This is a genomic window from Ruegeria sp. K3, from assembly GCF_056531845.1.
In genome coordinates this window covers 167,058-223,213 of record NZ_JBQFMM010000003.1, presented here as the reverse complement: position 1 = coordinate 223,213, position 56,156 = coordinate 167,058, and the positions used below count along the sequence as shown (strand labels likewise).

57 protein-coding genes (1 of these 57 only partly in view) are annotated in these 56,156 nt (G+C 58.5%); 21 read left to right on the top strand and 36 right to left on the bottom strand.

All coding sequences use genetic code 11. The features are described from left to right. The 5 genes from ACR0MP_RS07630 to ACR0MP_RS07610 form a co-directional block, all read right to left on the bottom strand. Nucleotides 1-539: the 5' portion of a hypothetical protein gene (locus ACR0MP_RS07630; protein WP_170408373.1), read on the bottom strand. 16 nt of this gene lie to the left of the window's left edge; the window shows 539 of its 555 coding nt (coding positions 1-539); it begins with the start codon at nucleotides 537-539; its stop codon lies off the left edge, out of view. Then, nucleotides 526-2,364 (bottom strand): glycerophosphodiester phosphodiesterase, encoded by a 1,839-nt coding sequence (locus ACR0MP_RS07625; protein WP_170408374.1) that lies wholly within the window; start codon nucleotides 2,362-2,364, stop codon nucleotides 526-528. The genes ACR0MP_RS07630 and ACR0MP_RS07625 overlap by 14 nt, the downstream gene beginning before the upstream one ends. A gap of 64 nt (nucleotides 2,365-2,428) precedes the next feature. Continuing rightward, nucleotides 2,429-2,878: a DUF6173 family protein gene (locus ACR0MP_RS07620; protein ID WP_170395701.1), complete on the bottom strand. Its 450-nt coding sequence runs from the start codon at nucleotides 2,876-2,878 to the stop codon at nucleotides 2,429-2,431. Nucleotides 2,879-2,882: 4 nt separating this feature from the next. Continuing rightward, nucleotides 2,883-3,929 (bottom strand): MBL fold metallo-hydrolase, encoded by a 1,047-nt coding sequence (locus ACR0MP_RS07615; RefSeq protein WP_170408375.1) that lies wholly within the window; start codon nucleotides 3,927-3,929, stop codon nucleotides 2,883-2,885. Beyond that, complete coding sequence (locus ACR0MP_RS07610; RefSeq protein ID WP_170408376.1) at nucleotides 3,929-5,632, bottom strand: acyl-CoA dehydrogenase family protein; 1,704 nt, start codon at nucleotides 5,630-5,632, stop codon at nucleotides 3,929-3,931. Before ACR0MP_RS07610 ends, ACR0MP_RS07615 begins: the two co-directional genes overlap by 1 nt. Before the next feature lie 132 nt (nucleotides 5,633-5,764). Here ACR0MP_RS07610 and ACR0MP_RS07605 point away from each other — a divergent pair, with 132 nt between their 5' ends. After that, the gene (locus ACR0MP_RS07605; RefSeq protein WP_480886289.1) at nucleotides 5,765-6,712 is read left to right on the top strand and encodes an L-threonylcarbamoyladenylate synthase; all 948 of its coding nucleotides are present in this window, start codon (nucleotides 5,765-5,767) and stop codon (nucleotides 6,710-6,712) included. On the opposite strand, the gene ACR0MP_RS07600 is transcribed toward ACR0MP_RS07605, so the two are convergent. Then, nucleotides 6,709-7,263, bottom strand: coding sequence for a YqgE/AlgH family protein (locus ACR0MP_RS07600; RefSeq protein ID WP_170395693.1), 555 nt, complete (start codon nucleotides 7,261-7,263; stop codon nucleotides 6,709-6,711). The genes ACR0MP_RS07605 and ACR0MP_RS07600 overlap by 4 nt on opposite strands. A gap of 148 nt (nucleotides 7,264-7,411) precedes the next feature. Here ACR0MP_RS07600 and ACR0MP_RS07595 point away from each other — a divergent pair, with 148 nt between their 5' ends. Continuing rightward, the gene (locus tag ACR0MP_RS07595) at nucleotides 7,412-8,224 is read left to right on the top strand and encodes a protein-disulfide reductase DsbD domain-containing protein (RefSeq protein ID WP_170408378.1); all 813 of its coding nucleotides are present in this window, start codon (nucleotides 7,412-7,414) and stop codon (nucleotides 8,222-8,224) included. Between the two features lie 4 nt (nucleotides 8,225-8,228). Continuing rightward, a complete protein-coding gene (locus tag ACR0MP_RS07590) occupies nucleotides 8,229-8,678 on the top strand; it encodes an NUDIX hydrolase (protein WP_170408379.1) in 450 nt (149 codons plus the stop codon). Here the strand turns inward: ACR0MP_RS07590 and ACR0MP_RS07585 are convergent. From ACR0MP_RS07585 to ACR0MP_RS07560, 6 genes are all read right to left on the bottom strand, one after another. Then, complete coding sequence (locus ACR0MP_RS07585; protein WP_170736724.1) at nucleotides 8,645-12,046, bottom strand: efflux RND transporter permease subunit; 3,402 nt, start codon at nucleotides 12,044-12,046, stop codon at nucleotides 8,645-8,647. The two genes, ACR0MP_RS07590 and ACR0MP_RS07585, sit on opposite strands and share 34 nt — an antisense overlap. A gap of 5 nt (nucleotides 12,047-12,051) precedes the next feature. Then, complete coding sequence (locus ACR0MP_RS07580) at nucleotides 12,052-13,509, bottom strand: efflux RND transporter periplasmic adaptor subunit (RefSeq protein ID WP_170513173.1); 1,458 nt, start codon at nucleotides 13,507-13,509, stop codon at nucleotides 12,052-12,054. 105 nt (nucleotides 13,510-13,614) lie between these two features. Next, entirely contained in the window at nucleotides 13,615-14,157 is a 543-nt protein-coding gene (moaB, locus tag ACR0MP_RS07575; protein WP_170408382.1) for a molybdenum cofactor biosynthesis protein B, read from the bottom strand. Nucleotides 14,158-14,163: 6 nt separating this feature from the next. Continuing rightward, complete coding sequence (locus ACR0MP_RS07570) at nucleotides 14,164-14,784, bottom strand: LysE family translocator (RefSeq protein ID WP_480571424.1); 621 nt, start codon at nucleotides 14,782-14,784, stop codon at nucleotides 14,164-14,166. Next, on the bottom strand, nucleotides 14,781-15,380 hold the full coding sequence (locus ACR0MP_RS07565; RefSeq protein WP_480886287.1) for a metallophosphoesterase family protein: 600 nt from the start codon (nucleotides 15,378-15,380) through the stop codon (nucleotides 14,781-14,783). The genes ACR0MP_RS07570 and ACR0MP_RS07565 overlap by 4 nt, the downstream gene beginning before the upstream one ends. After that, complete coding sequence (locus tag ACR0MP_RS07560) at nucleotides 15,377-16,141, bottom strand: uracil-DNA glycosylase (RefSeq protein ID WP_480886285.1); 765 nt, start codon at nucleotides 16,139-16,141, stop codon at nucleotides 15,377-15,379. Before ACR0MP_RS07560 ends, ACR0MP_RS07565 begins: the two co-directional genes overlap by 4 nt. 758 nt (nucleotides 16,142-16,899) lie before the next feature. Here ACR0MP_RS07560 and ACR0MP_RS07555 point away from each other — a divergent pair. The 8 genes from ACR0MP_RS07555 to ACR0MP_RS07520 all read left to right on the top strand — a co-directional run bounded on the left by ACR0MP_RS07555 (nucleotide 16,900) and on the right by ACR0MP_RS07520 (nucleotide 22,316). Further along, nucleotides 16,900-17,835, top strand: coding sequence for an aspartate carbamoyltransferase catalytic subunit (locus ACR0MP_RS07555; protein WP_170408384.1), 936 nt, complete (start codon nucleotides 16,900-16,902; stop codon nucleotides 17,833-17,835). After that, complete coding sequence (locus ACR0MP_RS07550; RefSeq protein WP_170408385.1) at nucleotides 17,832-18,350, top strand: hypothetical protein; 519 nt, start codon at nucleotides 17,832-17,834, stop codon at nucleotides 18,348-18,350. The genes ACR0MP_RS07555 and ACR0MP_RS07550 overlap by 4 nt, the downstream gene beginning before the upstream one ends. Continuing rightward, a complete protein-coding gene (locus ACR0MP_RS07545; protein WP_170408386.1) occupies nucleotides 18,335-18,721 on the top strand; it encodes a hypothetical protein in 387 nt (128 codons plus the stop codon). The genes ACR0MP_RS07550 and ACR0MP_RS07545 overlap by 16 nt, the downstream gene beginning before the upstream one ends. After that, nucleotides 18,718-19,998 carry a dihydroorotase gene (gene pyrC, locus ACR0MP_RS07540; protein WP_480886283.1) on the top strand — a complete coding sequence of 427 codons (1,281 nt, stop codon included), beginning with the start codon at nucleotides 18,718-18,720 and terminating at the stop codon, nucleotides 19,996-19,998. The genes ACR0MP_RS07545 and pyrC overlap by 4 nt, the downstream gene beginning before the upstream one ends. Continuing rightward, on the top strand, nucleotides 19,998-20,603 hold the full coding sequence (gene plsY, locus ACR0MP_RS07535) for a glycerol-3-phosphate 1-O-acyltransferase PlsY (RefSeq protein ID WP_480761797.1): 606 nt from the start codon (nucleotides 19,998-20,000) through the stop codon (nucleotides 20,601-20,603). The genes pyrC and plsY overlap by 1 nt, the downstream gene beginning before the upstream one ends. Further along, nucleotides 20,600-20,875, top strand: coding sequence for a hypothetical protein (locus ACR0MP_RS07530; RefSeq protein WP_480886281.1), 276 nt, complete (start codon nucleotides 20,600-20,602; stop codon nucleotides 20,873-20,875). The genes plsY and ACR0MP_RS07530 overlap by 4 nt, the downstream gene beginning before the upstream one ends. A gap of 172 nt (nucleotides 20,876-21,047) precedes the next feature. Then, on the top strand, nucleotides 21,048-21,521 hold the full coding sequence (locus ACR0MP_RS07525; protein WP_480761800.1) for a YHS domain-containing (seleno)protein: 474 nt from the start codon (nucleotides 21,048-21,050) through the stop codon (nucleotides 21,519-21,521). 261 nt (nucleotides 21,522-21,782) lie between these two features. Then, nucleotides 21,783-22,316, top strand: coding sequence for a porin family protein (locus ACR0MP_RS07520; protein WP_170395659.1), 534 nt, complete (start codon nucleotides 21,783-21,785; stop codon nucleotides 22,314-22,316). A gap of 41 nt (nucleotides 22,317-22,357) precedes the next feature. Here the strand turns inward: ACR0MP_RS07520 and ACR0MP_RS07515 are convergent, their stop codons facing one another. Continuing rightward, nucleotides 22,358-23,341 carry a quinone oxidoreductase family protein gene (locus ACR0MP_RS07515; protein WP_480886279.1) on the bottom strand — a complete coding sequence of 328 codons (984 nt, stop codon included), beginning with the start codon at nucleotides 23,339-23,341 and terminating at the stop codon, nucleotides 22,358-22,360. 214 nt (nucleotides 23,342-23,555) lie between these two features. On the opposite strand from ACR0MP_RS07515, the gene ACR0MP_RS07510 reads away from it, so the two are divergent. After that, the gene (locus tag ACR0MP_RS07510; protein WP_170408392.1) at nucleotides 23,556-24,413 is read left to right on the top strand and encodes a DUF2189 domain-containing protein; all 858 of its coding nucleotides are present in this window, start codon (nucleotides 23,556-23,558) and stop codon (nucleotides 24,411-24,413) included. Nucleotides 24,414-24,428: 15 nt separating this feature from the next. Here ACR0MP_RS07510 and ACR0MP_RS07505 read toward each other — a convergent pair whose 3' ends face one another. Both ACR0MP_RS07505 and ACR0MP_RS07500 read right to left on the bottom strand, forming a co-directional pair. After that, nucleotides 24,429-25,415, bottom strand: coding sequence for an NAD(P)H-quinone oxidoreductase (locus ACR0MP_RS07505; RefSeq protein ID WP_170408393.1), 987 nt, complete (start codon nucleotides 25,413-25,415; stop codon nucleotides 24,429-24,431). A 72-nt stretch (nucleotides 25,416-25,487) separates the two neighbouring features. Next, a complete protein-coding gene (locus ACR0MP_RS07500) occupies nucleotides 25,488-26,180 on the bottom strand; it encodes a COQ9 family protein (protein ID WP_170408394.1) in 693 nt (230 codons plus the stop codon). A gap of 112 nt (nucleotides 26,181-26,292) precedes the next feature. On the opposite strand from ACR0MP_RS07500, the gene rpsU reads away from it, so the two are divergent. After that, complete coding sequence (gene rpsU / locus ACR0MP_RS07495; protein WP_005614280.1) at nucleotides 26,293-26,499, top strand: 30S ribosomal protein S21; 207 nt, start codon at nucleotides 26,293-26,295, stop codon at nucleotides 26,497-26,499. 296 nt (nucleotides 26,500-26,795) lie between these two features. After that, entirely contained in the window at nucleotides 26,796-28,025 is a 1,230-nt protein-coding gene (locus ACR0MP_RS07490; protein WP_170736732.1) for a CAP domain-containing protein, read from the top strand. 51 nt (nucleotides 28,026-28,076) lie between these two features. Here ACR0MP_RS07490 and ppk2 read toward each other — a convergent pair whose 3' ends face one another. After that, nucleotides 28,077-29,015 carry a polyphosphate kinase 2 gene (ppk2, locus tag ACR0MP_RS07485; protein WP_170395648.1) on the bottom strand — a complete coding sequence of 313 codons (939 nt, stop codon included), beginning with the start codon at nucleotides 29,013-29,015 and terminating at the stop codon, nucleotides 28,077-28,079. A gap of 151 nt (nucleotides 29,016-29,166) precedes the next feature. Then, on the bottom strand, nucleotides 29,167-29,625 hold the full coding sequence (locus ACR0MP_RS07480; RefSeq protein ID WP_170408396.1) for an Lrp/AsnC family transcriptional regulator: 459 nt from the start codon (nucleotides 29,623-29,625) through the stop codon (nucleotides 29,167-29,169). Between the two features lie 135 nt (nucleotides 29,626-29,760). On the opposite strand from ACR0MP_RS07480, the gene ald reads away from it, so the two are divergent. Then, entirely contained in the window at nucleotides 29,761-30,876 is a 1,116-nt protein-coding gene (gene ald, locus ACR0MP_RS07475) for an alanine dehydrogenase (RefSeq protein WP_480886276.1), read from the top strand. A 188-nt stretch (nucleotides 30,877-31,064) separates the two neighbouring features. On the opposite strand, the gene ACR0MP_RS07470 is transcribed toward ald, so the two are convergent. After that, complete coding sequence (locus ACR0MP_RS07470) at nucleotides 31,065-31,871, bottom strand: mechanosensitive ion channel family protein (protein ID WP_170423629.1); 807 nt, start codon at nucleotides 31,869-31,871, stop codon at nucleotides 31,065-31,067. 223 nt (nucleotides 31,872-32,094) lie between these two features. Here ACR0MP_RS07470 and ACR0MP_RS07465 point away from each other — a divergent pair, with 223 nt between their 5' ends. Further along, the gene (locus ACR0MP_RS07465; protein WP_170408399.1) at nucleotides 32,095-32,793 is read left to right on the top strand and encodes a glutathione S-transferase N-terminal domain-containing protein; all 699 of its coding nucleotides are present in this window, start codon (nucleotides 32,095-32,097) and stop codon (nucleotides 32,791-32,793) included. A 51-nt stretch (nucleotides 32,794-32,844) separates the two neighbouring features. Here the strand turns inward: ACR0MP_RS07465 and ACR0MP_RS07460 are convergent, their stop codons facing one another. The 8 genes from ACR0MP_RS07460 to ACR0MP_RS07425 form a co-directional block, all read right to left on the bottom strand. Next, entirely contained in the window at nucleotides 32,845-33,291 is a 447-nt protein-coding gene (locus ACR0MP_RS07460) for a YtoQ family protein (protein WP_170423625.1), read from the bottom strand. Between the two features lie 80 nt (nucleotides 33,292-33,371). Then, entirely contained in the window at nucleotides 33,372-35,768 is a 2,397-nt protein-coding gene (gene pheT, locus ACR0MP_RS07455) for a phenylalanine--tRNA ligase subunit beta (protein WP_480886274.1), read from the bottom strand. 78 nt (nucleotides 35,769-35,846) lie between these two features. Next, nucleotides 35,847-36,650, bottom strand: coding sequence for a prolyl oligopeptidase family serine peptidase (locus ACR0MP_RS07450; protein WP_170408402.1), 804 nt, complete (start codon nucleotides 36,648-36,650; stop codon nucleotides 35,847-35,849). Between the two features lie 514 nt (nucleotides 36,651-37,164). Continuing rightward, on the bottom strand, nucleotides 37,165-38,238 hold the full coding sequence (gene pheS, locus ACR0MP_RS07445; protein ID WP_010443591.1) for a phenylalanine--tRNA ligase subunit alpha: 1,074 nt from the start codon (nucleotides 38,236-38,238) through the stop codon (nucleotides 37,165-37,167). A gap of 70 nt (nucleotides 38,239-38,308) precedes the next feature. Continuing rightward, entirely contained in the window at nucleotides 38,309-39,679 is a 1,371-nt protein-coding gene (locus ACR0MP_RS07440; RefSeq protein WP_480886272.1) for a glutamate--cysteine ligase, read from the bottom strand. A gap of 67 nt (nucleotides 39,680-39,746) precedes the next feature. Continuing rightward, entirely contained in the window at nucleotides 39,747-40,274 is a 528-nt protein-coding gene (locus ACR0MP_RS07435) for a hypothetical protein (protein ID WP_170408404.1), read from the bottom strand. Then, a complete protein-coding gene (locus ACR0MP_RS07430) occupies nucleotides 40,271-41,119 on the bottom strand; it encodes a GNAT family N-acetyltransferase (RefSeq protein WP_170597230.1) in 849 nt (282 codons plus the stop codon). The genes ACR0MP_RS07435 and ACR0MP_RS07430 overlap by 4 nt, the downstream gene beginning before the upstream one ends. Further along, nucleotides 41,116-41,841 (bottom strand): 16S rRNA (uracil(1498)-N(3))-methyltransferase, encoded by a 726-nt coding sequence (locus ACR0MP_RS07425; RefSeq protein WP_480886269.1) that lies wholly within the window; start codon nucleotides 41,839-41,841, stop codon nucleotides 41,116-41,118. Before ACR0MP_RS07425 ends, ACR0MP_RS07430 begins: the two co-directional genes overlap by 4 nt. A 12-nt stretch (nucleotides 41,842-41,853) precedes the next feature. On the opposite strand from ACR0MP_RS07425, the gene ubiA reads away from it, so the two are divergent. The 3 genes from ubiA to ACR0MP_RS07410 all read left to right on the top strand — a co-directional run bounded on the left by ubiA (nucleotide 41,854) and on the right by ACR0MP_RS07410 (nucleotide 45,128). Further along, nucleotides 41,854-42,816 (top strand): 4-hydroxybenzoate octaprenyltransferase, encoded by a 963-nt coding sequence (gene ubiA / locus ACR0MP_RS07420; RefSeq protein WP_480886267.1) that lies wholly within the window; start codon nucleotides 41,854-41,856, stop codon nucleotides 42,814-42,816. 67 nt (nucleotides 42,817-42,883) lie between these two features. Further along, nucleotides 42,884-44,806, top strand: coding sequence for an OmpA family protein (locus ACR0MP_RS07415; RefSeq protein WP_170609141.1), 1,923 nt, complete (start codon nucleotides 42,884-42,886; stop codon nucleotides 44,804-44,806). A gap of 1 nt (nucleotide 44,807) precedes the next feature. Then, entirely contained in the window at nucleotides 44,808-45,128 is a 321-nt protein-coding gene (locus ACR0MP_RS07410) for a hypothetical protein (RefSeq protein WP_170395619.1), read from the top strand. A gap of 5 nt (nucleotides 45,129-45,133) precedes the next feature. Here ACR0MP_RS07410 and ACR0MP_RS07405 read toward each other — a convergent pair whose 3' ends face one another. Genes ACR0MP_RS07405 through pgsA form a run of 3 tightly spaced genes read right to left on the bottom strand, consistent with a single transcriptional unit; the run spans nucleotide 45,134 to nucleotide 46,496 of the window. Beyond that, nucleotides 45,134-45,577, bottom strand: a complete 444-nt coding sequence (locus ACR0MP_RS07405; protein WP_170408409.1) for a molybdopterin synthase catalytic subunit — start codon at nucleotides 45,575-45,577, stop codon at nucleotides 45,134-45,136. Nucleotide 45,578: 1 nt separating this feature from the next. Next, nucleotides 45,579-45,824 carry a molybdopterin converting factor subunit 1 gene (gene moaD / locus ACR0MP_RS07400; protein ID WP_170395615.1) on the bottom strand — a complete coding sequence of 82 codons (246 nt, stop codon included), beginning with the start codon at nucleotides 45,822-45,824 and terminating at the stop codon, nucleotides 45,579-45,581. A gap of 3 nt (nucleotides 45,825-45,827) precedes the next feature. Next, nucleotides 45,828-46,496 (bottom strand): CDP-diacylglycerol--glycerol-3-phosphate 3-phosphatidyltransferase, encoded by a 669-nt coding sequence (gene pgsA, locus ACR0MP_RS07395; protein ID WP_480886265.1) that lies wholly within the window; start codon nucleotides 46,494-46,496, stop codon nucleotides 45,828-45,830. A 190-nt stretch (nucleotides 46,497-46,686) separates the two neighbouring features. Here pgsA and ACR0MP_RS07390 point away from each other — a divergent pair, with 190 nt between their 5' ends. Continuing rightward, nucleotides 46,687-47,571, top strand: a complete 885-nt coding sequence (locus ACR0MP_RS07390; protein ID WP_170408411.1) for a DMT family transporter — start codon at nucleotides 46,687-46,689, stop codon at nucleotides 47,569-47,571. Here the strand turns inward: ACR0MP_RS07390 and uvrC are convergent. The 7 genes from uvrC to ACR0MP_RS07355 form a co-directional block, all read right to left on the bottom strand. Next, nucleotides 47,568-49,442 (bottom strand): excinuclease ABC subunit UvrC, encoded by a 1,875-nt coding sequence (gene uvrC / locus ACR0MP_RS07385; RefSeq protein WP_170408412.1) that lies wholly within the window; start codon nucleotides 49,440-49,442, stop codon nucleotides 47,568-47,570. The two genes, ACR0MP_RS07390 and uvrC, sit on opposite strands and share 4 nt — an antisense overlap. Nucleotides 49,443-49,732: 290 nt before the next feature. Next, complete coding sequence (locus ACR0MP_RS07380; protein ID WP_170408413.1) at nucleotides 49,733-50,512, bottom strand: SDR family oxidoreductase; 780 nt, start codon at nucleotides 50,510-50,512, stop codon at nucleotides 49,733-49,735. Between the two features lie 21 nt (nucleotides 50,513-50,533). Beyond that, entirely contained in the window at nucleotides 50,534-51,496 is a 963-nt protein-coding gene (locus ACR0MP_RS07375) for a calcium/sodium antiporter (RefSeq protein ID WP_170395605.1), read from the bottom strand. 168 nt (nucleotides 51,497-51,664) lie between these two features. After that, complete coding sequence (locus ACR0MP_RS07370) at nucleotides 51,665-52,462, bottom strand: S49 family peptidase (RefSeq protein WP_170423599.1); 798 nt, start codon at nucleotides 52,460-52,462, stop codon at nucleotides 51,665-51,667. A gap of 104 nt (nucleotides 52,463-52,566) precedes the next feature. Next, complete coding sequence (locus ACR0MP_RS07365; protein WP_170395601.1) at nucleotides 52,567-53,328, bottom strand: ABC transporter permease; 762 nt, start codon at nucleotides 53,326-53,328, stop codon at nucleotides 52,567-52,569. Continuing rightward, a complete protein-coding gene (locus ACR0MP_RS07360; protein WP_170395599.1) occupies nucleotides 53,325-54,254 on the bottom strand; it encodes an ABC transporter ATP-binding protein in 930 nt (309 codons plus the stop codon). Before ACR0MP_RS07360 ends, ACR0MP_RS07365 begins: the two co-directional genes overlap by 4 nt. 91 nt (nucleotides 54,255-54,345) lie before the next feature. Further along, nucleotides 54,346-54,861, bottom strand: coding sequence for an SRPBCC family protein (locus tag ACR0MP_RS07355; protein ID WP_480886262.1), 516 nt, complete (start codon nucleotides 54,859-54,861; stop codon nucleotides 54,346-54,348). 155 nt (nucleotides 54,862-55,016) lie between these two features. Between ACR0MP_RS07355 and ACR0MP_RS07350 the strand changes: the two genes are divergently transcribed. After that, the gene (locus ACR0MP_RS07350) at nucleotides 55,017-56,111 is read left to right on the top strand and encodes a CaiB/BaiF CoA transferase family protein (protein WP_480886261.1); all 1,095 of its coding nucleotides are present in this window, start codon (nucleotides 55,017-55,019) and stop codon (nucleotides 56,109-56,111) included. The last annotated feature ends 45 nt before the right edge of the window (nucleotides 56,112-56,156 follow it).

Here is a 56,156-nt window from a genome sequence, read left to right as displayed (position 1 = left end):
GGTCCAAAAATCGTGCAGCCTGGATAACCAAACCCCCAGCGCCAGGGCAACCCGCTGCAGGGACCACCCCCAAAACGCACGGCCAGAAACATCGCCTCGGAGGTGATCGAATGAACCGAGCGGATTTGATCCGGCGTCATATCATAGCGTTCGGCATATTCATCAGCATGGCTTTCGCCGTGGGTTTTGACACAGGTGCGCAGCGCGTCATCGGCAGCGAGCCGGGCGTCAAAGCTGGCCTCGGCCTGCGATGCGCCGCCTGCGTTGTAATAGGCGCGATCGTGAGTAACGCAGCAGTACTCCCATGGCGGGTGTTCTTCATAAAGCAGACTGAACTTCGGAAAGGTCTCGGCAACCATACGCCAGCTGGAAGATAATCCGCCCGAACAGCCATCCGTTTCAAACGGGGTCAGTTCAGCGCCTTCTATCGTGTCGGCCAACGCCCGGTGAGCGGGCATTTCCACGCTACGCATCAGGTCCTGCGCAGCTGCAGGCAGCGCGCAACAGACCAGAAGGGCGGCCAGTCTATGGTTCCGCATCACGCATCTCGGCAGTATCAATGGACAATCCGAATGTCGTCGCCAACCAAAGCATCAGGCGTTCGCCCGGTCCCATCTCGGCACGAACACGCAGCACTTCGCGGGCCATGGCAGGACGATCGGTGATCAGCCCGTCGACCCCCATCGATGCCATCGCCGACATCTGCAACGGGTCATTCACCGTCCAGACATAGATGTCCTTGCCCGCCTCATGGACCGAGCGGATCAGACCCGGTGACACCGTTGCTGCGTTTACGGCCACAAAATCGCCCTCAAGCCCCGACAGATTGCCGATGGCGGTCGCGGCCAGAACGCCTGCCCGCCAATCGGGGCGCAGCGCTTTCATCTTCTGCACGGCCGGATATTTCAATGACATGGTGGCGATGTCATCCTGCATATCCAGCTCCTCGACAATCGTGGCAACTTGGTTTTCCAGGTCGACGTCATGGCCATAGTATTTCAGCTCGATGATGACCTTGGACTTGCCCTTCGCAGCTTCCAGAACATCCCGCAGCGTGGGCGTCCGTTCCGAAGCATATTCAGGGCCGAACCAGCTGCCGATATCGATCTCGGCTATATCCTCCATGGTCGCGTCCCAGACCTTGAGCGGCACACCCGCCAATTTCATGAAATCACTGTCATGCGCGATGATGACCACACCATCCGCAGTCTCCTGAACGTCGATCTCAACCCAATCGGCGCCATCTTCGATAGCCTTCAACACCGCCGCCATGGTATTTTCCGGCCTTATCGCCGCCGCGCCTCGATGGCCAATGACATCCGCATGATCGGGGGCCTGAATGCGGACTAGCAACTCCTGCCCGGACCAGAGCCCGATCAGCAGGGCGATTGCCGCGCCACCGACCACAGCGTAAAGCGGCGCGCGCAGGTTGCCTGGTTCGGGATGAGGGACCTCTCGGCCCTGTGTGTCGAAGAACCCATCCAGCAGAACCGCCAATGCTCCCAGAGCGACGGCTGCAAGCACAAGCCCAGCCAGCGACCAGAGGCCCGCTACGATCATACTGAAGATCAGCGCAAAGCGCAGGTTCGTGCTTTCCTGCAACGGCACCAGATCGAACAACAGTCCGGCCACAAAGGCAATCAGTGCGGCGATCACGAGACGCATCGCAAGCCAAAGGCCAAGCTCGATCTTGAGGCGACCGCGTTTGCCTTCCATTCGATCCGTGCTGGCGGAGAAGGCCTCGGCGGGTTTGCAGCCCTCAAATAATACAAGATGCAGCGACAGCGCCCAGGCCGAGAGCCTGCGGATCAGAACCCAAGCCAGACACAGCACCACAAATCCGATCAGCACTACCGCCACCCAGAATGAAGGCGGGTGGAAGGTGAGGTAATAGTTGATGTCGTATTCAGTCAGCATCCACCAGGCGATCAGGCCAGCCACGGCGACAAAAGGCAGCGCAAGTACCAGCACACGCAAAATGAACCGTGCGGCAAAGCCGAAAAGCGCAGGTAAACGCGTCAGGATCAACCGGATGGAAGCACTGCCCGCGCGCCAAGGGTCACGCTCACCCATCCGCAATGATCCGGCCATGACCGAGAAGACAAAGACCTCGGCCAGTAAGAACAGGCTGAGAACTACAACCGCCGCGATGAAGCCTGCTGGTGACAGCAGGAACATCGCAATGTCCTGATCCGTCAGCGCCGATTGATCAGACAATGAGACAGCAAGATTGACGGCGATGGCAACGCCCGGAGCGATCAGTGCAACCAGCAGCAACCGGACGGCGACATAAACAGGCACAAACACGCGCCGCCGCGCCCATGCGCCCCGGTAGGCAGTTGTAACGGCTGAGAAATTGGTCACGCGGTTGCCTCCTGAATGGTCTATCCATTCAAGGCTGCGTAAGTGTGAATTGCAAGAGTGGGCGTCAGCTTTCTTCCAGATCAGCCGCCAGCCGGAAACCAATGCGGTTGGCTGGTTTATCCTCGATCGATTTCGGCAAGGCACGTAGCATCACATTCAACTGGCTGACATGCTGGACGAGCTGCGTTTTGGCGCCGCCTCCGTCCGAGCCATAAAAGGTAATCACATCCGGATCGAAATAGCCCATGCCCTCGATCCGCATTACACCGGCATCACCACCGGTAAATCCCATGGCAACCTCGTGATCGCCATCCAGAGTCTTCTCGAAATTCTGAATATACATGATCAGCCGCTCATAGGCCCATTGAGCAGGGCTTTTGCTTTCGACCGGCTTTTGCAATGGCTTGGGCAAATCCTTGTTCCCCGATGCCGCTTCAGGGTTGGCGTGCACCTCATAGCACCGCGGCAACGCCGCAGATTCCGCTGCCTCGGCTGAGGTTTCGATCTTGTCCATTGCTCTACCCTTTGCGCTGATATTCCCAAGCTCCGTCCGCGCGCCGCGTCCGGGCGACAGCTCCAATGTGGTAGAGATGGTTCATATGTGCAACCGCCTCGACCAGCGCGAGACCGTATTCCCCGCCCCTGATCTGGCGCTTGAACAGCGGGGCAAAGCACTCGGCGGCGGTTTTGGGTTGATCGAGATCGTTCAGCAGACGCTCCAGCGCGCCGTGGTGGTTATCGATCAACTGCCGCATGCGGATCGGCAACCCGGTGAACGGCAGTTTGTGCCCGCCCAAAACCAAATGATCGGGCCGGGCCAGCGGTTGCAGGCGTTCGCAAGCCTCCAACCAGTCGGCCACCGGATCGGCCATCGGCTCGGTGGCATAGACGCCCAAGTTGGAACTGATCGAACTGAGGATCTGATCGCCGGTCAGCACCAGATTGCCCTCGCGGCTCCAGAAGGTGCAATGCTCAGGCGCATGGCCGTTGCCCATGTGAACATCCCAGTCGCGGCCACCCATGCGGATCACGTCGCCCTGTTTGACACGGGTAAATCCCAGCGGCATAGGGTACACGGCGTCTGCAAAGTTGAACGGACGCTCGGCCATCCGACCGGCCAGCACGTCCGGATCCATCCCCGCGCTGCGGTAATAATCCAACGTTTCCTTCGGCCAATTCTCTTGCACATCCAGCGTCAGCATACGCGCGAACAACCATGCGGTACGACTGGTGACCAGTTCTGCACCATGCTCGGACTGGAACCAGCCCGCATTGCCGACATGGTCAGGATGGTGATGAGTCACGACAACGCGACGGACGGGTTTGCCAGCCAATGGCCCTTCCATCAGGGCCTGCCAGATTCCCCGTGTTTTCTTTGAAGAAAGCCCTGTGTCGACGATGGTCCAGCCGTCGCCATCATCAAGTGCATAGACATTCACATGATCCAGCGCCATCGGCAAAGGCAGCCTGATCCACAGAACTCCTTCTGCAACTTCGACCCATTCGCAAGGAGCGGGTGGTTCCTCCCACGGATATCGCATCACTTGCGGAGCCTCGTCATCCATTAAACCGCCAGTTCCTCTGGGCTGAGGGCATAGAGGTCATCCGCCCCGTTCTGCGCCTGCGCAAGCAAGCCCGTATGTTCAGGCAGCAGCACATTGATATAATAACGTGCCAACTTGGCGCGCGGTCCATCGGGATCGGCTAGCGCCGCTGACAAATGGTAATGCCCGCCCAGAACCCGCGCGAACGCTTTTAGATACGAAGCCGCGCCAGCAAACCGGTTGTTCATATCCGATTGAGCAACGAGCCACTCCGTCGCTTCCCGCAACGACTCGGAAGCTTCCCAAACAGGACCAGCAAGTTCAGGCATCGTGGCGCGCGCCTTCTCAGCTTGATCCTCGATCTCATCCAGAAGGTTCGAGGCCGCCTCACCCCCATCCATCATCTTGCGCGCTACGAGGTCCATGGCCTGAATACCATTGGTGCCCTCGTAGATCGCGGTCACACGGACATCGCGATAATATTGTGCAGCACCAGTTTCTTCGATGAAGCCCATGCCACCATGCACTTGAACGCCGGTCTCGGAAACGCGCATGCCGGTCTCGGTGCCAAAAGCCTTGCAGATCGGCGTCAGCAGCGCCGCACGTGCCGCCCAATCGGCCTCACCCGTGGCCTGCGCCATGTCGATTGCAGCTGCATTGGCCAGCATGATCGCCCGCGCCGCAAACACATCCGCGCGCATCGACATCAGCATCCGCCGCACATCCGCATGGTCGATGATCGTGCCCGAGGGCGTCTTGCCCTGCTTACGCTCCAACGCATAGGCCAACGCGTGTTGATAAGCGCCCTCGGCGACGCCCACACCTTCGCCACCAACGCCCAAACGCGCGTTGTTCATCATGGTGAACATCGCGGCCATCCCGCCATGTTCCTTGCCGACCAGCCAGCCTCTGGCCCCGTCATATTGCATCACGCAGGTCGGCGAGCCGTGCAGGCCCATCTTGTGTTCCAGCGAAACCACCTTGAGGTCATTGGCCACGCCGGGGTTGCCGTTCTCGTCGGGGATGTATTTCGGCACCAGAAACAGCGAAATCCCTTTGGTTCCCGGAACACCGTCTGGCAGGCGGGCCAGAACAAGATGGCAGACATTCTCGGCAAAGTCGTTGTCGCCCCAAGAGATATAGATCTTCTGCCCGGTCACCGAATAGGTGCCGTCGCCATTGTCTTCGGCTTTCGAGGTCAGCGCGCCCACATCCGATCCGGCCTGCGGTTCGGTCAGGTTCATGGTGCCTGACCATTCACCCGCCATCATCTTGGGCAGATAGAGCGCCTTCAACGCATCGCTTGCGTGATGCTCCAGCGCCTCGATCTGGCCTTGGGTCATCAACGGAGCGAGCTGCAGGGACAGGCAGGCCGCGCTCATCATCTCATTCACGGCAGTGGTCATGGTCATGGGCAGACCCATACCACCATATTCGGGATCGCCGCTCATCCCGATCCAGCCGCCCTCGGCAATCGCCTTCCAGCCCTCGGCATAGCCCGGAGAGGTGCGCAATACGCCATTCTCCAGCCGCGCGGGTTCCAGATCGCCGGGGCGTTGCAGCGGGGCCATGACCTCTTCGCACAGCTTTCCGGCCTCGGTCAGAATGGCGCTAACCACGTCCTCGCTGGCGTCCGAGAACTTCTCGGTCGCGGCGATCTGGTCAAAACCGATCACGTTGCGGAACAGGAATTCATAGTCTGAGATCGGGGCACGATAGGGCATGGTTTCCCTCTGGTTCTGGCAAGTTGTCAGCGTGGGGTTGGAATCCCGGCCCCACGCCGGTATTCATCTGGGCTGGCACGATTACCTACCGTTACCTGAACTGCAAGCAACCAAAACGCGGCGTCACGATCCATGACCCTTCTCGGTACTCAAGACTTACCAGCAAACGCCGACGGGCTCGCCAAGGCCGCTGACCTGTTGCGACAGGGGCTGCTGGTCGCTTTCCCGACCGAGACCGTCTATGGACTGGGTGGCGATGCACGGAACGGCGAGGCTGTGGCCGCGATCTATGAAGCCAAGGGGCGACCCAGTTTTAACCCACTGATCGCCCATGTCGCCTCAACCGAGACCGCGAAACGCTTCGTCGAATGGACCGATCAGGCTGATTTGTTGGCTGATGCCTTCTGGCCCGGACCGTTAACTCTGGTTCTTCCTCTGCGCCCCGATCACGGGATTTCGTCGCTGGTCACAGCTGGCTTGGATACTCTGGCCGTTCGGGTGCCTGCGCAACCCACAGCGCAGGCTTTACTGGCCGCTTTTGACGGTCCTGTGGCAGCGCCATCGGCCAACCCCTCTGGTCAGATCAGCCCAACGACGGCGGCCCATGTCCGAGCGGGGCTGGAGGGACGCATAGCCGCAGTTCTGGACGATGGGCCGTGCGGTGTCGGGCTTGAGTCCACTATTGTGGGTCTGGCCGGCACCCCTGCCCTGTTGCGTCCAGGTGGTGTCGCATTGGAACAAATCGAAGAGGTTCTAAAGGCAGAACTGCATCACCACCAACCCGGCGATCTGCTTACTGCGCCGGGCCAGTTGCAATCCCATTACGCGCCGGACGCGCCGGTGCGGCTGAACGCCCGGTCACGGCAGGGGGACGAGGTGCTGCTGGGTTTTGGCTCCGTTGATTGTGATCTGAACCTCTCCAGCACCGGCAACCTGCCCGAGGCCGCCGCCAACCTGTTTGCCGCCCTTCACAAACTTAACGATACCGGTCGGCCAATCGCCGTATCACCAATTCCCCATCACGGATTAGGTGCGGCCATCAACGACCGTCTACGCCGCGCAGCAGCCCCTCGCGATTAGGCGCGGCCTGCGCTGGCTGAAAGGGTCAGCGGATCAACACCAAGCGTGGCCAAAGCCGCCTCCCATTTCTCGTCATCGGGGACATCAAAGACCAGTTTCGACGACGCATCAGTCGTTAACCAACCATTCATCGCGATCTCATCTTCCAACTGACCCGGCCCCCAGCCGGAATAACCTAAAGTCAGCATCGAATTCAGCGGCCCCTTGCCCGAGGCCAGATCCTCGAGCACATCCAGCGTTGCGGTCATGCTGAAATCTTCGGAAATCTGCATTGAATGCAGATTCGCCTCATAATCTGCGCTATGCAGGACAAAGCCACGCGACATCTCGACCGGGCCGCCAAACTGCACCAGCCGTTCGCCAATTACGGGTATCCGACACGGGATGTTGAGCTGTTCCAGCAAGGTCTTGATCCGCAAGTCCGAAGGCTTATTCACGATCAATCCCATCGCGCCGTCATCACCATGGCTGCAGATATAGACGACCGAATGCTCGAATCGCGGGTCGCCCATTCCGGGCATCGCAATCAACAGTTTTCCCGTAAGGTCCATCAGCAGATATCTCTTGCGCCATAGGATATCCCTAGAATGACCCTGTGAACCGGGGAATGGCAAGGGATCAGCCGGGATTTCCGTGCATTTCACAGAAGTGACCGGAACGTGACTTGGCAATCACGACCGGAATGCGCATGTTCTGCATATGAAAGCGCTTTGCAAATCTGCTGCAGCCGTGTTGGCCGTCAGCCTTTGTTTTGGTGCCCCCGCCACTGCGCAGGGGGTTGATAATCTGGTTCAGCTTGAGGTGTTGGACGGCGGCAAAACCGCCGAAGGTAACTATCAGGGGGCCTTGCGTCTAAAGCTCAAGGACGGGTGGAAGACCTATTGGCGCGCACCCGGCGATGCGGGCATTCCGCCGCAGTTTGATTGGAAAGGCTCTCGCAATATTGCAGACATAGCCTTCACATGGCCCGCGCCGCATGTGTTTGATCAGAACGGGCTGCGCTCGGTCGGGTATGAGGATCAACTTGTACTGCCCGTCGAAATCACGCCTAAGAACCCTGCCAAACCCGTGCGTTTGCGCGGCGAGATGGACTTGGGCGTGTGTAAGGATGTCTGCGTGCCGGGTCGGTTGCAATTCGATCACACAATGGATGCCGACGCTGCACGCAATCCGGCCATCGCCGCAGCCCTCGCCCAGCGCCCGTTTTCCGAACGCGAAGCAGGCGTGGCGGATGCGACGTGCCAATTGACTCCCACTGCAGACGGAATGCGGATCGAGGCGCGTATCACCATGCCTTCAGCGGGCGGGTCCGAATTCGCCGTCATTGAACCAGGAAACCCGGCACTCTGGGCATCGCAGCCCGATACACGCCGTCAGGGCAACACCCTGATCGCAAGCTCGGAGATTATCGGTGCCTCCGGCGGGCCATTTGCGCTGGATCGGTCCGAAGTGCGCATCACGGTTCTGGGGGCAAACCACGCTGTCGATATCCAAGGATGCAGCGCAGGCTGACCGGATGAGCCAGACCCCAAAGATCGGTGCCTTGGCTGTCGTGCTGAACGATGGCCAGGTACTTTTGGTGCAACGCAGCAAGCAACCCGATCAGGGGTTGTGGGGCTTTCCAGGCGGCCATGTGGAATGGGGTGAAACGGTTCTGGACGCCGCCACCCGCGAGCTGCGGGAAGAGACCGGTGTGATTGCTGAGCCTTTGGTCTATCTCGACAATCTCGACCTTTTGCTGCGCGATGATAGCGGGCAGACCCGGGCGCACTACCTGCTGGTCGGAGTTGCGTGTCGCTATGTAACCGGCACGCCTGTCGCTGCAGACGACGCGCAGGACGCTCAGTGGTTTCCGGTGGACCAGATCACCAGCGGCGACCTGCCAATGAGCGACCGCGTTCCCGATCTTTTGCGGCGTGCTTTAGAGATGGATCAAGCCTCAACCCGATCCGACAAGCGTGCATAAAGCACGCTGGACAGCACGACACCCACCAGCAGGATCACGGTCGCACCCGCTACGAAAACGCCAAAGCCCATTTGCAGCACACTTGGACCTTCGGCGGCGGGGTAGAGACCCGAGAGCAGCACCAACGGCGCACCTGTCACTACGGGCCAGATCATCGAGGCACCCAGCCAGATCGCCAACGCTGCGCCCGTTGCGCGCACGGCATTGCGTACCACCCTGTCCGGCGCGCGCAAGGCCCGTCTCATCGATGTCATCGGGCGTGAGATGTCGTTCAGGATGGCCAGCAACGCAGGCACTAGCAGCAGGATCAGGGCCATGCCAAAGCCCAGCCCATAGACCAGTGTGATCACCGTCGGTTTCAAAAACTGCGCCTGCTGCGAACTTTCGTACATCAAGGGCGTCAGCCCCAGTACCGTGGTCAGCGTGGTCAGCATCACAGGCCGCAAACGATCTGCCGTACCTTCTACGATTGACGGCACCAACCCGCGCTCTTTCCGGTATCCGTCGATTGTGGTCACCAGAACAATCGAGTCGTTGATGATGATCCCGGTCATGCCCAACAGGCCGACGACGGTGAACATGCTTAACGGCACGCCCCACAGGTAATGCCCCCAGATCGCGCCCACGAGGCCAAAGGGAATGATCGCCATGACCACCAAGGGCCTTGTCCAACTGGCAAAGACCCAAGCCAATACCAGATAAATTCCGGTCAGACACAGGATCAGGCCTGTGCGGGCCTCGGACAGGAATTCATCCTCCTGCTCACTCAGGCCAGCCATGCGCCATTCGACCTGCCGTTCGGCGGCGATGTTTGGCAATATCTCTTCGCGCATGGCGCGGGCGATTTCGGCAGCCTGCGCCGGGTCGTCCTCGGAAATATCACCATTCACCGAGATGACCCGCAGACCATTTTCGCGCCGGACGGTCGAGAAACCCGATTTACGCTCGACCGAGACGATATCGGCGAGCGGGACATAAACGCCATCCGGAGTCCGCATCAATGTGCGTTCGAGGAAATCTGCAGTCAGTTCGCCCTCGGGCAGTTCGATCCGAATCTCGGTGCTACGCGGACCATCCGGGAAGGTCGCGGCCTCAATCCCGTTCAGCCGGTTTCGCAACACGCGGCCCAGTGTTTCGATGCGGAAACCCAGCGCCTGACCCTGCGCGGTGAGGTCCAGAATGAACTCTTCCTTGTCATAGGCGAGGTTATCCTCGAGCGCTGAAACTTCAGGGTATTTCGCGAGTTCCGCCTGGAGGTCCTCGGATGCAGATTTCAATGTGTTCACATCCGCACCGTAGAACTGCACGTCAATCGCATCGCCACCGGGCCCTGAACGCCAGCCACGGAAGCTAAGCAGCTCAACCTTCGGGTGGCGCGGCACGAAATCCTGCAGCTCGCCCACAAATTCAAAGCTGGAATAGGGGCGCAAGTCGGCATCAATCAGCTCGATCGAGATGCCGCCCAGTAGATCGTCATCCTTGCCATCCGCCGCGCGCAGCCCCCATCCGGCCGAACCGCCAACCTCGGCTAGAACGTATTCGATTGGATTGCGGCCATGGCGTTCTTCGTAAACTTGACCCAGTTCTTCCGTGGCTTTCTGGACCATGCGCATCATTTCCAGCGTCTCAGCGCGCGTCGCCCCTTCGACCATGATGAAATTGCCAGTGACCGAGCCGCGTTCCGGTGCGTTGAAGAACCGCCAATTCACATCGCCCCGAATGAACAGAGCAATCTGGCTGGCCAGTATCACCACCATCAGTGCAACAACCACATACCGTGCCCAGACCACCCAAGCGACCAGCGGGCGGAACAGGTGGTCGCGCACCCAGCGGAAGCCCTTGTTCACAACCCGGTTGGGCCAGTCATACCAATGCTCCTTAGCCGAATGCGCGATGGCATGGGCCATATGGTTCGGCAGGATCAGGAAGCATTCGATCAGTGAGGCAATCAGGACAGCGATAACGGTGAACGGGATGTCTCGGATCAGCTCTCCGAAGCGGCCACCGATGGCGGTGAGACCAAAGAAGGCGATGACCGTGGTCACTGTTGCAGCAAACACCGGCATCGCCATACGGCGGGCAGCGCGTTCTGCAGCTACGATTGGCGCTTCGCCCAAACGGCGGGCACGGAAATCGGCGTGCTCTCCCACGACGATGGCGTCATCAACCACGATGCCCAAGGTAATAATCAAACCGAACAGAGACACCATGTTCAGCGACAACCCGCCCAGATACATCAGCGCAATCGCCGCAGACATTGCCACCGGAATACCGGCAGCCACCCAGAAAGCGATGCGGGCGTTCAGAAACAGGAAGAGTAGACAAACCACCAGCCCAAGCCCGACCAGCCCATTGTCGACCAGAATATCCAGTCGGTCGGTGATCGCTTGTGCGCGGGTGCGGATCAGCTCAACCGTGATACCTTCGGGCAGGCTGGCCTGCATCTCGGCCACGACGTCCTCGACATCGCGCTGAATTCCGATGGCATCGCCCAAATTGGACCGGTCGACGCGGATCGACATCGCCGGATTGTCACCGACGAAATAGCTGCGGTTGCGCGTGACCCCTTCGACCCGAATTTCAGCCACATCGCCCACAACCAGCTTTGAGCCATCGGCAAAGTTGCGCAGGGCGATGCCTTCGATCTCTTCCGGGGTGCGTTTCTCAACACCTGTCCGAATACGCGCATTGGCACCTGTGACATCGCCCGCGGGGTTCGCGGTGACTTCTGCCGCAATGGCCTCGGCAATATCCGAAAGCGAGATATCATTGGCGATCAACTGTGCGGTGGGGACTTCGACCACCACACGCGGCGCGGCCAGTCCCCGGATCGTTGTCCGCGTGACACCAACCGCAAACAGGCGGCTTATCAATTCATCGGTGAATTTGGCCAGTTGTTCAGCTTCGATGGGCCCCGTGATGACCACATCCGTGACACGATCCCGCCAAGCGCCGCGCCTGATGGTTGGTTCCTCGGCGTCTTCGGGCAGGTTGGTGACGCTATCGACGGCGGTCCGGACCTCCTCAACCGCGCGAGACATGTCCCAGTTCGGCTCAAACTCCAGCCGGACCTGCGCAGTTCCCTCACGTGAGGTCGATTCAGTACTGGCAACACCCTCAACCGCCAGTAACGCAGGTTCCAGCAATTGGACGATGCCATTGTCGACATCCTCGGGGCCTGCGCCGTCCCATTGAACGTTCACATCGACGCGTTCGAGAATCACATCAGGAAAGAACTGTGCCCGCATGTTGGGGATCGCGGCGGCCCCCAGCACCAGCATGATCAGCAGCAACAGATTGGCCGCAGTCCGGTGCCGGGTGAAATAGCTGAGGATACCGCCCGCCGCGTTGGGAATGTCGCGGATCATCGCGCTTAGCCCCCGGCCCGATTGTCATCAAGACGGCGTATTAGGGTGGCGGGCACTTTGGCCTCGCTCAACTGGCCCAATACTTGGGCTTTGTCTTCCTGAGACATCGCATCACTGGCCTCGACCTGAGCCACAAGCTGAGCGCGCTTTTCGTCCGAAAGCTCGACCATGCCCGGATCAGTTTCAGCGTTCGCCTCAATCCGTAGGGGCCGCACACGTACACCCGAACCCAGCAGAGGCGTCCGGCCAATCACAACCTCGCGGCCTTCCAGGCCTTCACCACGCAAAAGCACCTCATCGCCCTGACGACGGATCAATTGCACAGCCAACGGTTCCAGCCGGTCATCGGGGCCGAGAACAAGCACGTTGCCCGTGGCGTCCAGAACCGAGGATGGCAGACGGACCACATTATCGAGCGGCTGTTCTTCAATCGAAACGGTGACAAAATCCCCCGGCTTGAATCCCGGCGCGTCGTCGAGACGCGCATAGATCAGACGCCCGGTTTGCCCTTCACCCGCCGCGCCGCTATCGCGACTGATCCGGCCGGTGGCAGTGAGATCGGTCCCCGTGACCTCAAGCGATACAGTCACCGGGGCTGAGATCAGATCACCCTGCGCGTCCAGCAACCGCACGAATTGCGCGGTGGAAACCCGAAACGCGACCTCAAGCGCATTGGGGTCGACGAGTTCGGCCAGCTTTTCGTTGGCCGCGACCAAGCGGCCTTCAACCAAAGTAACCTCGGTCAGCGTCCCATCAAACCCGGCATGGATCGTCATATCCTCAAGGTCACGCTCGGCCCCTTCCAACGCGATACGCGCCCGCGCAAACAGAGTTGTCGCCTGGTCCACCCGGGATTCGGCCTGCGCCAACGCGATCCTGCGCGCGAGAACTGCCTGATGAGCCGATGTTGCGGCCAGTTCCGCTTCTTCGACGCTTGCAGCAGCCCCGACACCTCGCGTCTGCAGGTCCTGCTGACGCTGCAAAGCCCGGTCACGCAGTTCGGCCTGTGCCTCGGCTGATTTCAACTCATCCTGCGCCAACAGCAGCGAGCGTTCGGCGTCGCGCTCTTCAAACTGGGCATCCAGAAGATCGGATTTGGCACGGTCCAGAGCCGATTGCATATCGGCTGGGTCCAGTTCGACCAGCAATTCTCCCGCCGTTACGGTACCGCCATCTTCAAAATCTTCGGCCAGTGATACAACGCGCCCACCCAAGGCCGCGCGCAGCTCTAACCGGCGGCGGCTTTGAATCTGGCCAAACGCTTCCAGATAAGGAGTGACGGTTTCCGGCTCGGCGGTTCGCACGGTAACGGCGAATATGCGTTCCCGCGCCTCAGGTGCCTGATTGTCCCGCGTCAGCACATCCTGAACCGCGCCCGAGATCATCTGTGCGGCAACGATCAGCAGGCCCAGCGTCAGGAACGCCAGGAAGACCCCAACAAGGCTTTGCCGCAGAAATCGCATCGGTCACTCACCTTTGGTCGCACATGCTGCCTTCCGCAAAGGTAGCCGGGTCGCAAAAAATGCCAAGCCACAAAGCGGTTATGATCCATTAAACGCAGAACCAGTCTACTTCCGTCGCAGGTGTTCGTCCAATCTGGGCATTATTTCAACGAAATTGCAGGGCCGGTGGCGATAATCGAACTGCTTCTCCAGAATCGCATCCCAAGCGTCTTTGCAGGCACCCGGGCTGCCCGGCAACGCGAACAGATAGGTTCCGCCTGCAACTCCGCCTGTGGCGCGTGACTGCACGGCAGAAGTACCTATCTTTTCCATGGACACGATGGTGAAAACGGTGCCAAACGCTTCGATCTCTTTTTCATAAACATCCCGATGTGCCTCGACTGTCACATCGCGACCCGTCAGACCTGTGCCGCCGGTCGAGATCACGACGTCGATTTCAGGATCCGCAATCCAACTGCGCAATTGCTCGGCAATCTGGGCGCGTTCGTCCTGAATGATCTTGCGGTCCGCCACTGAATGTCCAGCCGTTTCGATCCGGTCGACAAGCGTCTGGCCCGAGCGGTCGTCATCCAGTGAGCGTGTATCCGACACGGTCAGAACCGCAATACGGACGGGGATGAACTCAATGCTTTCGTCAATGCGCGACATATGTCGTCAAGCCCTTTCCATAATGGCAAGCCGGATGGCAAGAGCCGCGAATATCCCGCCCGTGACCAATCCAATGATACGTGAAGCGCGTGGGTTTGAGATCAAAATGCGTCCTGCTCCGCCCGCAAAGATACCGACCATCCCATTCACTAGAATGCTGCCCAAAGTAATGATTGCACCAAAGGTTAGGAATTGCAGCAGAACCGGGCCGTTTGCTGGGTCCACGAACTGAGGGATAAAGGCCAAAACAAACAGAATGACCTTGGGATTGGTCAGGTTCACCAGCAACCCCTCGCGAAACGCGAAATGAGCAGGCTTGACTGCTGCATCGTCCGACACTGCCCCTTTCCGGATTGCGCCCCATGCAAGAACTAACAGATAAGCAACGCCCATCCACCGGATAACGTCAAACAGCCAAGGCACGGCTGATACCAACGCCCCAAGTCCAAGCCCCGCCAGCAAAACTTGCACCATCAAACCCGTCGAAACACCGAGGCTGGCCATCATCGCTGGGCGTGACCCGGACCGTAACCCTTGCCCGAAACAGAACATCATGTCAGCGCCGGGTGTGAAATTCAGCACCAGTGCGGCTGGGACGAAGGCCATCAATGTAACTGTCTCGATCACGTTGTTACCTCGAACCAATGTGATTTTGGGCCCAGATTGGCGATCTGAGACCGCCCGAGCATGCCGCGGTATCCCCAACTGTCGTGGATATGACCGCAAAAGACAAAATCGGGTTGGATGCGTTCAACCGCGTCCCGAACTGCGGTCGAGCCGACCGACACATCTTGCGATGTCACATCCCCATATCCTTTTGGCGGAGAGTGCGCGATCAGAACATCCGCAGCCTCGCACCGGTCCAGCAGTTCCGATGCTTCAGCTTCAGTAAGATCGCAGGACCAGTCTCCGATAGGCGTCACCGGCACACCGTAACCCAGCCCGAACAGGCGCAGACCATCCAATGTCATGCCCGTCCCGTGCAGAACATGCGCGCCTTCGGGCGCAGCGGCTGTCAGTTCCTCGGCGCTCTCAGCGTTGCCCGGCACCAGGATCAGCGGCGCTGCAATGCCCGACAGCATCTGCATCGCTTCATTCAGGCCCCGCCGCGCATTGCAAAAATCCCCCGCTCCGATGACAAGATCAGCCTCGGCGCTGGCGACCACCAGATCAGCGGCCCGGTTGCGCGCCATATGAAGATCGGAAAACGCCAGAACTCTCATCCCGCGCCTCTCAGCCGTGCTTGCAAATCCAGCAGATCGGCCCAGGCCTGTCGCTTCATCTGCGGTTGACGCAGCAGGTAGGCCGGGTGGAACATCGGGATGACCGGCAGGTTCAGCGCCTGATCCCATTTCCCGCGCAGCCGCGTGATACCGCGTTTGCCCAGCAGGGCCTGACAGCTGATATTGCCCATCACTACCAGCACCTCGGGCTTGGCCAACGCCACATGCCGTTCCAGAAACGGCTTCATCATGCCAATCTCTTCCGGCTTGGGATCGCGATTCTGCGGGGGCCGCCACGGCAACACGTTGGTAATGTAGACATTCTCGCGCCGATCCAGATCAATCGCGGCCAGCATCCGGTCCAGCAATTGCCCAGCGCGCCCGACAAAGGGCTTACCTTCGCGATCCTCATCACGGCCGGGCGCTTCGCCGATGATCATTACCCGTGCACCGGGGGTGCCATCGGCAAACACCAACTGCCGCGCGCCGCGTTTGAGGTCGCAAAAATCAAACGCCTCCATCGCCGCACGCAAATCGACGAGCGATGCAGCGGTTTTCGCCGCCTGTTTTGCAACAGCTGCGGCATCGACCGGCTCTGGTTTTTTCGCAGGTTCAACCGCAGCTGGTTTCTTAGCCTTGGCCGCTTTGTCCGGCAACGCATAGCGATCTACCGGCGCGTCGCCGATCGCCTCGGTTGCGCCCAGCTCGATCTGCCATTCCAGCAGCGCCCGCGCGGTATGATGGTCCAAGCCCGATTCCATAACCCTCAATCTAACCAGCTTTTGACCGAGGGAAAGCGAATAGACCTTGCCATGGCACAGGGTCGCACCGACCATGGCAGGGTCATGCTGTCATTTCTGCGATTCCTTCTGATTGCTCTATTGCTGGCAACCTCTGGCGGTTCGGCGAGTGCGCAGCTGTTTGATCGGAATACACAATGCCGCGCCGGACAGTTGCAATGCGGGCGCGGTTGTTGCCCCGCAGGCCAGCGCTGCAGCTTTGATGGCCGCTGTATCCCGCCGGGACACACCTATTGTGGAGGTGGGCGCACCTGCGGCCCGTTCGAGCGCTGCGTGGCAGGAGGAACCCGTTGCGCCCCGGCGGGGGCGAACAAGTGCACCTCGCGCCTGGATTGCCCCGGTGGCAGCTTCTGCAACGGGCGCGGGGAATGCGAGCGCAGCCGACCGGATTTGGTCCCAGCTCCACCCACAACCTGCGCAGATGGTAGGAGTTGCGGAGCCGGTTCATCCTGCTTGCCGGGCGGCGGATGTTCGCGCCCCGGCTGGTTTCTGTGTGAAGAAACCGGTTCGCAATGCCGACCCGGATTTAAATGCTCGGCTTATCAGGGCTGTGTTCCGATCAAGGCCATTGATTGTGGCTATGGCAAGTGGTGCAAACCAGGGGAACAATGCCTGCCCGAAGGTGGATGCGAGAAACTGCCCGAAGGGTCGGAACCTTAGGTTGCCTTGGCCTGCATGGCTTCCTATAAGCGGTCCGATTGTCAGACAGGAGCCCGCCCATGCGTTTCGCCCATCGTCACCTTCTTGGCATCGAGCATCTGTCGCAATCCGATATCACCGCTATCCTTGATCTGGCCGAAACCTATGTCGATCTGAACCGGCAATCGGCTAAGCATTCGGACGTGCTGTCGGGCCTGACTCAAATCAACATGTTCTTTGAAAACTCGACCCGCACGCAGGCCAGTTTTGAACTGGCGGGCAAGCGGTTGGGGGCTGATGTGATGAACATGGCGATGCAGGCCAGTTCGATCAAAAAGGGCGAGACTCTGATTGATACGGCTATGACGCTGAACGCGATGCATCCCGATCTGCTGGTGGTACGGCATCCTCATTCTGGCGCGGTCGACCTGCTGGCGCAGAAGGTAAACTGCGCCGTTTTGAACGCAGGTGACGGGCGGCACGAACACCCGACGCAAGCGCTGCTGGACGCGCTGACCATCCGCCGTGCCAAAGGCCGCCTACACCGGCTGAACATCGCGATTTGCGGAGACGTGGCGCATTCGCGCGTGGCGCGTTCGAACCTGATCCTGCTGGGCAAGATGGAAAACCGCATCCGTCTGATCGGCCCGCCGACGCTGGTGCCGTCGCAATTCGCGGAATTCGGGGCCGAGATCTATGATGATATAAATGAGGGTCTGAAAGACGTCGACGTTGTGATGATGCTGCGCCTTCAGAAGGAACGGATGGACGGCGGCTTTATCCCCTCGGAACGCGAATATTATCACCGCTACGGTCTGAACGCTGAAAAGCTGGCGCTGGCCAAGCCAGACGCCATCGTGATGCACCCCGGTCCAATGAACCGCGGGGTCGAGATCGACGGCACTCTGGCCGATGACATCAACCGATCCGTCATTCAGGAACAGGTCGAGATGGGCGTTGCCGTCCGCATGGCCGCCATGGACCTGCTGGCGCGCAACGTGCGAGAAGCCGCATGAACGATCTGATCATCGCCCCCCATGAGCGCGGTGTGATCCGCCTGTTCTCGCTGGACATGCGCCCGGAAGAAGCGAAATTCCTGCGCGAACCGGGGGCTGTTGATCAGGTGTTGGGTGTCGAGGGGCTGGATCCAGAACAGATCGACATTTTTCCGGTATCCGACCTCGAAGATCTCGGGCTTTATGGCTATCTCAGCGAAGGCTGCGGTGTCTCGGAAGACCAGTTGGACCGCACGAAATTGGAGGCCATCGAAGGCTGGGTGATGGTCCTGCGCAGTGCGGCGCTGGGTGGTCGATCTGCAACCCTTTCCCTCGATCCCCGCCTGCATCTGATTGGCCTGTTCACCGAAGAGGCTACCAACTGGTCCGGCGGCACGATTGAGACCGAAAGCGCAAAACCGTTCTCGGCCGCGCAAAGCCCGCCAGTGGATAATAAACCAAGCCGCATCGGTTCAGCCGTCATTGCCTTGCTGATTCTGATCGCCGTCGGAGGTGCCTTGTGGCTGATCCTGTGACCTTCTCCTCAGACAAGGGCGCTTATGTCCGCACCAACGCATGGCTCGCCGCCTTTGCAATGGCGGCCGCAATGGTCGTGCTATGGTTGATCGGCAATCCTTACGTCTGGACCGGCGCACCCGCAGGGTTGGCCGCCATCACCATCCGCGCTTGGTATTTGGCTTCGGAAGAACTGGTCGCCAAGTGGGAAATGACGGGCACCACTCTCACTGGTCCTGGTCCGCGCAAGGTGGCGCTGAACCAAATTCAGGCGGTCAATACCATTGGCAGCTTTGTCCAGATCTTCACAAAAGGCGGCGACAAGCACCTGATCAAATATCAGGCGGACCCCGCCGCCACCAAAGCTGCAATCGAAAGGGCCATGGCATGAGCAATCTGATTTTTACTAACGCTCGCCTGATCGACCCCGAAGCTGGCACAGATAGCATCGGCTGGCTGCAGATTGCCGATGGTCGGATCGCAGCGCTTGGTGAAGGCACGGCCCCAGACGCTGACACGCAGGTGGTCGATTGCGGTGGGCAGTGCCTCGCCCCCGGCATTGTCGACATTGGCGTCAAGGTCTGTGAGCCCGGTGAGCGGCACAAAGAAAGCTATAAATCCGCAGGTCTGGCTGCGGCTGCAGGGGGTGTGACAACCATCGTCACCCGTCCCGATACTCTGCCTGCCGTCGACACACCCGAGACGCTGGAGTTCGCCACCCGCCGCGCGCAAGCGGACGCTCCGGTCAACGTTTTGCCAATGGCCGCCCTGACCAAAGAACGCGAAGGGCGTGAGATGACCGAGATCGGGTTCCTGCAAGACGCAGGGGCCGTGGCGTTTACCGATTGCGATCATGTCGTGACCAATACCAAGGTCTTCTCACGCGCGCTGACCTACGCCAAATCCTGCAGCGCTCTTGTGATTGCCCACCCGCAGGAGCCGGGCCTGAGCAGCGGTGCCGCGGCTACCAGCGGCAAATTCGCCGCACTGCGAGGCTTGCCTGCCGTATCGCCTATGGCCGAGCGTATGGGGTTGGACCGCGACATCGCCCTGCTTGAAATGACCGGGGCCGCCTATCACGCCGATCAGATCACCACGGCCCGCGCCCTGCCTGCACTGGAGCGCGCCAAGCGCAACGGGCTGGACATCACAGCAGGCACCTCGATCCACCATCTGACGTTGAACGAATTGGACGTGTCCGATTATCGCACCTTCTTCAAGATTAAGCCTCCACTGCGATCCGAAAATGACCGGCAAGCCGTGATCGAAGCGGTGCGAACCGGTCTGATCGATACGATCAGCTCCATGCACACGCCGCAGGATGAGGAAAGCAAGCGACTGCCGTTTGAAGAGGCAGCCTCGGGCGCGGTGGCGCTGGAAACACTGCTGCCTGCTGCGCTTCGGCTATATCATTCCGAACAGCTGGACTTGCCGACCCTGTTCCGCGCCATGGCCCTCAATCCGGCCAAACGGCTGGGGTTGGAGAGCGGTCGCCTGGCCCTAGGCGCGCCTGCCGATCTGGTGCAGTTCGACCCGGATGTTCCCTTTGTTCTGGACCGATTTACGCTGAAATCGAAATCGCAGAACACACCGTTTGACGGTCAGCGGATGCAGGGTAAGGTCACCGCAACCTTTGTCGCTGGACAAGAAGTGTACCGGAGAGCCTGATGCCCCTGATCGACAGCACAATGATTCAGCTCATACTGTGGGCCGCGTTGGGATACCTGCTTGGGTCCATACCCTTTGGCATGATCGTCGCGCGCGTGATGGGTCTGGGAAATCTGCGGCAAATCGGGTCGGGCAATATCGGCGCAACCAACGTCCTGCGAACCGGCAATAAGGCAGCGGCAGCGCTGACATTGCTGTTTGATGCAGCCAAGGGTGCCGTTGCTGTTCTGCTGGCACGCGCTTTGGCTGGTGAAGATGCCGCGCAGATCGCCGCATTGGCCGCGTTCCTCGGGCATTGCTTTCCGGTCTGGTTGGGTTTCAAAGGCGGCAAAGGCGTTGCGACCTTTCTGGGCCTTTGGCTGGCACTTGACTGGCGCGTGGGTGTCGCCTGCTGTTTGACATGGCTGGTCGCGGCGCTGATCTGGCGTATTTCGTCCGTTGGTGCGCTGGCCGCCGCCGCCCTATCCACCACTTGGATCATGGTGCTGACAGATGGCAGTACTTTCATTCTTGGAATTGCTCTGACCCTACTGCTTTACTGGCGGCACAGCGCCAACCTTGCGCGGATCAAGGCAGGGACAGAGCCGAGAATCGGTAAATCGTGACCGCGCCCAGCGCGTTGCTGAAAGCGTTCCATGATCTGCCTGTCGGCACGTTCACCGGAACGGCTGGCCCACATAGATATGTGGTTTCACATCAAATCATGGCCTGCGGGAAATCTCACAAACTGGTGGCTCACCAATTGTGCGGGCCGGATTACATCAGCCTGAACCTTTATCTCACACAGAAAAGCGGCGCATTGCTTCGCCTCTGCGAAATGCCTGCGGAAAAGGTGGTCGATTTTGTCCTGGCGCTGGTGCCTAACGTGCAGGAATGAACAACCGGTCTTTGTGATTGCACAATCACAATTGATTGCTTTGAACGTGATCGGGCCATTCCCCAACTGGGATTTTGTGACGGCCAATTACAGGCGTCGCGACAATCAAATCCGGTTCGCCCGGGCAAAATTACAGTGCTCTTCAGCGAGCCTATTCACGAAAGGTGAAGTCATGAACACGTTCAAATCCATCATCAGCGGAGTCGCGCTGTCTGTTGCGATCGCAAGCTCAGCAATGGCGGCTGGCGTCGAAATCAACGCAAGCTCGACCGGATTGGCAATGCAGGGCTATGACCCGGTCGCCTATTTCACCGTTGGCGAAGCAACCAAGGGTGATTACAAAATCACCACGCTGCACAACGACGCCCTGTACCGTTTTGCAACAGAAGAGAACAAAGCCGCTTTTGAGGCGAACCCAGAGGCCTATCTGCCTGCCTACGGCGGCTACTGCGCATTTGGCACCGCAATGGGCTTCAAGTTCGATGGTGACCCGAACTACTGGAAAATCGTCGACAACAAGCTGTATCTGAACCTGTCACAAGACATTCAGGAGCGTTGGGAAGGCGACATTCCGGGCTTTGTTGAGAAAGCCAGCGCGAACTGGGAAGACATCGCCGACAAAGACCCGGCTGAACTACAGCAATAATTCGCTGACAAGACCTTTGTGCATCGGCGGCAGATCGTATCTGCCGCCGATCTTCGTTTGAAGGCATCATGTTTCACCCTATCTAGCATATGAGAAAAGAGCCCAACCTGAGTGGGCCCACGCCGGGGCACCGGCCAGAATAAAGTTGTTCGGGACAGTCAAAACATCACTGATCCGGCCTAAGGGCCGGAACGTAGATTCAATCATAACGCTGCCATTAGATTTGATTGGCAGCAGGTTTCGAGCGAAAGGAATGAGACGATGACAGGAAGATTGGCACTGATCACCTCGGTCGCCGTATTGGCTGCGGGATCCGCCATGGCGCAATCCTCAGGCAACTGGACTGGATTCTACGGCGGTGCGCAGTTTGGTTATGCGGACATCGACACAAACGTATCAGGCGTCGACGGCGATGGTGCGATCGGCGGTATCATCCTTGGATATGATTACGATCTGGGCGATTGGGTCGTCGGAGGTGGCTTCGACTATGACTGGAGCGACGTAGACCTTTCCGGCGCTGCCACGGTCGAGAATGTCTGGCGGCTCAAAGCGCGCGCGGGCTACAAGGTGAACCCGCAGGGCCTGCTTTATGGCACCGCCGGTTATGCCGATGCGGATACCGATAATCTGGGCAGTGACGATGGCTGGTTCATCGGCGCAGGCTATGAGCAGATCGTAGCCCCCAATATCAGCGTTGGAGGCGAGATTCTGTATCATGAGTTCGACGACTTCAACTCATCGGGCGTCGATGTTGACGCAACTACAGTTCAACTGCGTGTAGCATATCGGTTTTGATGAGAAAGTAGGGCCCGGCTATTTGCGCCGGGCCCGTGCCGCTAGGGCACCAAGACTGTGCTGCCGGTGGTTTGTCGTGCTTCCAAAGCACGATGCGCATCAGCAACTTGATCCAACGGAAACTCCTGATCGACATGGATCTTGATCTCGCGCCCGTCCACTTTGCCAAACAAGCGTCGCGCCATCGCCTGACAGGTGGCGTGATCCGAGATATGCGTGAACAAGGTTGGCCGCGTCACCTTCAGAGATCCCCGCTGCGCAAGCATTCCCAGATCGACAGGCGGCACTGGCCCCGAAGCGTTTCCGAATGAGATCATCATGCCCAAGGGTTTCAGGCAATCTAGCGATCCCTCAAACGTGTCCGCACCAATGGAGTCCATCACCACATCAACCCCTTTGCCTCCGGTGATCTCGGCGACACGCTCGACAAAATTCTCGGTCCGGTAGTTGATGCAATGTGACGCGCCATTGAATTGCGCCAGGCTGCATTTCTCATCCGTTCCCGCTGTCCCGATCAGTTTGATGCCTTCGGATTTCGCCCATTGGCAGGCGATCAGTCCCACACCTCCGGCAGCCGCGTGGAACAACACGGTATCTCCGCGCCTCAGCGGCGTTGTTCGGTGAAACAAGTATTCGACCGTCATGCCCTTTAGCATCATGGCCGCTGCGGTGCGGAACGAGATACTCTCGGGCAGCGGACAAACCTGTGCTGCAGGCATCACGCGCGCTTCGGAATATGCTCCCGATGGGCCTGCGGCATAGGCCGCGCGTTGGCCGGGGGCAAGATGCGTAACGCCTTCGCCTACCGCCTCAACGACTCCGGCCGCTTCCATTCCCAACGCATGAGGCAACTCCAGCGGATAAAGGCCGGTACGCTGGTACACATCGATGAAATTCAATCCGCAGGCATGATGGCGAATGCGCACCTCACCCGGGCCGGGATCGCCAAGCGGGCGATCCTCAATCCGAAGAACCTCGGGGCCGCCGGATTCGTGTATGACGACTGTGCGTGCTGTCTGCTGCATGAATGCCTCCCTTGCCTGTGGAAACAAAGCTAACACGCCTGTGCGGCAGAGCAATCCTTCCGGCTCTGCAAGGGTGATCAGGCAAAATTTCGCAATATGTGCTATAATGCAACGAGACGTTGTAATTGGGCAGACGTTGCCGGCTGATCCGGTCACGCGAATTGCCACGCCGGATGCATCCCGCGGCGCACCCACGCCAGAAAAGGGGATGAACATGGACAAGACAATCGGTAACCCAATCACCTGGGTCGCCCGAAATCTGCGGGCAACCAGCGATCATGTCACTGAATCCGTGACCGAGATCGGCAGCGCGGATGTTCAGGCTCTGCCGACGGTGCATACGCTGACCCTGCAGGATCTGCGCGAATGCCTGAAAGCTGGATATAACGATTTTCTCGAAACCCGGGCCGATGCGATCTTTGTCGTTCTGATCTATCCAATCGCAGGTCTGCTGATGTTCGGTATTGGGCTCAACAAAGACATGGTGCCCCTGCTGGCCCCGCTTGTCATGGGTTTTGCCCTGATCGGGCCGGTCGCCGCCGTCGGGCTTTATGAGATCAGTCGCAAGAGGGAACAGGGCGGAGACGTTCATTGGCTGGACGCGTTCGGCGTATTCCGTTCGCCTTCCTTCGGAGCCATACTGGCATTGGGCTTCTATCTGGTCATGCTATTGATGATCTGGCTGATGGTCGCGCAAGGCATCTACGCGCAAACCCTAGGGCCAGAACCTCCGGCCTCGGCCATGGCATTCGTGACAGAAGTGTTCACCACCGGAGCAGGCTGGAGCATGATCATCATCGGCACCGCCACCGGTTTCCTGTTTGCACTGGTCGCATTGGCGCTAAGCGTGGTCAGCTTTCCGCTGTTGCTGGATCGCAAAGTGGGCGTTCCCGTGGCCGTCGTAACCTCGGTCCGGGTCTTGCGTCAGAACCCGGGTGTGATCTTAACCTGGGGGGCCATCGTGGCCGCGATGTTGGTACTGGGCGCGATCCCGATGTTGCTGGGGCTGATCGTCGTCATGCCCGTTCTAGGCCACGCCACATGGCACCTGTATCGCCGGGCGGTCGCCTGACTACATGGCAGCAGCTTAACCAGAGACCTTCAGAACGATCTTGCCAATGTGGCCCGATGCTTCCATCCGCGCATGTGCAACGGCGGCATCAGAAAGATCGAATTCTGAATCCATCACCGGTGCGACCTTCCCGGCCTCAAGCAATGGCCACACGGCTTCACGCAAGTCTTGCGCGATGCGCGCCTTGGCCAAATCGCTTTGTGGGCGCAAGGTGCTGCCAGTCAGGGTGAGGCGTTTCACCATCATCAGCGCAAAATTCAGTTCGACTACCGGACCTTGCAGGAAAGCGATCTGAACCAGCCGCCCGTCTTCCGCCAAAGCCTTGATGTTGCGCGGGATATAATCACCACCGACCATGTCCAGGATCAGGTTCGCCCCGCCCTCGGCGCGCATCGCAGCCACGAAATCTTCGTCGCGATAGTTGATCGCCTTTTCGGCACCTAGCTTGATACAAGCCTCACATTTCTCAGCCGACCCGGCGGTTGCAAAGACGCGGGCGCCAAACGCATTGGCCAGCTGAATGGCCGTCGTGCCGATCCCGCTGGAACCGCCATGGACCAGAAACCGCTCCCCCGGCTTCAAGCCGCCACGGGTGAAGACATTGGACCAAACAGTAAAGAAGGTTTCGGGCAGGCAGGCAGCTTCTTTCAAACCCATACCCGCAGGCACAGGCAGGCAATGGGCGGCGGGCGTTGCGACATATTCAGCATAACCGCCGCCGGGCAACAGGGCGCAAACCTGATCGCCAACAACCAGACCTTCGACACCCGAGCCGATGGCGACGACCTCGCCCGAGGCCTCTAGCCCCGGCAAATCGCTTGCACCGGGAGGTGGATCATACGCCCCCGCCCGCTGCAGCGCATCAGGACGGTTCACCCCGGCGTACGCGACTTTCAGAACCACTTGACCCTCTGCCGGTTCCGGCATCGGGCGTTCCGTCAGTTGCAGAACGTCCGGGCCACCAGCTTCGGTGATCTCGACAGCGCGCATTGTCTGGGTCATGGGCATATCTCCTTTGCCCAATGCCTAGCAGGCGAAAACGCAGAGGCCCAGCGGCAAGTGGAAACGCTGCGACTATTTTCCCGATGACAGCGAACCGGGCAGGTTGTTGGACAACTTCGTCGGAGCCTTCACCTGACCCGCAAGCCAGTTGGGGACGGCCAGAAACGGTTTCAGCAGCGGGTTGCCATTCACCTGCGCCTTGAACTTTTCAAACTGCATTACGCCCTCGATCCGCCGATCCAGGAATTCCCATGTCGCCTGATAATCCGGGCTGTCATCACCCAGCCAATACAACAGTGTCGAAGAATAGACGCCCGACAGAGTGGCACGTTTGGTGTACCAGTTCACGTCGTCCGAAGTATCGCCAAGCGCTATCCAGATCTGGTCACAGGTGCCCCAGACCGCCTTGGCCCCATCCGCGGCATGGATCGGCAACGCGAACAAAGTCATACCTCGGCGCACTGCTTCTTTGTCTTCGACCGCCTGCAGGCGGAAACGGACGGCAGCGGCGATCTTTTCACGGAATTTCAGCCCGCTCAGGTCTTCGGATTTCAACCGCTCCAACATCGCGGCATCCCCGCGCGCATGAAAGGCCAGTGCCAGATCGACGGCACCACGCGGACAGATCGCTCGGGCCAGCGCGGGCTCCAGATCGCAATCGCTGATGGCCGCACGAAAGCTGGTTTCCGACCAGCCGTCGAACGGCACATGGTTCAGAATCGCATCGAGAAGCTGCTCTTTGGTGTCTTCATAGGTTGCTGTCATGTCGGGTCTCCGAGGCTGCGGGTCCAGTACTAGACAAGTTAGGCGTGCTTTGCTATACGGCCACTTCCTGCAATTTCCTTGCAACTCTATCTAGAAAGGTGGTGACAACCACATGCAGGTTAGTGTTCGCGACAATAACGTCGATCAGGCGCTTCGTGCCCTGAAGAAAAAGCTGCAGCGCGAAGGCGTGTTCCGTGAAATGAAGCTGAAGCAACATTTCGAGAAACCGTCCGAGAAAAAAGCGCGCGAGAAAGCTGAAGCGATCCGCCGTGCCCGTAAACTGGCACGCAAGAAAGCACAGCGCGAAGGTTTGCTCTAAGAGCTTCCTGCGACTCGTCCAGCTTTGGATGACACTATTTGACGACCCCTGAGGCCCTGCCCGGGGGTTTGTCGTTTTTAGGGCGGATGATCCCGCCAATTCCCGGCTTTACCCTCGCGGCAACCTGCCGATTTTGATGCAATCGCCGCAGTCGGCATTTTACAGCGCAGCGAATCGCCGTTCGGTTGCATTCTGCCGCCGAAAAACGCCCATCGCCGTACCCGCCCTATTCAGCGTTCTTTGATCGTCTGTAAGTGAGGCCGTCCACTCAGACATAACCAAAAACGGAGGCACTGATGTCGACAGCAAGTACGGTCGAGCGCGAAATGCTCGCGCTGATCAACCAAGAGCGCACATCCCGCGGTCTTGATCCCCTGGAACTTGAACGCAACCTGAACGAATCTTCCGAGGACCACAGCAGCTGGATGTTGGATACCGACCGGTTCAGCCACACCGGTCAGGGTGGTTCATCCGCGACCCAACGGATGCAAGCCGCAGGGTTCGACCTGTCCGGGAGCTGGCGCACCGGAGAAAACATCGCCTGGCAATCCGAGCGTGGCGCACCCGGTATCAGCGATGATATCGCCCAGTTGCACCAGAACCTGATGAATAGCCCCGGCCACCGCGCCAACATTCTGAACCCCGATTTCAAATATATCGGCATCGGGATCGAAGAAGGCGACATGCAGGGGTACGACGCTGTCATGGTGACGCAGAACTTTGCGGCGACTCAGGGCGATGTCGATCTTGATAACGGCGGCACCACCCCGCCAGTGACGCCTCCGGTTGAAGAAGTTGTGGAGCCAGAGGAGGAAGAGGTTACCACCCCGACCGAACCAGAAGTGCCGGAAACCGATGTGACCGAGACTGAGGAACCAGTTGACGAAACACCGGTAGCGGAAGTTCCCGATGCCGAAGAACCGGCAGAGGAGACCCCGGAGGAAGACGTCACCGAAGAACCATCGGACGAAACACCCGACACCGATGTGACGGAAACCGAGCAACCGGCAGACGAAACGCCAGAAACTGACGTTACCGAGACCGAGGACCCGGTTGAGGAGACTCCGGAAACAGACGTGACCGAAACTGAAGAGCCGGAAACGCCTGATACCGATGTGACTGAAGTTGAAGACCCGGAATCCGATGTGCCGGATACTGACGTCGTCGAGGTCGAGGAACCCGAAACTCCGGAGACCGACGTCACCGAGGTCGAAGAACCCGAGCCAGAAACACCTGAAGTTGTCGTTGACAATGGTGCACCGGGCGCGGACTGCTTTGACGTTCAGGCCTTCCTTGCCGGGATCGAAGCGTTTGTTAATGCGCTGCAAGCCCAATTTGACCAGTTCGAATGGTCTCCGGTGCAGCAGGCTGACACGACCCCGGAGATGGATGATTTCGATCTGGTGTTCGACACCGACTTCGCTGACGACATGATCGAAACCGTTGAAGCCACAGTCGAAGACATGAATGACGACATGTGCGGCGTGTTTGTTTTCGAAACGAACTGCGGATTTGATTGGGGTTAATCAAACCGTTCAGGTGCGGGGATCCTTTTCCCGCACCACTTTCCTGCCAAATCAATATATCTTAGGCACGTGTAGCTCATCCGGCAAAATGCGCCGTTCGTATTCGGGGTTATAGCGCCGATCCGGCAGATTGACCTTTTCCTGCGGCACATCCTCATAGGGGATCTTGGTCAGCAGGTGCTCGATACAATTGAGCCGTTCGCGTTTCTTGTCGTTGCCTTCAACAATATACCAAGGCGCCTCGGATATGTTGGTGCGAAAGAACATATCCTCTTTGGCCTTGGTGTATGCCTCCCACCGGATGCGGGATTCCAGATCCATCGGTGACAGTTTCCACTGCTTCATCGGATCGTGAATACGCATCAGGAATCGCAATTGCTGTTCTTCGTCTGTAATCGAGAACCAGTATTTCAGCAGGATAATCCCCGACCGCACCAGCATCCGTTCGAATTCAGGAACGTCCTGAAAGAACTGTTCGACCTGATCCTCGTTGGCAAATCCCATCACGCGTTCAACACCAGCGCGGTTGTACCAGGACCGATCGAAGAACACGATCTCACCGGCCGCAGGCAAATGGGGCACGTAGCGCTGAAAATACCACTGGCTTTGTTCGCGTCGGCTGGGTGCAGGCAAGGCGACCACACGCGCTACACGAGGGTTCAAACGCTGCGTGATCCGCTTGATCACGCCCCCTTTACCGGCGCTGTCGCGCCCTTCAAATAGAATACAGACCTTGGCCCCTGTATGGACCACCCAATCCTGAACTTTGATAAGTTCAGCCTGCAGCCGCAAAAGGTTGCGAAAATAGACCTTGCGATCCAGCATGTCAGGATGCTGGTCCTTGTAAATCTTGCGCACTTCCATCGAAAGCATGGGTTCGCTGAATTCGATCTCGAAATCTTCGTCCAGCGTGTCTTCCAGTTCAGCTTCCAGCCAATCTTTCGGCGTGCTGTTGTTTTCGTAAGCCAAGGTCTGCTCCTTATCGTTCATCGGGTTCGGACCGTACACGGCCAGTGTAACCACGGAGTGTCAGCGCAAAGTGCCGAGGTCGTACATAAGGTCGGAAACATGGATTTTGGCCCGACCGCACGACAGATACAAGCGGCAGAATTGACGCAAGGCTAACCCCCAATAGTTGGTTTCAGACAGGCAAAGCCGTGGTTTTGAACACCGTGCGCAAAGCAAATGAGCTTTGCATCTGCGCCACCCCAGGCAAGCGAGACAGGTATTGCCGATGAATGCGAGCAAAATCCTCGGTATTTTCTGCGACGACCTTCAGAATGTAGTCCGCCGTGCCCGCCATCAAATGGCATTCCAGCACATCCGGAATCCGTGCTACGGCTTTTTCAAACGCCTCCAGCACTTCTTCCGCCTGACCCTGCAACGTGATCTCGACAAACACGGTGGTTGGAACGTTCAACTTCCGTGCGTCCAACAGGGCGACGTAGTCCTTGATATAACCCTCAGCCTCAAGTCGCTGCACGCGCCGGTGGCAGGCCGAAGGGGATAGATTCACCTGTTCGGACAATTCCGAATTTGACATCCGCCCTTTGCGCTGCAGGGCAGCCAGAATCTTCCTATCTGTTGCGTCAATCGTCATTTGCGCACATCCATTGCGTCAAGTTGTCTATATGCTGAATATTTTCCCGCAGATTGTGTGTTTAGCAAGTGGGGTTTCACAAAAATTGCGCCAATTTATGCCCATAATTTAGGCAGTTTATGAATGGAGTCTCACATGAAAATCGGCTGCCCCAAGGAAATCAAACCTCAGGAATTCCGCGTCGGGATGACCCCGAACGCTGCTGGCGAAGCTGTGGCCCGCGGTCACGAAGTCATCATCGAAACCGGTGCCGGGATGGGCTCGGGCTTTGATAACGATGCTTATGTAGCGGCAGGTGCCCGCATCGTCGACACTGCAGAAGAAGTGTTCGCCACGGCTGATATGATCGTCAAGGTCAAGGAGCCTCAGGCGGTCGAGCGTAAAATGCTGCGCGAAGGTCAGTTGCTGTTCACCTATCTGCACCTGGCACCCGATCCAGACCAGACTCACGATCTGCTGGAATCCGGCTGCACCGCGATTGCCTATGAGACCGTGACTGACTCCAATGGCGGCCTGCCGCTGCTGGCGCCGATGTCCGAGGTTGCCGGTCGCTTGGCTCCGCAAGTTGGATCCTGGTCTCTGCAGAAGGCCAACGGTGGCCGCGGCGTTCTGATGGGTGGTGTACCGGGTGTAGGCCCTGCCAAAGTGATCGTCATCGGCGGAGGCGTCGTAGGCACCCACGCAGCGAAGATTGCCGCAGGCATGGGTGCGGATGTGACCGTACTGGACCGTTCGCTGCCGCGTCTCCGCTATCTGGACGATGTGTTCGGCGGAACCTTCAAGAACCAGTATTCAACCGCTGGTGCGACAGCCGAGCTGATCCAGGATGCCGACCTGGTCATCGGTGCGGTCCTGATCCCGGGCGCAGCTGCTCCCAAACTGATCTCGCGCGAACAGCTGTCGACCATGAAGCCCGGCGCGGCTCTGGTAGACGTTGCGATCGATCAGGGCGGCTGTTTTGAAACCTCGAAAGCCACCACCCACGCCAATCCGGTTTACGAAGTTGACGGCATCATGCACTACTGCGTCGCCAACATGCCCGGTGCGGTTGCCCGGACTTCGACCATCGCACTGGGCAACGCAACCATGCCGTTCCTGTTATCGCTGGCAAGCAAGGGCTGGAAGCAGGCCTGTAAGGACGACGCACACCTGCTGGCAGGTTTGAACGTCCACGCCGGCAAGCTGACTTACGAAGCGGTGGGCACCGCCCTCAACATCGACTCTGTCGATCCAACAACTCTGTTGAACTAAGAGCGCTCCCGCCTCTGAAAGCGTCCTTTTTCAAAGGACGCTTTACAGACTTGGGCCCAGCGCCGCGCCAATAGCGCGGCGCTGTTGTTTTCTGGACCAAGGGTCGCACAAAAAAGCACCGCGCCTTAGCGCGGTGCCCGGCCCAACCAGAGGAGGGCATTTCAATGCCCGATCGACGGGCGGGAGGCTTACGCCTCTTTGTGAATCTCCACAGAATGCGGATACGGGATGGATACGCCTTTGGCGTCAAACGCTTCTTTGATCGCTTTGGTAAGTTCAAACTTCACATCCCAATAGTCAGCCGCTGCGCACCACAGGCGCGCGGTCAGATCAACCGAACTATCCCCAAGATTTGTCACCCGCACCCAGGGCTCAGGATCAGCCATGATACGATCGTCAGCTTTGGCCACATCCAGGATGATGTTCATAGCCTCATCCGCGCTATCGCCGTAGTCGATGCCAAACACCAGATCGACCCGGCGGGTGTCATGGGCGGAATAGTTGGTGATCACCGAACCCCAAGCCTGACCGTTTGGCACGATGATCTGCACGTTGTCCGGCGTCACCAGCTCGGTCGTGAACAGGTTCAGGTCTTTCACAGTACCCGCTGTGCCACCAATATCGACATATTGGCCCAGCTTATAGGGCCGGAACACCACCAGCATCACGCCCGCGGCCAGATCGCTGAGTGTTCCCTGCAGCGCCAAACCGATGGCCAGGGATGCGGCACCCAGTATGGCCACGATGCTGGTCGCCTCGATTCCGAAAATGCCCAGAACGGCGACAAAGACAATCGCCAGCAGCACCCATTTCACGAGGCTCGCAACGAAATTCCCCAAAGTCGGGTCGATATGTGGCGTGGCGTTGATCCGCCGCCGCACCAGACCGCTAATGGCTCCGGCAACGATCCAACCCAATACCAGAACGATCAACGCTTTGATCGCGCTCATGATCAGCGGACCAAATGCGCCCACCTGTGTTACGACATCTTCCACACGCTTCTCCTTTGCGCCGACAGCAAACCCGCGCCTTTTGGCGCGGGATCGCTGAAAAGTCTGGGCTAATTTTGCGCGCAGGTCTAGGTGCGGGATTTCCGAGTTTTCCCCCCTGCTGTTCCCCAGCAAACATCGACTGACCGATCACGCACAGAATTGGACCTTACAAAAGCGCCACAAATTACCAGATTGACCGAGACAGGCGCGATAAAAGGAGCCCATCATGCTGGACACAATCCAATTCCCGATCATGAATAAATGGTCCCCACAGTTCCCCGAGCGGATTCAGCTTTATTCCTTCCCCACACCCAACGGGGTAAAGGCGTCGATCATGCTGGAAGAAACCGGCCTGCCTTACGAGGCACATCGTGTCACACTGGCCGATGCAGATGTCAAAAGCCCGGAGTTTCTTTCTCTGAACCCGAACAACAAGATCCCGGCGATCATTGATCCGAACGGGCCCGACGATGCTCCGTTGGCTTTGTTCGAAAGCGGTGCAATCCTTCTGTACCTCGCTGAAAAGAGCGGTAAGCTGCTGGGTCAGAACAAAAGCGACAAGCACCGGGTCACCCAATGGGTTATGTTTCAGATGGGCGGTATCGGACCAATGTTTGGCCAGCTTGGGTATTTCCACAAATTCGCAGGGGCTGAAATCGAAGACCCCCGCCCGCGCGAACGCTACGTGTCCGAGGCCAAACGCCTGCTGAACGTTCTCGACCGGCAACTGGACGGCCAAGATTGGATCGCCGGAGAATTCTCGATCGCGGATATCGCAATCGCGCCCTGGCTGCGCGGTTTAGATTATTACGGCGTCAAGGATGTCATAGGCTGGGAAAGCTATGGCAACGTTACGCGCTATCTGGATAGGTTCCTGGATCGACCCGCAGTGCAAAGAGGACTGAACATCCCCTCACGGGATTGATACACAAGGCCTGTGCGGCGGGATCCAAATCCGCCGCCACGGGCCATCGGGTTACCCAGGCAGCGCGCCTGTTAGAACGTAGCGCAAGATCTCAACAACTTGCGCGGGTTCTTCAGCGACGGCGAGTGCTGCTGCATCTACTTCTTTCAGCGCGTGCTGATGATCAGCCCCGTGCAGAACAATGATCGACTTGCCCAGTGCTGCCGCATAGCCCGCGTCAAATGCCGCGTTCCACTGCTTGTATTTGTCCCCAAAGCGTACAACCACAACATCCGCGTCTGATATGCCCTTGCGGGTCCGGATCGCGTTGACCATGGCACCCTTGTGATCGTGCCAGTACTTGTTCGGCTCGGCCCCCAAGATCGTGACACCGCAATCGTCCGAAGCACCGTGATCGGTGACCGGGCTACTGAACTCAACATCCAACCCATCGGCGCCCGCAATGATCTGCTCGCGCCAATCCGTGTGAATCTCACCGGACAAATAGACCTTCAGCATTTTTCTCTCCTCCCGTGAAAAAGGGGCGCAATGGCCCCTTTATCATTTCAAAAATACTCCCGCCGGAGGCGAAAACCAACTCATCCCCGCAAGACGCCGCCAGTGGCTTTCATCACTTTTTCGACAATCTTGGTGCTGACCGCCTCGATATCCTTTTCCTTCAGGGTCGCGTCCGACGGCTGGAGCCTTACGGTAATGGCCAGAGACTTCTTGCCCTCGCCGACGCTACCGCCAATGAATTCGTCAAAGACGCGCACGTCCTCGATCAGAGCCTTATCAGCACCCGCTGCCGCATTGACCAACGTCAGAGCTTCGATATCCGCATTTACAACAAAGGCGAAATCGCGCTCGACCGCCTGCAGGTCGCGCAATTCCAAGGCAGAACGGGTCGCACCGGATTTACGTGGCATCGGCACCTGATCCGGCCAGATGGTGAACGCCATTGCCGGACCCTTGATATCCAACGCCTGCAACACGCGCGGATGCAATTCACCAAAAACGCCCAGAACCTTTTTGGGGCCCAGACAAATCTTGCCGTGCCGACCCGGGTGCCACCAGGCATCGCCGCCACGAAGGATCTGAACCTTGGCAGGCGCACCAATGGCGGCAAGCACCGCCTCTGCGTCGGCTTTGGCAGCAAACAGGTCAACGGGACGGGAAGCACCATGCACGTCCTTGGGACCGCTACGCCCAACCAACAGGCCGGTAATCTGTGTCTGTTGATCCCCCGGCTCACCATCGTGGAACACTGGCCCGACCTCGAACAAGGCCAGATCGGCATAACCCCGCGCCTGATTGCGCGCCGCCGCTTGCAGCAGACCAGGCAGCAGATCAGGGCGCATATGGCTCATCTCGGACGAGATCGGGTTTTCCAACATGGTTGCTGCGTCACCGCCCCCGAACAAGGCTGCCGAGGCCTGATCGATGAAGGTATAAGACACACATTCATTGTACCCCAGCGCTGCACAGGTCCGGCGCGCCATCGACTGGCGACGCTGCGTGGGTGTCATGACCGGTTTGGGGATACCTGCTGTCGTACGCGGCAGCGGAATACCCTGCAACTTGGTCAGAGAAGCGATCCGCGCAACCTCTTCCACCAGATCGGCCTCCCCCATGATATCGGGTCGCCAGCTGGGCACATGCGCCATCTCGCCATCCAGACGAAAGCCCAAACGGGTCAGTGTCTGCCGCTGCTCGCTTTCCGGAATCTCCATCCCGACCAAGGACTGCACGCGCGCCGCGTCCAGTTTGTAGGCCCGCGCGTGGTTCGGCGCTTTGCCCGCCTCGACCACATTCGAGGCTTCACCGCCGCAGATATCCAAGATCATCTGCGTCGCATGCTCCAACCCTTCGCGCGTGTATTCCGGGTCGACGCCGCGCTCGAATCGATACCGCGCGTCCGAGTTTATCTTCAGCGCCCGACCTGTGAGGGCGATCTGTACATGATCCCAGAACGCGCTTTCAAGGAAGACGTTCACAGTCTCCTCGGTACAACCGGTTTCCTCGCCGCCCATGATACCCGCGATAGATTCCGGGCCTTTGTCGTCCGAAATCACCATCATGCCAGGCTGAAGGGAGTATTCTTTTTCATCAAGCGCGACCAGCTTTTCACCACCCTTGGCGCGATGCACCCGCAAATTGCCCTGCACCTTGTCCGCGTCGAACACGTGCAGCGGACGGTTGTGGTCGAAGGTCATATAATTGGTGATATCCACCAGAGCCGAGATCGGACGCAGACCAATCGCTTTCAGTTGATCCTGCAGCCACTGAGGGCTCGGGCCGTTCTTTACGCCACGGATCAGACGCCCGGTGAAATGCGGCGCGCCGTCCAGCGTATCCTCGTCGATCGACACTTTGATCGGGCTTTCGAAATCACCCGGCACCGGAGTGTAATCGCGTACTTTCAGCGTGCCCAACCCGCGCGCGGCCAAATCACGCGCAATACCCGCAACACCCAGCGCATCCGGGCGGTTCGGCGTGATCGCGATCTCGATCATCGGATCAACCTTTGACGGATCGTTCTCAGCCAACCAATCGACAAACCGATCACCGACCTCACCCGAGGGCAGCTCGATAATCCCGTCGTGTTCATCCGATAGCTCAAGCTCGCGCTCGGATGCCATCATGCCAAAGCTCTCGACGCCACGGATCTTGCCGACGCTGATGGTGATATCCAGGCCGGGGATATACATACCCGGTTTACAAACCACCACGGTGATGCCTTCGCGCGCATTGGGCGCGCCGCAAATGATCTGCAGATCGCCCTCGTCGGTTTCAACCGTGCAAACGCGCAGCTTATCGGCGTCCGGGTGCTTCTCGGCATGTTTCACATGGCCCAGCGTAAAGCCCGCCAGACGGTCCGCCGGGTTGACGATCTCTTCGACCTCAAGCCCGAGATCGGTCAGTGCTTCGGCGATCTCATCAACCGACGCATCCGTATCGAGGTGGTCTTTCAGCCAGGACAGAGTGAATTTCATTACAGCGGGCCTTTTTCGGCAAACATTCAGTCGGCACAGGCAATGGCAAAGATTGCGCCAAGGTGCAAGCGCTGCGGCTCACGGATAGGTAGGGGTGCGACCCAAAAGCTCGTCCAGCTGCCAGCCGATCCAGCCGTGGGGAATAAAGTGCCCGCCGGGATGGGTGTCCAGTGTCACCTGCCCTTGCGCGCAATCGGTCCACTCCAATCGGCTGAGCGTCAGGAAGGGCTTCACGCTCCAATCCCCGCGCGGGGTCGCGCCGTTGCAGTTGAACTTGGCCTTCCACAGCGCCACCGGATAGGTCGTATCGCCGTCCGGCCCAAAGGGGAAATCCATCACCGTATCGTCCAGCCCGTGCACATGGCGCACCTCGCTTGGGGCTTCCGGGCAATCCTCGGTCTGACGGATCGAGCCCGCTACCGCCAGCAGAGCGGCGATGTCGTTTCCCGACTGGCAGACATAGCGCCACGCCATTGCGCCGCCATAAGAATAGCCCGAGACATAGATACGCTCAGGATCAATGGGATAGCGTTTGGCGACGTCCTCAAGCACGCGATCTGCGAACGGCACGTCTGCGGTATCAGCAGTCCAGAAGTTCCAACTTTTGCCCAGCCCATTCGGAGCCACCAACAGCACATCACGCAGCCTGGTCGCCCCGGCGATGCGCTCATGGTTCACCACCACATCGCCCTGCCGCGCCCAGCCATGAAAATGCAACAGCACCGGCAGAGGCGTTTCGCCATCCCAACCATCAGGTTCCATTACATGGTAAGAACGGTCGCCGATCTCACAGGCGGTATCGCCGTGGCAGTCAGATTTCCACGGCCCCATCGCAAGGGCCGGGGTCGCGGTCAGCAGAAGAAAAAGCAGTCGATAGATCATAGGCCGGAGCCTAGCGACATGCGCCGCCCTGTCACGTAACTTATTGGTGTAGGGTGGGGTTTCACCCCACCAACCGCCTCACGGTGGGGTGAAACCCCACCCTACAAAGGATCAAATCACAAAGCCGCGCTATCGGCCTTTGCCCCGCGCAATACCTAAGCGCTTGTGCTAAATTGCGCTGAAAAGACGCTCGCACAAAGAGTAATAGCTATTTTGATTTCTCTTTAGCGTATTGATCAATGAACTTTTTTGCCATCGCTTGTCGGTCTTCCGCCTCTTTCCTTCGATCTGTCCTTTCTGAAAGAGTGTTCATCGCTGCCCAAAAACCCGGGACAGCAATAACCACTAATAGAGGCCAAATCCAAAGGACAGCAGACTCCAATAACTTCACCGTTAGAGCCTGTATGCATATCGTGGTTAAGAGGATACCTATCAACCAAAGAAAAGGAGCATTCGCCACACGGCGATGCCACCAGTCAATGTAGCGCGAAAGATATACGCCCAGCGGATACACTTACCGCGACAAACCACCATGCAAATTCGGCATATCCAATGCCGCAAACCCATAGTGCCGCAGCCAACGGAGGTCGGAATCAAAGAACGCCCGCAAATCCGGAATGCCATATTTCAGCATCGCCAGACGGTCGATACCGATGCCGAACGCAAAGCCCTGATAGACCTCGGGATCAATCCCACCGGCCGCGATCACCTTGGGGTGGACCATGCCCGAGCCCAGAATCTCCATCCAGTCGTCGCCCTCGCCGATCTTCAGCTGACCATTGTCCCAGGAACAGCGGATATCGACCTCGGCCGACGGTTCGGTGAAGGGGAAGTGCGAGGCGCGGAAGCGCAGTTCGACATCGTCGACCTCGAAGAACGCCTTCACGAACTCTTCCAGAACCCATTTCAGGTTCGCCATCGAGATGTCTTTGTCGATGGCCAGCCCTTCGACCTGATGGAACATCGGCGTGTGGGTCTGGTCATAATCGGCGCGATACACACCGCCCGGACAGATTACGCGGATCGGCGCGCCCTGCAATTCCATCGAGCGGATCTGGACCGGCGAGGTATGTGTGCGCAGCACATGCGGCGGGCGGTTATCACCCTCGGCACGGTGCATGTAGAACGTGTCCATCTCGGCCCGTGCAGGGTGGTGGCCGGGGATGTTCAAGGCGTCAAAGTTATGCCAGTCGGTTTCGATCCGCGGCCCTTCGGCCACCGAGAAACCCAGTTCGGCAAAGATCGCGGTCAACTCCTCGGTCGCCTGGCTGACCGGGTGGATCGAGCCCTGACGGCGCGCGCGGGTCGGTAGTGTAACGTCGAGCCACTCGGTGCGCAGACGCTCATCCAGCGCGGCGTCGGCAAGCGCGGCCTTTTTGGCAGAAAGCGCCGAGTTGATCTCATCCTTCAGGGCGTTCAGCGCGGGGCCTGCGACCTGACGTTCCTCGGGGGTCATCTTGCCCAGCTCGCGCATCTTCAGCGCGACCTCGCCCTTTTTGCCCACGGCAGCGACGCGGATCGCCTCAAGCGCGTTTTCGTCGCCAGCTTCGGCGATTTGGCCCAGATATTTTGCCTTAAGATCGTCCATGACGCCCTCTGAATTTGGTCGCCAACCTGCTATCGGCCCCGCCCCGCGAATGCAAGCGGGACGGTGGGGATCAATAGCTGTATTCGGGATAAATCCGGGTCAGATCGCCATTCCAGTCGCCATTGTAGTGATCCAGCAACTCATCTGCGGGCACCTTGCCCGTATCGATGCTGTCCTTGAGCGCGTTCAAGAAATGCGTCTCGTCCTGCACCAGACCACCTGCACCGGGGCGCGCGCGGGATGCAAGTCCGGCCTCTGCGATCGAGACCACTTCGCGCGCCAGATCATGCATGTTGATGTTGCCAACCTGCGCTTGCAGGCCATCCTTGGCAGCCTCAACCCGCAGCGCTTCGCGCGTCTCGGCATCCCAGCCTTTGACCAGATCCCAAGCGGCATCCAGTGCGGTTTGATCATAGGTCAGACCAACCCAGAAGGCAGGCAGCGCACAGAGCCTGCGCCATGGGCCACCATCGGCGCCGCGCATCTCCATGAATTTCTTGATCCGCGCTTCGGGAAATGCCGTGGTCAGGTGATCGGCCCAATCGGACAGAGTCGGCGTCTCACCGGGCAGTGCAGGCAGTTTGCCCTGCAGGAAGTCGCGGAACGACATGCCCAGCGCGTTGATATACTGGCCGTCGCGATAGACGAAATACATCGGTACATCGAGCGCATATTGTACATAGCGTTCGAACCCGAAGCCTTCTTCGAACACAAAGGGCAGCATGCCCGTCCGTGCATCGTCCAGATGCCGCCAGATATAACTGCGCCAGCTTTTCTGGCCGTTCACCTTGCCCTCGAAAAACGGAGAGTTCGCAAACAGCTCCGTCGCGACCGGCTGAAGGGCCAGCGCGACGCGCAGCTTCTGCACCATGTCGGCCTCGGACCCGAAGTCGATATTGACCTGAACCGTGCAGGTGCGCCGCATCATGGCGCGGCCCATGGTGCCGACTTTCTCCATATAATCGTTCATCAGCCGGTAACGGCCTTTGGGCATCAACGGCATCTCTTCATGGGTCCAGATCGGGGCTGCGCCCAGACCAATAAAGCCTACACCGATCTCATCGGCGATATCCTTCACTTCACGCAGGTGAGTGTTCACCTCATCACACGTTTCATGAATTGTCTCGAGCGGAGCGCCGGACAGTTCCAACGCACCGCCTGGTTCCAGGCTGACGTTCGCGCCGTCCTTCTCAAGCCCGATTAAATGTCCAGCTTCACGCACTTCAGCCCAGCCATGGCGGTCTCGCAGACCTTCCAGCACGGCCACAATCGACCGTTTGCCTTCAAACGGCAGTGGTTTCAGAGTGTCTTTGCAATAGCCGAACTTCTCATGCTCGGTTCCGATGCGCCAATCTTCCTTGGGCTTGCAGCCCGATTCCAGATATTCGGCCAGTTGCTCATGGCGTTCGATCGGTCCGCCGCCGGACTGGGGGATGGACATGTGACCCGTGCTCCGATCCTGATGTGTCTGTCTTGGCGGTCAGTCCTGAGCGCAAACCGCGCCAGTGTCAATGCAGCCTAAGGTGCGCAGGCCGTGACGGCGTGCGTTCCCAGATCACCACCGGATGTGCCGCACGACCGTTGAGTTCCGACAGCATTTGCTCGGTTTTAAGCCCCGGAAGTGCTGAGAACACATCAAACAGTGCCTCGGCCCCTTCGGCGTTCACCGGAATGTGAAGGGTCGGCTGCCCTGGCTGATCCAAAACCCAATGCGCAGGTTGCGAGGTCGGATCCAACGCCAACCGCTCGATTTCGCGGGCTGCAACGATGCCGCCGTCGAGCGGGCCAAGATAGGTGATCTGGCCTTCATCAATAGTCACCACACCCGGTCCTCCCGCACCATTGCGAAAGCGCGCGCGTTGCACTCCGATCACCGCCAGTGCCATCGAGACGACGATCAGCAGCCACCCCAACCACGCCAGCAATCCACCAGGGCCGCTGATCCAGCTGAGGCCGAGGATCAGAACAAACCCTGCAACCAGCACTTCGCGCCAGCGCCACAGGGCCAGTTTGGCTTCGGGTCGAAAGAAACTCATGCCACGTCCTCCGGGTTTTTGAACAGGATCAGCGAGTATTGACCCGCAGGCTGGAACCCAATGGATATATAGGCCCGCGCTGCCGCATCGGAAGCCGCAAAGAGGACAGCTCTGGAAACTCCCGCGTCGCGCGCCTCAACCAGATGCAAGGCAACAGCCAAACGCGCATAGCCCCGCCCTCGTAAATCTGGTGGCGTGTAGACACCGCCGATCTGCACCACATCAGGCAGGCGGGCGTTGAAGCCGGTCATGCTGACCGGTAGGCCATTCTGCAGCAAAACTCGATGAGAATCCCGCTCGATATAGGTCTTGATGTCCTTCCCAGCCTGCGTCTGTGCGCGCACAGGATCAAAATCCATGGCTTCGATGAGGTAGCTTTCTCGCCAGTCTTCAAGGACCGAACGGTCTACATCAGTAAGCGGCATGAGATCTGCCCCACTGAAATCCGGTATTTGAAGTCGATCCAACGCCAGGGAAAACCCCGGCTCATCGCTGTTCAGGGTCGCGGGTCGCCCCTCCCAACCTGCCAACTGCATTATCCGACGAGCCTGCGTTGCCTCAGCCGCGATGCCGAACAGGGCCCGGCCTCGAATAAGGTCAATCGCTGCGGCAAGTTCGGTATCCGAACAGTCGGGACATTGCAGCAGGATCATGCCTTCATTTGTTATGGCAAAGACCGCACGCAACGGGCTGCCAAGCGTCCATGCATTCAACGACCGAGGATGCGTACCGCACAGGCCAAAATCCCGTAGATTGGCCAAAGGGAACATCGATGTTTGGATATGTTGGGACAAAAACGAGTCGATCCTGGACAGGTCCGTTTCCTGCGCCAATTGCCACGTCACGTCCAATCTCCCAACGATTGCTGCCACATTGTCATCGCCGCAACGGCTGCTGTATCGGCGCGCAGGATGCGTGGGCCGAGGCTGACCACATGGGTAAATGGCAGCTCTGCCAACCGTTTGCGTTCGGGCTCGGAAAACCCGCCCTCGGGGCCGATCAGGATCGCCCACGGCTTGCCTTTCTCATTCTCTGCCAAGCGCAGGGCCGAGCCGGCTTCTGCCTCGTCACAGAACATCAATTGGCGATCATCGGGCCACGCGCCCAGGATACGATCCAATCGCTGGAGGTCAGCGACCTCAGGCACAAAAGTGCCGCCACATTGTTCGGCCGCCTCAATTGCGTGGGCCTGCAAGCGATCCTGCCGAATGCGCTCGGAGTTGGTGAATTCGGTCTGCACCGGTATGATCCGCGCGGCCCCCATTTCAGCTGCTTTTTCAACGATGAAATCGGTCCGCGCCTTCTTGATCGGTGCAAAGAGAAGCCACAGATCGGGCGGTAATTGCAGAGGTTTCGATTGCTCCACGCACGACAGAATTCCGCCTCGTTTACTTGCTGCTGCTACCTCTGCCTGCCACTCGCCATCGCTGCTATTGAACAGCGCGACCTGCCCCCCAACCGACAGGCGCATGACACCGAACAGATAATGCGCCTGCTCACGCGTCAAAGGAACCGATTGCCCCGGACCCAAAGGGTGCTCTACATACAGTCTGATCTTCGCATTCATGAGACCCTACATATGCAAGGCAATGCCCCAACACCAGACGGTCAGGTCGCCGATGCCGTAACCGGCAATTGGGTCGACACCCACGCCCCCGCCTTTGCCCGCCCTTACCTGCGGCTCAGCCGTGCAGACCGACCCATCGGCACGTGGTTGCTGCTGATCCCCTGCTGGTGGGGTCTGGCGCTGGCCATCCTGAGCGACGGCACTCCACGGTGGGGGGATCTTTGGATCGCCGTTGGGTGTGCGATCGGCGCGTTTTTGATGCGTGGCGCGGGCTGTACGTGGAATGACATTACTGATCGTGAGTTTGACGGGAAGGTCGAGCGTACAAGGTCGCGCCCGATTCCCTCAGGCCAGGTGAGTGTCCGTCAGGCTGCATTCTGGATGGTGCTGCAATGTCTGTTGGCCCTGGCCATCCTTCTGACCTTCAACCGGGCCGCGATTGCGATGGGGGTTCTGTCTTTGCTGCCTGTTACCATCTATCCCTATGCGAAACGTTTTACGTGGTGGCCGCAGATTTTTCTGGGGCTGGCCTTCAACTGGGGCGCATTGCTAGCCTGGGCAGCACATACCGGCACCGTAGGCTGGCCTGCGATCATGCTTTATCTGTCAGGAATCGCCTGGACTTTGTTCTACGACACGATCTACGCCCATCAGGATGCCGAGGATGACGAGCTGATCGGCATCAAGTCCACCGCGCGCCTGTTTGGCACTGATACCGCCCGTTGGCTCAAGTATTTTCTGATTGGAACCGTCAGTCTAATGGCCTTTGCAATTATCGACGCGGCTTTGCCCGGGACATCGGTTCTTGCTTTGGCGGTCGCCCTTGGCGGACCCTGGGCGATGGGGTGGCATCTGGCCTGGCAATTGCGGGGGCTGGACACGGAGGACAACGCCAAATTGCTGCAGCTTTTCCGGGCCAATCGCGACACCGGCTTGATTCCGCTGATCTTCCTCTGCGTAGCCCTTTTCCTCTGATTGCACCTCTGTGCTGCGCTCTGTATGAGTCCCGGAACCAACCGCCCGAGGAGTCTCGATTTCGCCCATGCGTCTGCCTTACGCCCTAGCTGTTGCGTTGATTTTCGCGGTGTCCGCCGTGCTATCGCTGGTGGTCGCTGGATTTGCGGTCAGCAAGATCGAAGACGCCTCGGAACTGGCCGTGCGAAAGGCCTTGAACTTGCAGGGCCATGATTGGGCCGAAGTCGAATCCGACGGCCTGCGTGTCGTTCTGACCGGCACGGCCCCGACTGAGGCGACCCGATTCAACGCCCTGATCGCTGCGGGCACCGAGGTCGACACCTCGCGCGTCATTGACGAGATGGAGGTTGCTCCCACCGCCGATCTGACACCGCCCCGCTTTTCTACCGAGATCTTGCGCAATGACAGTGGAATTTCGATTATCGGGCTAGTACCTGCGGCTCTGGATCGCGATGATCTGGTAGACAGGCTGCAACGCCTTGATCGGGACGCGTCAGTTTCGGACCTGATGGAAAGTGCCGACTATCCCAAGCCAGACGGTTGGGATCAGGCAATCGACTATGCGATCGAAGCGCTCTCGGATTTGCCACGGGCCAAGATATCTGCCAGCCCAGGGTTGGTGCGTATCACGGCCATTGCCGATAGCCAGCAAGAGAAAGACCAGCTGGAACAAGACCTGAGCCGCGCCGCGCCACCAGGTCTGCGAATCGGCCTTTCGATTTCGGCACCTCGCCCGGTAATCACACCATTCACGCTGCGCTATCTGATAGATGAGGATGGCGGGCAGTTTGATGCGTGCTCGGCCCAGGATGAAGTTGCGCGCGACATCATCGTCGCTGCAGCACAAGAGGCCGGATTAACCGGCCCCTATTCCTGCACCATTGGGCTAGGCGTACCGTCTCCGCGTTGGGCGAATGCAGCGCAGCTCAGCATTCGTGCGCTATCCGAACTTGGTCAGGGTTCAGTTACTCTGTCGGATGCAGATATCACTCTAGTTGCCACACAAGGGACAAACCCTTTGGAGTTCGACCGCATCGTGGGAGAGCTCGAAAATACGCTGCCCGAGGTTTTCGCCTTGCATGCAGTTCTTCCCGAACCCGAACCGGATGACCCGACTGGGCCTATTGAATTCGTCGCAACACGTAGCCCTGAGGGTTTGGTTCAACTGCGTGGCCGTCTGAGTGACGAAACGCTGCGTGAAATGACCGACAGCTTTGCACGTGCCGCCTTTGGATCATTGCAGGTGCACACAGCCACCCGGATTGCACCGGACCTGCCCGCGGATTGGCCCATACGCGTCTTGGCCGGGCTGGAGGCACTGTCGCAACTGCACAATGGCGCCCTGACCGTTACGCCGGACAATGTAGCACTGTCGGGCATCAGCCATGATCCCGACGCCAAGGCCCGGATCGCCGGCATGCTATCGGACAAGCTGGGCGAGGCGCAGGATTACACCCTGTCAATCACCTATCAGGAGCCGCCCGCACCCGCCGACGCGCCGCCCGACCCTGAGGTCTGCGAAGAGCAGCTGGCCGAGGTTCAGGCCGCCAGAAAAATTGCGTTCGAACCGGGATCAGCCACCGTCGCAGCAGACTCGCGCGATGCCCTGAACCAGATCGCGGACATCCTGCGTGAATGTGGCCCCATCCGGTTGGAGATTCAGGGCCATACCGACAGTCAGGGCCGTGAAGAGATGAACCAGCAGCTCAGCCAGTCGCGCGCGCAGTCGATCCTGAACGAATTGCGCGGACGGCGCGTGCCGACCTCAAGCTTTTCTGCGGTCGGGTATGGCGAGACGCAGCCCATCGCCGATAACGAAACCGAAGAAGGCCGCGAAGAGAACCGCCGCATCGAGTTTCGCCTGATCCGTCCTGAACCCGTGGCCAACACCCTGACCGGGCTTGAGGCGATGGAAGCCGAGGCCGAATCTGAGGCCGAAATCGAGACACCTGAAACCGACGCACCGGATGCAGGCTCAGAGGACCAGTAAGTTGAACAGAACAGAATTCATCATCGCCACAGCCATCATCCTGTTCGCAGCTTTCTGCATGGGTTGGTTCGCCAACTGGCTGGCCCATCGGCTGTCCCGTGTTCGCCAAAGCGACGTGGCCGATCTTGACCGCATGAGTCAGGAACTGCACGAGGCCGAAGAAACACGCGATCAGGCAATCACATATCTTCAGCAGCGCGAGGCAGAGCTGACCAACCAGCTGACTCAAACCGAAGCCGAGTTGAATGCCGCAATGGAAGGGCTGCGCGCGGCGCGGCAGGAAGCCGAAGAGATGCGCGGGCGGATCAACAACGCAGACTAGGCACCCTACCAGCGGGTCAGCGCGTCTTCATCCTCGTCCTTGGCAGCCACCCATTCTGCTCCGGACGTGGTGATTTCCTTCTTCCAGAATGGCGCGCGAGACTTGAGGTAATCCATCAGATATTCCGCCGCCTCAAACGCATCTTTGCGGTGCGGTGCGGCGGTGGCGACCATCATGATACGGTCACCCGGCGCAAGCCTTCCGTGGCGGTGGATCACCAGAACGTTGCCCAGTGACCAACGGGCTTGCGCCTCTTCCGCTATCTTGGTTAGGGCGCGTTCGGTCATGCCGGGATAGTGCTCGATCTCCATCACATCCAGATCGCCCGAAGCCAGATCGCGCACAACGCCTGTGAAGGTCACGATGGCCCCGTTGGCATCGTCCCCGGCGGCAAAAGCGTTGGCTTCGGCCCCCAGATCGAACGGGGCCTCCTGCACGACGATCCGCATTCTAGCCACCCGTCATGGGCGGAAAGAACGCAACCTCGCGCACACCGGTCAGTGGGGCGTCAAAATCCGAAAGCTCTTGGTCCAGCGCCACGCGCAAGGCCGACAGATCGGCAAAGGCAGCAGCATAGCGATCCTCACGCGCGCTCAGTTCCGCGACCAAATCGCTGACTGTTGCGGCCTCAGTTTCTATCTTCTCTTTCGGCAGGCCGATGCGTTCGCGCACCCAGGCGAAATACAGCACGTTCATCGGTTAGCTCTCCTTCAGGTGGGGCATGGCTTTACGTAGGTAGTCATAGCCTGTGATCAATGTCAGCGTCGCGGCAATCCAGAGCAGCCATAGCCCGATACGACCTGACCAGGACATGGCCTCAAGATGCCAGCGGATGTTGTTCAGGTCCTCGACCTGCCCTGCTAGAACCTGATCAATGATTGTCGCATCCATGCCAAACGTGGCCATCACAAAATGGTGCTCGAATATCCCCTGCGAGAACAGGATCGCGATCGCTACCATCTGTGCCGTCGTTTTCCACTTGGCCAGCTTGGTGACCTTCAGGGTTCCGGCCACATCGCCCAGATACTCTCGCAAGCCTGAGACAAAGACTTCGCGAAACAGGATCACTGTCGCGGGCAGGACCAGCCATGGTGTCCAGTGTTCAGTCGAATAGCCCACCAATATCATCAGCGCGATTACCACCATTGCCTTGTCGGCAATGGGATCCAGCATAGCGCCAATCTTCGTTTCCTGTTTCCAGGCGCGCGCCAGATACCCGTCGAACCAATCGGTGATCGCCGCTGACAGGAACAGAATCAAAGCAAACCAATCCGCATAGGGACGGGTGAAATACAGAAACATCACGGCGAGACCGGGGGCCGCCACAAGGCGCAGTACAGTCAGAATATTCGGCAGGTTCCATTTCATGGCTTGGACCCTACATCGCCGGGTCAAGACAGAAAAGACAGGGTCTTAAAAAACTGACCCAGCTCAAGCGTTTGCTGTCTTAAAAGTCAAAGCGTCGCAGCGGTGGTCACATTACAGGTTTCGTCTTGGCACTTGATTGCTTTGGCGTCAGATTGTCGGCTGGCCAACCAGACAACACCCCAGAGCTGACATGACACCGCATATTCAAACCGATCCCCGGTCAAATCTGATCGGCAGCGCCTGGATGGTCGCCGCAATGGCGCTGTTCGCGCTGGAGGATGCGCTGCTTAAGGCGGCTTCGGCGTCGATCCCGATCTGGCAGGTGCTTGTACTGTTCGGTGCGGGTGGTGCTGTGATCTATGCAGCGGTTGCCACAGTACGTAGCACGCGTCTGTTCCAGCCCGACGTGTTGTCGCGCCCAATGAAGGTGCGTGTGGTCTTCGAGATTCTTGGACGTTTGTTCTATGTGCTGGCGATCGCTTTGACGCCACTGTCATCGGCCACGGTGATCCTGCAGGCCACACCACTGGTTGTCGTCGCAGGGGCCGCGTTGTTCTTTGGAGAATCCGTCGGCTGGCGGCGATGGAGCGCCATTTTGATCGGTCTTGTTGGCGTTGTGATCATCATCCAACCGACCGGAGACAGCTTCTCGGCCCTGTCAATCCTTGCCGTGCTGGGGATGCTCGGCTTTGCGGGGCGCGATCTGGCCAGCCGCGCCGCACCCGCAACACTGGGCACCGAAGTTCTGGGGTTCTATGGCTTCCTCTGCATCATTGTCGCGGGTTTGGCTTATCGATTCTGGGAAGGAACACCGCTGCAAACTCTGACGCCTAATGTCAGCCTGCACATGGGCGGGGCGATTGTGATGGGGGTCATGGCCTATGCCGCGCTGATGAAGGCGATGCGCACCGGCGAGGTCTCATCTGTGACGCCGTTTCGCTATTCGCGGCTGTTATTCGGTATCGGCTTGGGCGTGTTGATGTTTGGCGAGCGATTGGATCAGACCATGTGGATTGGCTGCGGCCTCATCGTGGCGTCGGGCCTCTATATCCTTTGGCGGGGGCGAAAAGCCTAGCCCTTGTCATGGAAGAAGTCATAGACCTTCTGCGCCAACCCGGCTGAAATCCCCTCGACGGCTTTAAGATCCGCCAAATTGGCTCGGCTCACCGCTTTGGCGCTGCCGAAATGAGTCAGCAGGGCGCGTTTGCGCGCGGCCCCGACGCCGGGGATTTCGTCCAGTGGCGTTGCACCAACCGCCTTGGCGCGTTTCGCGCGATGGGTGCCGATGGCAAAGCGATGCGCCTCATCCCGCAAGCGCTGGATAAAGTACAATACGGGATCGTTGCGTTTCAGCGCAAAAGGGCGCTGCCCGATGCGGTGGAATTCTTCCTTGCCGTGATCGCGATCGACACCCTTAGCGACACCGACCATCGGGATATCCTCGACCCCGTGCTGGGCCATGATCTCATTCACGGCGCTCACCTGCCCTGCACCACCGTCGATCAGCAGCAGATCGGGCCAATGCCCTTTGTCCCGATCCGGATCTTCCTTTTGCAGGCGCGTAAAACGGCGGGTCAGGACCTCTTTCATCATGCCGAAGTCATCGCCGGGGGTTAGATCATCGCCGCGGATGTTGAACTTGCGATAGGCGTTTTTCATGAACCCCTCTGGGCCCGCGACGATCATGCCACCCACGGCATTGGTGCCTTGAATGTGAGAGTTGTCATAAACTTCGATCCGGTTCGGTGGCGCGTCCAGATCAAAGGCCTCGGCCACACCGCGTAGCAATTTGGCCTGCGTGGCACTTTCCGACATCCGCCGGGCCAGCGATTCACGTGCGTTGCGCAAGGCACCGGCGATCAGTTCCTGCTTTTCACCGCGCTGGGGCACCAGGATTTCCACCTTGCGTCCAGCTTTTTCCGACAATGCCTCCTGCATCAGATCGGCATTCTCGATTGCATCAGACAGGATCAACTGCCGGGGTGGTTCCTTGTTGTCATAGAACTGGCCCAGGAACGCTTCCATCGCCTCAGCCGGTGACACATCCGGGCCGACGCGCGGATAGAAATCGCGGTTACCCCAGTTCTGGTTGGCGCGGATGAAGAACACCTGAACGCAGGCTTGCCCGCTGTCCATGTAGAGGCCAATGACGTCAGCCTCGGCCACGCCGCGCGGGTTGATGCCCTGAGACGTCTGCACCTGCGTCAGCGCCCGGATACGGTCGCGCAGACCGGCGGCCCGTTCGAACTCCATCGCCTCGGAGGCAGCCATCATCTGCGCGGCGAGATCTTCCTGCACTTTGGTAGATCGGCCTGACAGGAACCTTTCGGCATCCTTAACGCTTTCACGATAGTCGGCTTCCGAGATCAGTTCGACGCACGGTCCAGAACATCGCTTGATCTGATAGAGCAAACACGGCCGGGTCCGGCTATCGAACATGGAATCCGAACAGTTCCGCAGCAGGAACGCCTTTTGCAGCTGGTTCAGCGTCCTGTTCACCGCGCCTGCACTGGCGAAGGGGCCGAAATAAGCCCCCTTTTCTTTCTTCGCCCCTCGGTGCTTTTTGATCTGCGGAAAGGCATGATCCTTGGCGACCAGAATATTCGGGAAGCTTTTGTCATCCCGCAACAATACGTTGTATTTGGGCTTGAGCTGCTTGATCAGGTTCTGTTCCAGCAGCAGCGCCTCGGTCTCGGTCCGAGTGGTCAGAAACATCATCGAGGCAGTTGCGGCGATCATTTTCTCGATCCGACCCGAGTGCCCCGGGCGGGTGTAGTTCGATACCCTCGCCTTCAGGTTTCGCGCTTTACCTACGTAAAGAACTCGGCTGTCCCCATCCAACATCCGATACACACCCGGCGAGCTGTCCAGCGTTTTCACATAACGCTGAATGCAGGCATAGCCGTTGGCTTGGGTCGACGATTCGGAATCAGTGCTAGCGGTCATGAGTCTGAGATATGATTCTCTGACCATGGCTGCAATCTTGTGCGCTTCAGATCAAGAGAAAACAAATCCACGGCTTCTGTGGATAACTGTGCAGATAACTTTTGGGGCATCACGATTTTCCCTTGAATCCTTGCCTTTTCGTTGATCTGCACAAAAAATAGGCAGGAAATTATGACGTTGTTTTTAAAGGATAATTTTCTTGATCTGCGACAAGTGTATGAAAATTAAGACATTTTTGTAACGCTCGAGTAACAGAGATGAGAGCGGTGCAAAACTTGCAGCAGATTTACTTATTCTACACCAAGAACATCGGGTGTTTGCCAACCCAAATGTTGCCCACCATCGACGCAAAGAAGCTGCCCCGTAACGGCATGTGCATCCAGAAAGTATCCCAGCGCAGCAGTAATATCCGACGGGTTCGCGCCGCGCTCCAGAATCGTGTTCTGCCGCTGAGCGCTAAAATGAGCATCACTTTGGCGATGACCCTGCAGCGTTGGACCGGGGCCGATCGCGTTCACACGGATTGCGGGTGTCAGAGCCTGCGCTGCAGTCCGGGTCAAGGCCCACAACCCCATCTTGGCAATCGTGTATGACATGAACTCAGGCGTCAGTTTACGCACCCGCATATCCACCATGTTCACGATCAGCCCAATCGCCAGAGGCTCTCCCTGATCATCAAGCTCCGGCTGCAACCCCTGCTCGGCCATGGCTTGGGTCAGTACGAATGGTGCGCGCAGGTTGCTGTCGAGATGCCGATCCCAGCTTTGGCGGGTAGCTGTGTGGATATTGTCATACTCAAATATCGATGCATTGTTGACCAGACAGGTGATCGGACCACCCAGCGCCTCAGCTGCACGCGGCAGCAATGAGCTGACTTGCGCCTCATCAAGCAGATCGGTCTGCAGCGCAACTGACCTTCGGCCCAGCGCCTGAACCTCATCAACCGTTTCACGCGCGGCCTGAGCCGAACTGGAATAGTGCACAGCGACATCCATGCCGCGCTGCGCCAAATACAGCGCCATGGCACGACCAAGGCGTTTACCGGCACCGGTCACCAATGCTCGGGTCATGGGCTCATTCTCCTCGTCAGGTCAGGCTAACAGGCTTGCAACATAGATCACATAGAGCGCTGTCAAGATCAGGCCCCAGACGCGTGTGATATCTTTCTTGAAGAATACAAAAGGAACCAACAAGAGCGACGCGCCGAGCATCACCCACAGATCGAAACGCAGGAATTCAGGATCGACGGGAATACGCCCAAACAAGGTCGTAATGCCGACAATGGCCAGCAGATTGAACATGTTCGATCCGATGACGTTACCCAGTGCCACATCCGCTTGTCGCCTCAGGGCAGCCATGACGGTTGTCGACAGTTCCGGCAGGGACGTACCCACCGCGATCAGCGTAAGGCCGATCACTGTTTCGCTCACACCATAGTTCCGGGCAATGACGGTCGCATTTTCGACCAGCAGATGCGCACCCATTGGCAGTCCGATCAAGCCGAGGATCAGGTAGATCGCCACCTTCCAATAAGGCATGTCAGGATCTGCTTCCTCAAGACCCTCAAGCTCGTCCTCATCGGCACAAGCTTCACCACAGGCTTTCCGGTGCGCATGTGCTTCGCGAAACGCGTTGCCGAGGATCAGAGCCAACGCAGCCAGCAAAATTGCCCCGCTGAGCAGATTAAAGACCCCGCAAAAAGCCAACCCGATAAATAACACCGACGCCAGAAGCATGAAGATGTAGTTCTTGCGGCTGTCGCACTCGCTTGTGTGCAAGGTCGCCAGAAGCGCGGGCAATCCCAGAACCAGCAATATATTCGCTGTATTCGAGCCCACCACGTTACCCAACGCAATGCCCGGCGCGTTTTCCTTGATGGCGCTGATCGCAATCAGCAGCTCAGGGGCCGAAGTTCCGAATGCAACGATTGTCAGGCTGACGATCAGAGCGGGAACCCCCAACCGCAGGCTGAGGTTCACGGCCCCTCGCACCAGCGCGTCGCCTGCCAACAACAGGATCAGCAGCCCGAGGCCGGAGAACAGCCATGCCGTCATCCACGGCCTCCTTCTTCGCAAGGACACGGGCCTTTGCCGATCCTAAACCGCCCACAACGCGGACATTTCGCAGAACTCAATCGTTTCTGTCCAGGAAAGCGTAGCTTGCCGAACATCGCCAGAACGCCCATGGCGATCAGGAACAAGGTGACTGCTTTGATGATCACTCTACAACCCGAAACGCGCGTAGGCAGCGCGCTCCTCAATACCGGCTATGGCATCCTGCGCCAGCGTAGCGCCGAAGCGCGACCAGATCGGTTTGCGCAGGCCATAGCGGCGGAACCTGACTTTGTCGCCAAACTTCTCCTGCATCTTGGGCTTTAGATGGGCAATACCATCGATCAGGCCCAGCTGTTGCGCGCGACGGGCCAGCCAGACCTCGCCATTGAACAGATCAGCGCTGCTGTCCAGCTTGCCGTCCCGGCGAGATTTCACATGGGTTATGAAATTCTCGTGGATATCGCCCAGCAGCACTTTAAGCCGTGCAATGTCTTCTTTCTTTTCCGGAGCAAACGGGTCGAGCATTGATTTCGACTGACCGGCAGTATGTACGCGTCTTTCAAAGCCCTGACGTGCCAGAAAAACATGCGCGCCAAATCCCGATGATATCACGCCGATCGACCCCAGAACCGAACTGTCATCGGCCCAAATCTCATCCGCTGAAACCGCCAACCAATATCCACCCGAAGCCGCCACGTCTTCGACGAAAGCGTAGACAGGGATCTTAAGCTCTTCCGCCAGCCGTTGGATACGCGCACCGATCAATGAGCTTTGAACGGGGGAGCCGCCCGGCGAATTGATCTCCAGCGCGACCGCAGCGGGCTTGCCCTTGCGAAAGGCTTTCTCCAACACCGGTGCCAGAGCGGTCGCGTTCATCGACCCTCGCCCGGCCATTCCAATGGCACCGGACAGGCGAACAACGGCCACAAGTGGCGGCTTTTTCATGAAGGGCAGGCTGAGTTTCATGGAAGCCGATGTAGAGCGCGCCGGAGCCGTAAACAAGAGACCCGAAGCGCCATAAACGCGACGTGAACCAATTTCACACACCTGATGGGCAAAAATGCAACGCCCTAGCTGCGGATGCGCCAACCGGTTTTGAAGATCCAGCCAATGATCGCGAGGCATATTCCGGTGAAGGCTAGTATGGCCAGAAGGCTCCAAAATATCGGGACATCTGCGATACCATAGAATGACCAGCGGAACCCGGAAATCAGATAAACCACAGGGTTGAACAGAGTGATCGTCTGCCAAAGCGGAGGTAGCATCGAGATCGAGTAAAACGTCCCACCCAGAAAAATCAGGGGCGTCACAACAAGCTGGGGGACAAGCGACATTTGCTCAAAATTTCCGGCCCAAATGCCCACGATAAACCCCAGCAGCGAGAAACTGAGGCAAGACAAGATCAGGAAAGCCGCCATGGCAAACGGGTGTTCAATGCGAATGTCCACAAAGAACGTCGCAGTGGCCAGAATGACAAGACCTACAAACAGTGCCTTAGTTGCGGCCGCGCCCACATAGCCAATCACAATCTCGATGAAATTGATGGGGGCTGAAAGTAACTCATAAATCGTACCCAAGAATTTGGGGAAGTAGATGCCAAAGGACGCATTCGAGATTGATAGCATCACTACGGACAACATGATCAGACCCGGCACAATGAAGGCCCCATAGGACACGCCTTCGATCTCTTGAATGCGACTGCCGATGGCAGTGCCAAACACCACGAAATAAAGCGAGGTCGACAGGACCGGAGACAAAAAACTCTGCGCCAGTGTGCGAAAGAACCGGGCCATTTCAAACCGGTAGATGGCAGTAATAGCGGACCAGTTCATGCGGGTTCTCCGGACACGAGGTTGACGAAAATCTCTTCAAGGCTCGATTGCCGCGTCTGCACATCACGCAGCACTAAACCGGCCTGTGCAACATCATTGAGAAGAGTGGTGATGCCCGTGCGCTCGGCATTGGTGTCGTAAGTATAGATCAGCGCATCGCCTGCACCGTTGAGCGTCAGTTGATGATCGGACAGAACGTCGGGAACGGATAAAATGGGCTCGGTCAACATGACCTCAATCTGCTTTTTGCCCATCTGCGCCATTAATGTGTCTTTGTCCTGCACGAGCAAAAGCTCACCCTTGTCGATGACACCCACACGGTCGGCGATTGCCTCGGCTTCCTCGATGTAGTGAGTGGTCAGGATGATGGTGACACCAGCCTGCTTCAATTCGGCCACGATCTCCCACATGTCCTTACGTAGCTCGACATCTACGCCGGCGGTGGGTTCATCCAGAAACAGCACCCTTGGCTCATGCGCCAAGGCTTTCGCGATCAGCACACGTCGCTTCATGCCTCCGGATAGTTCCTTGATTGCGTTACGGCGTTTGTCCCATAGGGACAGCTTGCGCAGGATTTCCTCGATCCTGGCGTTGTCTCCGCTATGACCGAACAGCCCGCGCGAAAAGCGGACAGTGTTCCAGACCTTCTCGAACGGTTCCAGCGCGATTTCCTGCGGCACCAGCCCAATCATCTTGCGGGCTGCGCGATACTCGGTCTGGATGTCATGGCCACCTACGGTGACCGAGCCCGAAGTCGGCGTGGTAATACCGCACACAGTCGAGATCAGCGTTGTTTTACCCGCCCCATTGGGGCCCAACAGCGCTAGAATCTCACCTTCTTCAATGTCCAGAGACACACCTTTCAGCGCCTCAAACCCATCGGCATAAGACTTCCGCAAATCCCGGATCGACAATATGGTCGTCATGCGTACCCTCGTTCTGACCCCGCAACCTATCGTGACGGACCATCGTCGAACAGTCCAATTCCGCACAGTGCCATGCGCGTGTGCGCAGGGTTCAGTCTCGTCCCGTCAGGCGACCTAGCAAGCCTGACTTGGTCTCTTCTTCGGCAGCGTCTTCTTGCGGTGGCGGACCTTCGAAATATTCTTGAAGATTGGCGAAAAACTGATCGGCCATCTTCTTGGCAAACCCATCAATCAGGCGGCTGCCCAGCTGAGCCAGTTTGCCACCCACCTTAGCCTCGACCTCGTAGGTCAGAAGGGTGCCACCAGCCTCGCTGGGCGCGAAGGTTACATCAGCGCTTCCCTTGGCAAAGCCTGCAGCGCCCCCCTTGCCCTCACCAGCGATGGTCAGGCGTTCGGGCTCAATCATGTCGGACATGGTCACTGTGCCTTTGAAAGTCGCCTTCACAGGGCCAACCTTTTGCACCACGGTCGCATTATACCCCTCGGTTGGATCACCGGTAATCTCCTGCGCGCCGCTGATGCAGGCTTTTAATACTTCAGGGTCCAGCAACGCAGCGTAAACGGCGGCAGGCGGCGCCTGAATTTCACGGGTATCGCTTAACTGCATCTCTCAACCTCTTTTTAATCCTTCGGCAGACCACAAAGACCTAGCCCTGAAACATCGATGCAGGCAACCAGTTTGCACAAACCAAAGCACGGGATCGGGATTCTTCGCTTGCATTCGCTCCGCCCAACAGAAACCCTGCGCCGCAGGAGGAAGACATGCTGCACGGCATACGCATCATCGAAGTCGAAGGGCTGGGCCCAGCCCCCTTCGCGGCCATGCTGCTGGCGGATATGGGCGCCGATGTCATCACCATCCATCGCAAAGGGTCCGCCGTCACTCCGGGTATGCCTGAACGTTCGCTGCTGGATCGCGGCAAACGATCAATAGCGCTGGACCTCAAAAACCCGCAGGACCTTAGCGTTGCAAAACGGCTGATCGCAACGGCTGATGCGCTGATCGAGGGTTTTCGCCCCGGCGTGATGGAAAAGCTGGGGCTGGGGCCGGAAGACTGTCATTACCTGAACCCAAAGCTGGTCTATGGCCGAATGACAGGCTGGGGGCAGCATAGCCCACTTTCTGAGACAGCGGGCCATGATCTCAACTATATCGCCCTTTCAGGGGCTTTATCCTACGCGTCGCTGCCCGGCCAACCGCCTTTGACGCCCGCAACACTTGTCGGGGATATCGGCGGTGGTGCGATGTATCTGGTTGCAGGTCTGCTCGCCGGGCTTCTGAATGCCCGGAGCACAGGCAAAGGCACTGTGGTGGACGCCGCCATCTACGATGGCTCGGCACACATGATGAATTTGCTGATGAGCCTGCGCCAAACCGGCAACCTGTCCGACACCCGGGGTCAAAGCCTGCTTGACGGACCGCATTGGAGCCGAACCTACGCCTGCGCAGATGGCGGCTTCATCTCAGTTCAGTGTCTGGAGCCAAAATTCTATGCTCACTTCCTGGACATCCTCGGGCTCAGCGATGACGCGGAATTCGCTCAGCAAAATAACCATGCGACGTGGCCCAACCTGACGAAGCGGTTGAGCAAAATCTTTGCCGAGAAGCCGCGCGACGAATGGGCGGCGCTGTTTCAAGGCACGGACGCCTGCGTTGCCCCAGTCCTAAGTCCACAAGAAGCACGAGATCACCCCATGAATTCGGCTCGCCAAACATGGGTCGACCACGACGAAACACGTCAAGCCGCAGCCGCTCCTAGATTCTCAACCTACAACTGGCAACCGCGGCCCAGCCCCAAACGCGGAGAGCATACAAATGAGATTTTGAACGAACTTCCTCCCGCTTCATCTGGCTAAAAATACCTCGGGGGGTGAATTGGCCGCAGGCCAAGAGGGGGCTGG

Coding starts and splice junctions, on each gene's coding strand:
- ACR0MP_RS07620 (WP_170395701.1), bottom strand. CDS start 2,878: ATGGACAAGATCGAAACCTCAGCCGAGGCAGCGGAATCTGCGGCGTTG.
- ACR0MP_RS07615 (WP_170408375.1), bottom strand. CDS start 3,929: ATGGATGACGAGGCTCCGCAAGTGATGCGATATCCGTGGGAGGAACCA.
- ACR0MP_RS07610 (WP_170408376.1), bottom strand. CDS start 5,632: ATGCCCTATCGTGCCCCGATCTCAGACTATGAATTCCTGTTCCGCAAC.
- ACR0MP_RS07605 (WP_480886289.1), top strand. CDS start 5,765: ATGACCCTTCTCGGTACTCAAGACTTACCAGCAAACGCCGACGGGCTC.
- ACR0MP_RS07600 (WP_170395693.1), bottom strand. CDS start 7,263: ATGGACCTTACGGGAAAACTGTTGATTGCGATGCCCGGAATGGGCGAC.
- ACR0MP_RS07595 (WP_170408378.1), top strand. CDS start 7,412: ATGAAAGCGCTTTGCAAATCTGCTGCAGCCGTGTTGGCCGTCAGCCTT.
- ACR0MP_RS07590 (WP_170408379.1), top strand. CDS start 8,229: ATGAGCCAGACCCCAAAGATCGGTGCCTTGGCTGTCGTGCTGAACGAT.
- ACR0MP_RS07585 (WP_170736724.1), bottom strand. CDS start 12,046: ATGATCCGCGACATTCCCAACGCGGCGGGCGGTATCCTCAGCTATTTC.
- ACR0MP_RS07580 (WP_170513173.1), bottom strand. CDS start 13,509: ATGCGATTTCTGCGGCAAAGCCTTGTTGGGGTCTTCCTGGCGTTCCTG.
- moaB (WP_170408382.1), bottom strand. CDS start 14,157: ATGTCGCGCATTGACGAAAGCATTGAGTTCATCCCCGTCCGTATTGCG.
- ACR0MP_RS07565 (WP_480886287.1), bottom strand. CDS start 15,380: ATGAGAGTTCTGGCGTTTTCCGATCTTCATATGGCGCGCAACCGGGCC.
- ACR0MP_RS07560 (WP_480886285.1), bottom strand. CDS start 16,141: ATGGAATCGGGCTTGGACCATCATACCGCGCGGGCGCTGCTGGAATGG.
- ACR0MP_RS07555 (WP_170408384.1), top strand. CDS start 16,900: ATGCGTTTCGCCCATCGTCACCTTCTTGGCATCGAGCATCTGTCGCAA.
- ACR0MP_RS07550 (WP_170408385.1), top strand. CDS start 17,832: ATGAACGATCTGATCATCGCCCCCCATGAGCGCGGTGTGATCCGCCTG.
- pyrC (WP_480886283.1), top strand. CDS start 18,718: ATGAGCAATCTGATTTTTACTAACGCTCGCCTGATCGACCCCGAAGCT.
- plsY (WP_480761797.1), top strand. CDS start 19,998: ATGCCCCTGATCGACAGCACAATGATTCAGCTCATACTGTGGGCCGCG.
- ACR0MP_RS07525 (WP_480761800.1), top strand. CDS start 21,048: ATGAACACGTTCAAATCCATCATCAGCGGAGTCGCGCTGTCTGTTGCG.
- ACR0MP_RS07520 (WP_170395659.1), top strand. CDS start 21,783: ATGACAGGAAGATTGGCACTGATCACCTCGGTCGCCGTATTGGCTGCG.
- ACR0MP_RS07515 (WP_480886279.1), bottom strand. CDS start 23,341: ATGCAGCAGACAGCACGCACAGTCGTCATACACGAATCCGGCGGCCCC.
- ACR0MP_RS07510 (WP_170408392.1), top strand. CDS start 23,556: ATGGACAAGACAATCGGTAACCCAATCACCTGGGTCGCCCGAAATCTG.
- ACR0MP_RS07505 (WP_170408393.1), bottom strand. CDS start 25,415: ATGACCCAGACAATGCGCGCTGTCGAGATCACCGAAGCTGGTGGCCCG.
- ACR0MP_RS07500 (WP_170408394.1), bottom strand. CDS start 26,180: ATGACAGCAACCTATGAAGACACCAAAGAGCAGCTTCTCGATGCGATT.
- rpsU (WP_005614280.1), top strand. CDS start 26,293: ATGCAGGTTAGTGTTCGCGACAATAACGTCGATCAGGCGCTTCGTGCC.
- ACR0MP_RS07490 (WP_170736732.1), top strand. CDS start 26,796: ATGTCGACAGCAAGTACGGTCGAGCGCGAAATGCTCGCGCTGATCAAC.
- ppk2 (WP_170395648.1), bottom strand. CDS start 29,015: ATGAACGATAAGGAGCAGACCTTGGCTTACGAAAACAACAGCACGCCG.
- ACR0MP_RS07480 (WP_170408396.1), bottom strand. CDS start 29,625: ATGACGATTGACGCAACAGATAGGAAGATTCTGGCTGCCCTGCAGCGC.
- ald (WP_480886276.1), top strand. CDS start 29,761: ATGAAAATCGGCTGCCCCAAGGAAATCAAACCTCAGGAATTCCGCGTC.
- ACR0MP_RS07465 (WP_170408399.1), top strand. CDS start 32,095: ATGCTGGACACAATCCAATTCCCGATCATGAATAAATGGTCCCCACAG.
- ACR0MP_RS07460 (WP_170423625.1), bottom strand. CDS start 33,291: ATGCTGAAGGTCTATTTGTCCGGTGAGATTCACACGGATTGGCGCGAG.
- pheT (WP_480886274.1), bottom strand. CDS start 35,768: ATGAAATTCACTCTGTCCTGGCTGAAAGACCACCTCGATACGGATGCG.
- ACR0MP_RS07450 (WP_170408402.1), bottom strand. CDS start 36,650: ATGATCTATCGACTGCTTTTTCTTCTGCTGACCGCGACCCCGGCCCTT.
- pheS (WP_010443591.1), bottom strand. CDS start 38,238: ATGGACGATCTTAAGGCAAAATATCTGGGCCAAATCGCCGAAGCTGGC.
- ACR0MP_RS07440 (WP_480886272.1), bottom strand. CDS start 39,679: ATGTCCATCCCCCAGTCCGGCGGCGGACCGATCGAACGCCATGAGCAA.
- ACR0MP_RS07435 (WP_170408404.1), bottom strand. CDS start 40,274: ATGAGTTTCTTTCGACCCGAAGCCAAACTGGCCCTGTGGCGCTGGCGC.
- ACR0MP_RS07425 (WP_480886269.1), bottom strand. CDS start 41,841: ATGAATGCGAAGATCAGACTGTATGTAGAGCACCCTTTGGGTCCGGGG.
- ubiA (WP_480886267.1), top strand. CDS start 41,854: ATGCAAGGCAATGCCCCAACACCAGACGGTCAGGTCGCCGATGCCGTA.
- ACR0MP_RS07415 (WP_170609141.1), top strand. CDS start 42,884: ATGCGTCTGCCTTACGCCCTAGCTGTTGCGTTGATTTTCGCGGTGTCC.
- ACR0MP_RS07405 (WP_170408409.1), bottom strand. CDS start 45,577: ATGCGGATCGTCGTGCAGGAGGCCCCGTTCGATCTGGGGGCCGAAGCC.
- moaD (WP_170395615.1), bottom strand. CDS start 45,824: ATGAACGTGCTGTATTTCGCCTGGGTGCGCGAACGCATCGGCCTGCCG.
- pgsA (WP_480886265.1), bottom strand. CDS start 46,496: ATGAAATGGAACCTGCCGAATATTCTGACTGTACTGCGCCTTGTGGCG.
- ACR0MP_RS07390 (WP_170408411.1), top strand. CDS start 46,687: ATGACACCGCATATTCAAACCGATCCCCGGTCAAATCTGATCGGCAGC.
- uvrC (WP_170408412.1), bottom strand. CDS start 49,442: ATGACCGCTAGCACTGATTCCGAATCGTCGACCCAAGCCAACGGCTAT.
- ACR0MP_RS07380 (WP_170408413.1), bottom strand. CDS start 50,512: ATGACCCGAGCATTGGTGACCGGTGCCGGTAAACGCCTTGGTCGTGCC.
- ACR0MP_RS07375 (WP_170395605.1), bottom strand. CDS start 51,496: ATGACGGCATGGCTGTTCTCCGGCCTCGGGCTGCTGATCCTGTTGTTG.
- ACR0MP_RS07370 (WP_170423599.1), bottom strand. CDS start 52,462: ATGAAACTCAGCCTGCCCTTCATGAAAAAGCCGCCACTTGTGGCCGTT.
- ACR0MP_RS07365 (WP_170395601.1), bottom strand. CDS start 53,328: ATGAACTGGTCCGCTATTACTGCCATCTACCGGTTTGAAATGGCCCGG.
- ACR0MP_RS07360 (WP_170395599.1), bottom strand. CDS start 54,254: ATGACGACCATATTGTCGATCCGGGATTTGCGGAAGTCTTATGCCGAT.
- ACR0MP_RS07355 (WP_480886262.1), bottom strand. CDS start 54,861: ATGCAGTTAAGCGATACCCGTGAAATTCAGGCGCCGCCTGCCGCCGTT.
- ACR0MP_RS07350 (WP_480886261.1), top strand. CDS start 55,017: ATGCTGCACGGCATACGCATCATCGAAGTCGAAGGGCTGGGCCCAGCC.